Annotated in this window: 46 protein-coding genes (2 of these 46 cut by a window edge); 23 read left to right on the forward strand and 23 right to left on the reverse strand. The window is 70.3% G+C overall.

Annotated features, from left to right (window positions below; all coding sequences use genetic code 11):
• The 5 genes from NJE57_RS10520 to NJE57_RS10540 all read left to right on the forward strand — a co-directional run.
• A protein-coding gene (locus NJE57_RS10520) for a DUF3375 domain-containing protein (RefSeq protein ID WP_319028358.1) crosses the window boundary here: on the forward strand, positions 1–646 show its end. The gene continues 842 nt to the left of window position 1, outside the view; 646 of the gene's 1,488 nt are visible here — the last part of the coding sequence; its start codon lies off the left edge, out of view; it ends in the stop codon at positions 644–646.
• Positions 643–1,362 carry a DUF4194 domain-containing protein gene (locus tag NJE57_RS10525; RefSeq protein ID WP_319028359.1) on the forward strand — a complete coding sequence of 240 codons (720 nt, stop codon included), beginning with the start codon at positions 643–645 and terminating at the stop codon, positions 1,360–1,362. Before NJE57_RS10520 ends, NJE57_RS10525 begins: the two co-directional genes overlap by 4 nt.
• Positions 1,352–4,681, forward strand: coding sequence for an ATP-binding protein (locus NJE57_RS10530; protein ID WP_319028360.1), 3,330 nt, complete (start codon positions 1,352–1,354; stop codon positions 4,679–4,681). Before NJE57_RS10525 ends, NJE57_RS10530 begins: the two co-directional genes overlap by 11 nt.
• A 2-nt stretch (positions 4,682–4,683) precedes the next feature.
• A complete protein-coding gene (locus tag NJE57_RS10535; RefSeq protein WP_319028361.1) occupies positions 4,684–5,877 on the forward strand; it encodes a Wadjet anti-phage system protein JetD domain-containing protein in 1,194 nt (397 codons plus the stop codon).
• 78 nt (positions 5,878–5,955) lie between these two features.
• Positions 5,956–8,796, forward strand: coding sequence for an aconitate hydratase (locus NJE57_RS10540; RefSeq protein WP_319028362.1), 2,841 nt, complete (start codon positions 5,956–5,958; stop codon positions 8,794–8,796).
• A gap of 24 nt (positions 8,797–8,820) precedes the next feature.
• Here the strand turns inward: NJE57_RS10540 and NJE57_RS10545 are convergent, their stop codons facing one another.
• Complete coding sequence (locus NJE57_RS10545) at positions 8,821–9,867, reverse strand: oxygenase MpaB family protein (protein ID WP_319028522.1); 1,047 nt, start codon at positions 9,865–9,867, stop codon at positions 8,821–8,823.
• Positions 9,868–9,952: 85 nt separating this feature from the next.
• Between NJE57_RS10545 and NJE57_RS10550 the strand changes: the two genes are divergently transcribed.
• The gene (locus NJE57_RS10550; protein ID WP_319028363.1) at positions 9,953–10,741 is read left to right on the forward strand and encodes a phosphodiesterase; all 789 of its coding nucleotides are present in this window, start codon (positions 9,953–9,955) and stop codon (positions 10,739–10,741) included.
• Between the two features lie 266 nt (positions 10,742–11,007).
• Here the strand turns inward: NJE57_RS10550 and NJE57_RS10555 are convergent, their stop codons facing one another.
• The 5 genes from NJE57_RS10555 to NJE57_RS10575 are packed head-to-tail and all read right to left on the reverse strand — an operon-like array spanning position 11,008 to position 16,085.
• Positions 11,008–11,931 carry a siderophore-interacting protein gene (locus NJE57_RS10555; protein ID WP_319028364.1) on the reverse strand — a complete coding sequence of 308 codons (924 nt, stop codon included), beginning with the start codon at positions 11,929–11,931 and terminating at the stop codon, positions 11,008–11,010.
• A complete protein-coding gene (locus tag NJE57_RS10560) occupies positions 11,928–12,812 on the reverse strand; it encodes an ABC transporter ATP-binding protein (protein ID WP_319028365.1) in 885 nt (294 codons plus the stop codon). Before NJE57_RS10560 ends, NJE57_RS10555 begins: the two co-directional genes overlap by 4 nt.
• Positions 12,812–13,873 (reverse strand): iron ABC transporter permease, encoded by a 1,062-nt coding sequence (locus tag NJE57_RS10565; RefSeq protein ID WP_319028366.1) that lies wholly within the window; start codon positions 13,871–13,873, stop codon positions 12,812–12,814. Before NJE57_RS10565 ends, NJE57_RS10560 begins: the two co-directional genes overlap by 1 nt.
• A complete protein-coding gene (locus tag NJE57_RS10570) occupies positions 13,870–14,988 on the reverse strand; it encodes an iron ABC transporter permease (RefSeq protein WP_319028367.1) in 1,119 nt (372 codons plus the stop codon). Before NJE57_RS10570 ends, NJE57_RS10565 begins: the two co-directional genes overlap by 4 nt.
• Positions 14,989–14,993: 5 nt before the next feature.
• Entirely contained in the window at positions 14,994–16,085 is a 1,092-nt protein-coding gene (locus NJE57_RS10575) for an iron-siderophore ABC transporter substrate-binding protein (protein ID WP_319028368.1), read from the reverse strand.
• Between the two features lie 212 nt (positions 16,086–16,297).
• Between NJE57_RS10575 and NJE57_RS10580 the strand changes: the two genes are divergently transcribed.
• The 4 genes from NJE57_RS10580 to NJE57_RS10595 are packed head-to-tail and all read left to right on the forward strand — an operon-like array spanning position 16,298 to position 22,308.
• A complete protein-coding gene (locus NJE57_RS10580) occupies positions 16,298–17,803 on the forward strand; it encodes a pyridoxal phosphate-dependent decarboxylase family protein (RefSeq protein ID WP_319028369.1) in 1,506 nt (501 codons plus the stop codon).
• Complete coding sequence (locus NJE57_RS10585; protein WP_319028370.1) at positions 17,800–19,347, forward strand: lysine N(6)-hydroxylase/L-ornithine N(5)-oxygenase family protein; 1,548 nt, start codon at positions 17,800–17,802, stop codon at positions 19,345–19,347. The genes NJE57_RS10580 and NJE57_RS10585 overlap by 4 nt, the downstream gene beginning before the upstream one ends.
• Positions 19,344–21,911, forward strand: a complete 2,568-nt coding sequence (locus tag NJE57_RS10590; protein ID WP_319028371.1) for a GNAT family N-acetyltransferase — start codon at positions 19,344–19,346, stop codon at positions 21,909–21,911. Before NJE57_RS10585 ends, NJE57_RS10590 begins: the two co-directional genes overlap by 4 nt.
• Before the next feature lie 10 nt (positions 21,912–21,921).
• Complete coding sequence (locus NJE57_RS10595) at positions 21,922–22,308, forward strand: MmcQ/YjbR family DNA-binding protein (protein ID WP_319028372.1); 387 nt, start codon at positions 21,922–21,924, stop codon at positions 22,306–22,308.
• A 10-nt stretch (positions 22,309–22,318) separates the two neighbouring features.
• Here the strand turns inward: NJE57_RS10595 and NJE57_RS10600 are convergent, their stop codons facing one another.
• A complete protein-coding gene (locus NJE57_RS10600) occupies positions 22,319–22,837 on the reverse strand; it encodes a hypothetical protein (protein WP_319028373.1) in 519 nt (172 codons plus the stop codon).
• Positions 22,838–23,029: 192 nt separating this feature from the next.
• On the opposite strand from NJE57_RS10600, the gene NJE57_RS10605 reads away from it, so the two are divergent.
• Positions 23,030–24,733 carry an HNH endonuclease signature motif containing protein gene (locus tag NJE57_RS10605; protein WP_319028374.1) on the forward strand — a complete coding sequence of 568 codons (1,704 nt, stop codon included), beginning with the start codon at positions 23,030–23,032 and terminating at the stop codon, positions 24,731–24,733.
• A 90-nt stretch (positions 24,734–24,823) separates the two neighbouring features.
• Positions 24,824–25,966 carry an alkaline phosphatase family protein gene (locus NJE57_RS10610; protein ID WP_319028375.1) on the forward strand — a complete coding sequence of 381 codons (1,143 nt, stop codon included), beginning with the start codon at positions 24,824–24,826 and terminating at the stop codon, positions 25,964–25,966.
• Between the two features lie 27 nt (positions 25,967–25,993).
• Here the strand turns inward: NJE57_RS10610 and NJE57_RS10615 are convergent, their stop codons facing one another.
• Positions 25,994–26,902 carry a serine/threonine protein kinase gene (locus tag NJE57_RS10615; protein WP_319028376.1) on the reverse strand — a complete coding sequence of 303 codons (909 nt, stop codon included), beginning with the start codon at positions 26,900–26,902 and terminating at the stop codon, positions 25,994–25,996.
• Positions 26,903–26,994: 92 nt separating this feature from the next.
• Positions 26,995–28,467: an NAD(P)/FAD-dependent oxidoreductase gene (locus NJE57_RS10620; RefSeq protein ID WP_319028377.1), complete on the reverse strand. Its 1,473-nt coding sequence runs from the start codon at positions 28,465–28,467 to the stop codon at positions 26,995–26,997.
• Between the two features lie 108 nt (positions 28,468–28,575).
• Here NJE57_RS10620 and NJE57_RS10625 point away from each other — a divergent pair, with 108 nt between their 5' ends.
• From NJE57_RS10625 to NJE57_RS10640, 4 genes are all read left to right on the forward strand, one after another.
• Positions 28,576–29,757: a zinc-dependent alcohol dehydrogenase gene (locus NJE57_RS10625; protein WP_319028378.1), complete on the forward strand. Its 1,182-nt coding sequence runs from the start codon at positions 28,576–28,578 to the stop codon at positions 29,755–29,757.
• 55 nt (positions 29,758–29,812) lie between these two features.
• The gene (locus NJE57_RS10630; RefSeq protein ID WP_319028379.1) at positions 29,813–30,547 is read left to right on the forward strand and encodes a histidine phosphatase family protein; all 735 of its coding nucleotides are present in this window, start codon (positions 29,813–29,815) and stop codon (positions 30,545–30,547) included.
• A complete protein-coding gene (locus tag NJE57_RS10635; protein ID WP_319028380.1) occupies positions 30,544–31,425 on the forward strand; it encodes an NAD(P)H-hydrate dehydratase in 882 nt (293 codons plus the stop codon). Before NJE57_RS10630 ends, NJE57_RS10635 begins: the two co-directional genes overlap by 4 nt.
• A 79-nt stretch (positions 31,426–31,504) precedes the next feature.
• Positions 31,505–32,083: a hypothetical protein gene (locus NJE57_RS10640; protein WP_319028381.1), complete on the forward strand. Its 579-nt coding sequence runs from the start codon at positions 31,505–31,507 to the stop codon at positions 32,081–32,083.
• 58 nt (positions 32,084–32,141) lie between these two features.
• Here the strand turns inward: NJE57_RS10640 and NJE57_RS10645 are convergent, their stop codons facing one another.
• The 3 genes from NJE57_RS10645 to nadA form a co-directional block, all read right to left on the reverse strand.
• A complete protein-coding gene (locus NJE57_RS10645; protein WP_319028382.1) occupies positions 32,142–32,657 on the reverse strand; it encodes a hypothetical protein in 516 nt (171 codons plus the stop codon).
• Between the two features lie 65 nt (positions 32,658–32,722).
• On the reverse strand, positions 32,723–33,589 hold the full coding sequence (gene nadC / locus NJE57_RS10650; protein ID WP_413464401.1) for a carboxylating nicotinate-nucleotide diphosphorylase: 867 nt from the start codon (positions 33,587–33,589) through the stop codon (positions 32,723–32,725).
• A gap of 47 nt (positions 33,590–33,636) precedes the next feature.
• Positions 33,637–34,722 carry a quinolinate synthase NadA gene (nadA, locus tag NJE57_RS10655; RefSeq protein WP_319028383.1) on the reverse strand — a complete coding sequence of 362 codons (1,086 nt, stop codon included), beginning with the start codon at positions 34,720–34,722 and terminating at the stop codon, positions 33,637–33,639.
• Positions 34,723–34,794: 72 nt separating this feature from the next.
• Here nadA and NJE57_RS10660 point away from each other — a divergent pair, with 72 nt between their 5' ends.
• Entirely contained in the window at positions 34,795–35,502 is a 708-nt protein-coding gene (locus NJE57_RS10660) for an NUDIX hydrolase (RefSeq protein ID WP_319028384.1), read from the forward strand.
• A gap of 17 nt (positions 35,503–35,519) precedes the next feature.
• Here the strand turns inward: NJE57_RS10660 and NJE57_RS10665 are convergent, their stop codons facing one another.
• Entirely contained in the window at positions 35,520–36,125 is a 606-nt protein-coding gene (locus NJE57_RS10665; RefSeq protein WP_319028385.1) for a hypothetical protein, read from the reverse strand.
• A 139-nt stretch (positions 36,126–36,264) separates the two neighbouring features.
• Between NJE57_RS10665 and NJE57_RS10670 the strand changes: the two genes are divergently transcribed.
• Genes NJE57_RS10670 through treY form a run of 3 tightly spaced genes read left to right on the forward strand, consistent with a single transcriptional unit; the run spans position 36,265 to position 43,151 of the window.
• Positions 36,265–38,424: an acyltransferase family protein gene (locus NJE57_RS10670; protein WP_319028386.1), complete on the forward strand. Its 2,160-nt coding sequence runs from the start codon at positions 36,265–36,267 to the stop codon at positions 38,422–38,424.
• 54 nt (positions 38,425–38,478) lie between these two features.
• On the forward strand, positions 38,479–40,623 hold the full coding sequence (glgX, locus tag NJE57_RS10675) for a glycogen debranching protein GlgX (RefSeq protein ID WP_319028387.1): 2,145 nt from the start codon (positions 38,479–38,481) through the stop codon (positions 40,621–40,623).
• A 2-nt stretch (positions 40,624–40,625) separates the two neighbouring features.
• A complete protein-coding gene (treY, locus tag NJE57_RS10680) occupies positions 40,626–43,151 on the forward strand; it encodes a malto-oligosyltrehalose synthase (RefSeq protein WP_319028388.1) in 2,526 nt (841 codons plus the stop codon).
• Between the two features lie 12 nt (positions 43,152–43,163).
• On the opposite strand, the gene NJE57_RS10685 is transcribed toward treY, so the two are convergent.
• The gene (locus NJE57_RS10685; protein ID WP_319028389.1) at positions 43,164–43,529 is read right to left on the reverse strand and encodes an RNA-binding S4 domain-containing protein; all 366 of its coding nucleotides are present in this window, start codon (positions 43,527–43,529) and stop codon (positions 43,164–43,166) included.
• A 165-nt stretch (positions 43,530–43,694) separates the two neighbouring features.
• Positions 43,695–44,621 (reverse strand): type IV toxin-antitoxin system AbiEi family antitoxin domain-containing protein, encoded by a 927-nt coding sequence (locus tag NJE57_RS10690; RefSeq protein ID WP_319028524.1) that lies wholly within the window; start codon positions 44,619–44,621, stop codon positions 43,695–43,697.
• Positions 44,622–44,970: 349 nt separating this feature from the next.
• On the opposite strand from NJE57_RS10690, the gene NJE57_RS10695 reads away from it, so the two are divergent.
• The gene (locus NJE57_RS10695) at positions 44,971–45,645 is read left to right on the forward strand and encodes a nitroreductase (protein ID WP_319028390.1); all 675 of its coding nucleotides are present in this window, start codon (positions 44,971–44,973) and stop codon (positions 45,643–45,645) included.
• A gap of 46 nt (positions 45,646–45,691) precedes the next feature.
• Here NJE57_RS10695 and NJE57_RS10700 read toward each other — a convergent pair whose 3' ends face one another.
• The gene (locus NJE57_RS10700; RefSeq protein WP_319028391.1) at positions 45,692–45,931 is read right to left on the reverse strand and encodes a hypothetical protein; all 240 of its coding nucleotides are present in this window, start codon (positions 45,929–45,931) and stop codon (positions 45,692–45,694) included.
• 4 nt (positions 45,932–45,935) lie between these two features.
• Positions 45,936–46,613, reverse strand: coding sequence for an IMPACT family protein (locus NJE57_RS10705; protein WP_319028392.1), 678 nt, complete (start codon positions 46,611–46,613; stop codon positions 45,936–45,938).
• 68 nt (positions 46,614–46,681) lie between these two features.
• Here NJE57_RS10705 and treZ point away from each other — a divergent pair, with 68 nt between their 5' ends.
• Positions 46,682–48,496, forward strand: a complete 1,815-nt coding sequence (treZ, locus tag NJE57_RS10710) for a malto-oligosyltrehalose trehalohydrolase (RefSeq protein ID WP_319028393.1) — start codon at positions 46,682–46,684, stop codon at positions 48,494–48,496.
• Positions 48,497–48,503: 7 nt separating this feature from the next.
• On the opposite strand, the gene ilvA is transcribed toward treZ, so the two are convergent.
• From ilvA to lspA, 6 genes are all read right to left on the reverse strand, one after another.
• Positions 48,504–49,778: a threonine ammonia-lyase IlvA gene (ilvA, locus tag NJE57_RS10715; protein WP_319028394.1), complete on the reverse strand. Its 1,275-nt coding sequence runs from the start codon at positions 49,776–49,778 to the stop codon at positions 48,504–48,506.
• 42 nt (positions 49,779–49,820) lie between these two features.
• A complete protein-coding gene (dnaE, locus tag NJE57_RS10720; protein WP_319028395.1) occupies positions 49,821–53,375 on the reverse strand; it encodes a DNA polymerase III subunit alpha in 3,555 nt (1,184 codons plus the stop codon).
• Positions 53,376–53,408: 33 nt separating this feature from the next.
• Positions 53,409–54,293, reverse strand: a complete 885-nt coding sequence (gene rarD, locus NJE57_RS10725; protein WP_413464402.1) for an EamA family transporter RarD — start codon at positions 54,291–54,293, stop codon at positions 53,409–53,411.
• 76 nt (positions 54,294–54,369) lie between these two features.
• Entirely contained in the window at positions 54,370–55,161 is a 792-nt protein-coding gene (locus NJE57_RS10730) for a hypothetical protein (RefSeq protein WP_319028397.1), read from the reverse strand.
• Positions 55,158–56,084, reverse strand: coding sequence for an RluA family pseudouridine synthase (locus tag NJE57_RS10735; protein ID WP_319028399.1), 927 nt, complete (start codon positions 56,082–56,084; stop codon positions 55,158–55,160). The genes NJE57_RS10730 and NJE57_RS10735 overlap by 4 nt, the downstream gene beginning before the upstream one ends.
• A complete protein-coding gene (lspA, locus tag NJE57_RS10740) occupies positions 56,077–56,700 on the reverse strand; it encodes a signal peptidase II (RefSeq protein WP_319028400.1) in 624 nt (207 codons plus the stop codon). Before lspA ends, NJE57_RS10735 begins: the two co-directional genes overlap by 8 nt.
• 70 nt (positions 56,701–56,770) lie before the next feature.
• Here lspA and NJE57_RS10745 point away from each other — a divergent pair, with 70 nt between their 5' ends.
• Positions 56,771–57,671 carry the 5' portion of a hypothetical protein gene (locus NJE57_RS10745; protein ID WP_319028401.1) on the forward strand. Its footprint extends 113 nt past the window's final position, so the window shows 901 of its 1,014 coding nt (coding positions 1–901); the start codon lies at positions 56,771–56,773; its stop codon lies beyond the right edge, outside the window.

The raw sequence follows: 57,671 nt of genomic DNA on the forward strand, positions 1-57,671 counted from the left end.
GCGCCGCGAACTGCGATCGCTGTTCGAGGAGATGGAATCCGCGGGCGCCGAGGTCAACGGTGTCCTCACCTCCCTCTCCCGGAGCCTGCGGCATTTCGTCGCCACCGACGCCTACGTCGAACACCGTCAGATGCTCGCCACGATCCGATCTGCCCGGTCCGCCGCGGCCGAGGCCAGTAGAACCCATGCCGTCCGACCGACCACCACGATGTCCGTTCCGCTCCGCCGGATCGGCATGACCGCCCGCTCGGTGAGTGCGCTACGCCTGAGGAACCCCGGCGAGGAACGTGTGGCAGCCGAGATCTCCCACCACGACTCGGGCACGGCCGACCTCTCCGCCCTCACCGCACTCGTGCGCGCCTCGGAGATCGACGAGACCGAACTCCGCGCCCATGTCGACGATGTGGTGGGTCGCCTCGGGCCGTCGTCGATCGGTACCGTCCTCCACGAACACCCCGCCACCCAGGGCGTCGCCAGTGTGGTGGGCCTGCTCAACCTGGCGATCAGGAGCCACGCGCAGCCCCCACCGCACGACCCGGGCGCGACCGAGACCATCAGGTGGACAGACGCGGCCGGGTCAGACCACTCCGCCCGTATCCCTACGCTGGAGTTCAGCGCAGACCAGTTGAACGAGGAGAACACGTGACGGCTCCCCCGGGAGACGGCCCCGAGCCCACCACCGATTCCGCCGTCGACTGCGACACACTCTGGCCCGGCGATACCGGCAGCCTGTCCTTCGCGTCCCGCCGCGCGCTCGCCCGCCTGCTCACGGGTCCGCTCGTACAGGCACATCGCCAACCGGAGATCTGGGCGGCGGTCGTGTCCGACGAGCCGGCACTGCGCTCCCGGCTCGCGGACGTGTTCCTCGACCTGGTCCTGGACCACGACGCCGGGATCGCGTTCACCCGCCAGGTCGACACCTCCGGCCAGGTCGACGTGCCCGCCGTCCTGCGGACCGAGACCCTGTCCCACATGGACACCGTCCTACTACTGCACCTGCGGTCCGAGCTGTCGGTGGCCCAGCCCGGCGAGCGGGTGATCGTCGACCGCACCGACGTGGCCGAACAGATCGACGTCTACCGCCGGGTGATCGACTCCGACCGGGCCCGCTACACCCGCAAGTTCGACGCCTCGTGGAACCGGCTCAAGACGTACTCGCTGCTCACCGTGACCGAGACCGAGGGACGAGCCGAAGTCTCTCCGGTGCTCCGGCACCTGTTCGACGCCGACGTGGTCGCGGGCATCCGCGACGAATACCGCACGTTGATCGCCGCGCATGGCGATGAGGCCGACGAGGGTGACTCCCTGTTCGACGACAACGACAACAGCGACGACGACGAGGCGGTCGACGATGTCGGATGAGCTGCAGTTGCCCGGCATGCCCGACCACCCGGGGCAGATGCGGCTCTCGCGCATCCAAGTATGCAACTGGGGCACGCTCGACGGTCACCACGACGTCGCGGTCCCTCGAAAGGGCTTCCTGGTCACGGGCGGCTCCGGGTCCGGCAAATCCACCCTGATCGATGCCGTCTCCGCCGTACTGGTCCCGCCCGCCCATCTCCGGTTCAACGCGGCGGCGCAGGAAGAAGCCGGACGGGGCTCAGGTCGCACGCTCGTCTCATATCTCCGGGGCGCCTGGCGGCGAGGGACCGACGGCGAGACGGGCGATCTCGCCTCCGTGTACCTGCGCCCCAAGGCCACGTTCTCCGCCATCGCACTGACCTACTCGAACGGGACGGGGAGCAGTGTGACGCTGCTCCTCCTGCTCTACGCCCGTTCGGGCGACAACTCGGCGACCGGGATCAAGCGTCTCCACGGCGTCGCCGAACATCAGTCCGACTCGCTGGTCGACCTCCCGGAGATGTTCGGACACCTGCGCAACGGGATCGACAAGCGAGCGCTCAAGCGCGAGTTCCCCGACATCAGGTTCCATGACAGCTACTCGGCCTTCGCCGCGGCATTCCGTCGACGACTCGGCATCGCCTCCGAAGCCGCGCAGCTCCTCCTTCACCGCACGCTGTCCGCCAAGTCCCTGTCCAGCCTCGACCAACTCTTCCGGGACTTCATGCTGGACGAGCCGGACACGTTCACCGTGGCCGACCGGGCCGTCCAGCAGTTCGCCGAACTGCGTGAGGCCCATCGCTCCGTGGTCGACGTCCGCAGACAGATCTCTCACCTCGAGCCACTCGCGGACCTCAGAACCTCTCGGGGCCAGGTACTCGAGAGGGCCCGGGAACTCGACGCCGAGAGCGAGGCCTTCCCGGCCGTGCAGGTGGCCGTCACCACCGAACTCGTCGAGGAGGAGCTCGCGACCGCGCGCGGAGCCCTCGTCGCGGCGGAGGCCGCGGTCGCCACCGCCGGTGACCAGCTCGAGTCCACCAGGACGACCAGCGACGACCTGCGCGCCCGGTTGAGGGGCAGCGCGGGCGCGGGGCGCGACGAACTCGCGCGGGAGCTGGACCGCGCGCGGGACCACGCTGAAGGCGTGACATCCCGACGCGGGCGCGCCGCCGCCGAGCTCGAGAGTCTCGGCGGCACGCTCCCGGACACCGCCGAGGACTTCGCCGTCCTCCTCGCCACTCTCGACAGAGAGGACGCAGACCAGGAAGCCGAGCGGGCGCGGGATCGGGAGAAGCTCCGCGAGGTGGCGGGGAACCTCAACGAGGAGAAGAACGCGCATCGCGACGTGACTGCCCGCCTGCAGTCGCTTCTCCGACACCGCTCGAACATCGACTCACGATTGTTGACCGCGCGCGACCTGGTCTGTCGTGCGGCCGGGGTCAATGCCCGCGAACTTCCCTTCGCGGGCGAGCTGCTCGATGTGACGCCCGAACACGCGCGGTGGCGACCAGCTGCCGAACGCGTGCTATCCGGCTTCGCACGGACCATGCTCGTCCCCGAACATCTTCGCGATACCGTCGCACGCGCGGTCAACGACACTCACCTCGGCGCGCGGCTGGTCTACGAGGTCGTCAATCCCAGGGACGACGCCACGGCCAGGCGAACCGGTCCGGAGAGTCTCGTCCGAAAGGTGACGCCCGCTCCGGGACCATTTCAGCAGTGGGTTCACCGCCGGCTCTCCAGCGAGTTCGACTTCGTGTGTGTCGAAACCGCAGACGAAATGGGAGCACTGGACAAGGCGGTCACCCTGCACGGGCTCATCAAGCGCGGACAGAGGTTCGAGAAGGACGATCGTCGACGGATCGACGATCCGTCGGCGTTTCAGCTGGGCGGTCTCAATGACGCCAAGGTGGAGACACTCACCGCCCAACGCGATCAGATCCAGTCGCGGATCGATTCGTCCGAGGGCATGTGGGCGGCGCTAGAGAACCTCGACGCCGACCGGCGCTCCCGTCAGCAGGCGGCTGCTGCGCTGCGGGGACTGCGGTGGGAGGAGATCGACTCGGACACCGCACGGCGACGAGCCGATGACGCCCAGAAGCGGCTCGACCGGTGGCGCGAGGCGCACCCCGAGGTCGCGGAAATGGAGCGCGACCTCCGAGTCGCCGAGGAGTCCCAGTCGCGGGCGCAATCAGCCCACGACTCCGCGAGGGATACGCGCGCTGTCGCGGCGAACAACATCGTCGGCCTGCAGGCCCGCCTCGCCGCGCTGGCCGAACGCAGGGCCCCAGGGGTCTCCGACGACAGTGCCGACGGCGCCGCATCGCGGATCCGCGCGCGACTGGCCGCCGCCACCCGCGGGCTCACAGTCGACAACGTGCAGGACGTGTGTCAGCGGGCCGAGCGCGCGATCGCGGCCGAGCAGTCGGCCACCGCCACCGAACGCGACCGCATCCACCGGCGCATCACGGCGATCCTCACGTCCTATCTCGAGAACTGGCCCGCGATGAAGGCCGACCTCAAGTCCGACCCCGAGTTCGTCGGTGAGGCCGTGGAGGTTCTGGTCCGGCTACGCCGGGACCGGCTGGCGGACTTCGAGGAGCGCTTCCTCGGTCTCATCGGCGACATGCAGACCCGTAACCTGGGCGAGCTCGCCCGCCGCGTCCGCCGTGCCCGGTCCGAGATCGAGACCAAGATCCGGCCGGTGAACGACTCGCTGCGACGGTCGGAGTTCCAGGCGGGCCGTTGGTTGCAGATCGAGGTGCGTGACCGGCGTTCCGAGACCGTCACCGATTTCCTCGGCGACCTGGAGAAGGCCGTGACCGGTGCGCTCGACAACCGGACCGTGGACGTCGCCGAGGCGGGGTTCGCCGTGATGTCACGCCTGCTCGACAAGCTCGGGTCAGCGGACGCCGGCGACCGCCGCTGGCGCCAGACGGTGCTGGACACCCGCCGGCACGTCGGGTTCATCGGTATCGAGATCGACGCGGACGGCGCCGCGACCAACTACCACGATTCCTCGTCCGGGCTGTCTGGCGGGCAGGCGCAGAAGCTGGTGTTCTTCTGCCTGGCCGCGGCGCTGCGGTTCCAGTTGGCCGACATCGACGCCGACGTCCCCGGGTACGGAACGGTCGTCCTGGACGAGGCGTTCGACCGCGCCGATCCCGAGTACACGCGTCGCGCGATGGACGTGTTCACCGACTTCGGCTTCCACATGGTCCTGGCCACCCCGCTCAAACTCCTGCAGACCCTCGAGCCGTACATCGGCGGGCTCGTGGTGGTGGGCAACGACGACGGAAGCCGCTCCCGGATCGAAGCCGTCACCTGGGAGGAGGTCTGACGTTGGCCACCCGCTCTCTACCGCGCGACCCCGATCAACTGACCATCGCGTGTGCCACCCGGTTCGCCCGGGCCCACCGCCAGTGGCTCGCCGACCCCGCCGGCGGTGAGGCCGATCTTCTCCGGTTCAACACAGCGTCCCCGACCGCCGCGGGTGCCGCGGAGAATCCCGGTGGGACGGCCGCGTGGATCCGGCGATGGCGCGAGTTCGAGAAGACCCGACGCGCACCCGCCGTCCGGATGACCTGGGAGGACCGTCGGTTGCCCGGCTTCGGGGTCACCGCGCTCCCTCAACGAGTCGAGGTGCGCGGTGCCGACGCCATCGCGCGCCTGGCGGGCCAGACGACGCGGTGGGAGACGCTCCTGGACCGCACCAGCCGGATCCTCACGGTGGGGGGCGACCAACCGGCGCTACACCGCGCCGCCGCGGACACCTCGGCCACCTGGGAACCATGGGACGACGACGAGTTCGATCGACTGCTGGCTGTGTGCCGCTGGGCGCTCGCAAACCCCACCACCGGGCTGCGCGCCCGCGAGATCGCGGTGCCGGGGGTCGACACCAAGTGGATCGAGACCCGGACCCGGGTGGTGGAGACACTCCTCGACGCCGCGCGGACCCGGGCAGAAGGCACGGCCGCAGGGCTGGGACTGCGTGGCCCCGAGATCCGCGTGCGCATGCGGGTGCTGGACCCGGACCTCGTCCTGCCGTTGCGCGACGTCGAGAGTCCGGTCGAACAGCTCGCCACGTTGTGGCCCACGTCAGAGGGGCCGCGCCACCTCGTCGTCGTCGAGAATCTCACCACCTTCCTCGCCCTGCCGGACCTCCCCGACACCGTCGCGATCTTCGGCCGGGGGTTCGCGGTCGACGCCGTCGCCGCACTGCCCTGGGCGCTCCGCGCGCGCATCGCGTACTGGGGCGACCTCGACTCGCACGGGTTCACGATCCTCGATCGTCTCCGCCGTCACGCCCCGCGCGCCATCAGCGTCCTCATGGACACCGAAACCCTCGACACCTGGCGCGAGTACGCGGTACTCGACCCCTCACCCACCCGGACAGCACCCTCGCGACTCACCCCAGGGGAGCTCGACGCACTCGAGGCGCTGACGATCGGCGGGGACCTGCGGCTCGAACAGGAACGCGTCCCGTGGGACTGGGCACTGCCCCGACTACGGCGAGCGCTGCTGCCGGGGCGGTGAACGGTGTCGTTCGGCGGACGTGAGGGCTACGGTGGAATGTGGCCCCGATCACATTCGACTGAGGAAAGGTGTCGTGCGATGTCACAGGATGAGGCGACCACGGCCCCGAACAGTTTCGGGTCCCGCGACCAGCTCGCCGTCGGCGAGTCCACCTATGAGATCTACCGACTCGACCGGGTCGACGGTTCGGAACGACTGCCCTATTCGCTCAAGGTCCTTCTCGAGAACGTCCTGCGCAACGAGGACGGCCGGGTGGTCACCGCCGAGCAGGTGGAGGCGATCCGCGACTGGCGTCCGGAATCGGAGCAGAACCCGGAGGTCCAGTTCACGCCGGCGCGCGTCCTCATGCAGGACTTCACCGGAGTGCCCTGCGTTGTCGATCTGGTCGCCATGCGTGACGCCATGACCGAACTCGGCGGGGACCCCGCGGTGATCAACCCGCAGATCCCTGCCGAACTGGTCATCGATCACTCCGTGATCGCCGATTCTTTCGCCAGCCCGGACTCTTTTGATATCAACTCCCAGCTCGAGTTCGAGCGGAACCAGGAGCGGTACCAGCTACTGCGCTGGGGCCAGCAGTCCTTTGACGACTTCCTCGTGGTCCCGCCCGACACCGGCATCTGCCACCAGGTCAATCTCGAGTACCTGTCCCGGGTCGTGTTCACCCGCGAGGGAGCCGGGCCGCCCCGGGCCTACCCCGACACGCTCGTCGGCACCGACTCACACACCCCGATGGTCAACGGGCTCGGTGTCCTGGGGTGGGGAGTCGGCGGAATCGAGGCCGAGGCCGCGATGCTGGGCCAGCCCATGAGCATGCTGATCCCCCAGGTCATCGGCATCCGGCTCAGCGGCGAGCTGAGCGAGGGCACCACGGCGACGGACCTCGTGCTCACCGTCGCCGAGCTCCTCCGCGAACTCGGCGTGGTCGGCAAATTCGTCGAGTTCTTCGGCCCCGGCGTGGCCAACGTTCCACTCGCCACCCGCGCCACCATCGGCAACATGAGCCCGGAGTACGGCTCCACCGCCACGATGTTCCCCGTCGACGCCGAGACCCTCGACTATCTGCGACTCACGGGCCGCGAGGAGCACCAGATCGAACTTGTCGAGGCATACGCGCGTGAGCAGGGCCTGTGGCACGACCCCGATCACGTCCCGGACTTCACCCAGGTGGTCGATCTCGACCTGTCGACGGTCGAACCGTCGATCTCCGGCCCGCGGCGTCCGCAGGACCGCATCGCCCTGGGCGACGCTCCTCGTACCGTGCTCGGTCTGCTCGCCGGCGAAATCGAGAGATCCACCTCCGACGACGGCGGCGTGGACGACACGTCCGCCGACTCCTTCCCCGCCTCCGACCCGGTGAGCCCGAACCCCGCGAGCGGACCCGAGGCCGGGCGGGACGCCGCACCCCGGCACCTGTCAGAGGAGCAGTTGACCGCGAACGAGAAGCTCGGCTGGCCCGGCGATCCGACCGAGGTGGTCATCGGTGGGACTGAGGCCATCCTCGACCACGGGGACGTGGTGATCGCGGCCATCACGTCGTGTACCAACACCTCCAATCCCACGGTGATGCTCGGGGCGGCCCTTCTCGCCAAGAAGGCCGTCGAGCGCGGGCTCCGGACGCGACCATGGGTCAAGACCACCCTCGCCCCGGGCTCCCGCGTCGTCACCGACTACTTCGAGCGCTCCGGCCTCACCCCTTACCTGGAGCAACTCGGGTTCCATCTGGTGGGCTACGGCTGCACCACGTGTATCGGCAACTCCGGACCGCTCATCCCGGAGGTCAGCGCCGCCGTCACCGACAAGGACCTCAACGTCTCCTCGGTACTCTCGGGCAATCGCAACTTCGAGGGCCGGATCCATCCCGAGGTCAAGATGAACTTCCTCGCCTCCCCACCCCTGGTGATCGCCTACGCACTCGCGGGGAGTCTGCACACCGACCTGCTCACCGAGCCGCTGGGCCGGAACGACGACGGCGAGGATGTCTACCTGCGCGACATCTGGCCCAGCAGCGCGGAGATCAAGGAGGTCGTGGACGCCAACGTCGAGGCGACGATGTTCACCGAGGGTTACTCGGACGTCTACGCGGGCGATGACAACTGGCGGGGTATGGACATCCGCGAAGGGGATGTCTACGACTGGGACGCTGACTCCACCTACATCCAACGCCCGCCGTACTTCGACGGGATGCAGGTCGAGCCCGCGCCGATCCGGGATATCTCCGGTGCGCGGGTGCTCGCCAAGCTCGGTGACTCCGTGACCACCGACCACATCTCCCCCGCCGGGGCGATCAAGCGGGACAGCCCCGCCGGCCGGTATCTCACGGAGAAGGGTGTCGCCCCGAAGGACTTCAACTCCTACGGCTCGCGTCGCGGGAACCACCACGTGATGATCCGCGGCACGTTCGCCAACGTCCGGCTCCGCAACCTGCTGGTCCCGGGCGTCGAGGGCGGGGTGACCAAGCACTGGACCAGCGGCGAGGAGAAGAGCATCTTCGACGCGGCGATGGCCTACCGGGAGGAGGACGTCCCTCTGGTGATCATCGCCGGTGCCGACTACGGGTCCGGATCCTCCCGTGACTGGGCCGCCAAGGGAACCATGCTCCTCGGCGTCAGGGCCGTACTGGCGGTCTCCTTCGAGCGCATCCACCGGTCCAACCTCATCGGGATGGGCGTGCTCCCCCTACAGTTCCCCAGCGGGGAGGACACCGAATCGCTCGGGCTCACGGGCGAGGAGGTCTTCTCCGTCTCTGGGCTCGAGGGATCGTCCGAGATCCCCGACGAGGTGACGGTCTCCGTCGAGAAGGACGGCCGGTCGCATGAGTTCACGGCCACCGTCCGGATCGACACCCCGGCGGAGGCGGCGTACTACCGCAGCGGCGGCATCCTGCCCTACGTTCTGCGCCAGCTGCTCAGGTCCTGACCCGGGGGTGGCCGCGGCCGGGCGCTAACCCACCCGGGCTGCCGGCGCCGCGAACTCCAGCGGCGCCTCGTGGTGTCCGGGCTCGTAGGGCGTCTCCCCCCGCCCGGACCGTCGGGCCGCCAGCTGGTCCGCGTACTGCTGCATCGGCGTGCGGGGGTCACCGAACTTCTTGCGCGCCTGCTCCGGCGAGTACACGCTCGAGGTCTCGGCCGGGATGCCGCGGAGGTAGTCGGTGAGCACCGGGCCACCGCGGGGAGCCACCCGCTCGAGGAACCACAGTTGCGCCCGGGGGCTGCGCGCGAGAGCCGCCATGCCCGGCCGTATCACCGCGGTCACCGCCGCGTCGACGGCCCGCGACTGCCGCACTCCCATGATCGGCCGCATCCACCGTGGGTAGGTGGCGATCACCCCGGACCAGATCACCGGGCCCATGACCGCTCTCATCGGTGCGGGCAGTGCGGTGAAGATGGTGTCCATGCCGTGGAGGATGAAGTCGATGTTGTGCACGGCCGCCTCGGATGCGGCGAGCCGGCCGCGCCAGTCGTCGAAGTACTTCTGCACCTCGCCGCGGGTCCTTGGCACGTCCCCCACGTGGATGGGCTGGCAGTGCGCGGCCACCCCACACTCGCGCCAGTACTCGTTCTCCTCGGCCCGGCTCAAACGCCCCGGTCCGTAGCGCTCGTACACGTAGAGGATCGAGTGCCAGGCGGTCATGTGGATCCACAGTTGCGAATCCGGATCGTTGGAGTCGTACCGGCCGCCGGTGACGGGGTTGTGGCCGTGCGCGCGCGAGTGCACCTTCATGAGCACGTCGGAGGACTTGATCACCGACTCGGCATCCCCGAAGAGCACGGTCGCGAAGTACTGCACGGTCCGGTCGTAGCGCAGTGCTGGTCGCTGCACGACCTGCCCGCTGTGGTCGACCGCGGCGGTCAGGTCGGGGTCGAGGTGCTCGACTGTCACCGCACGGATGAAGCCGAGCAGGGCCGAGGTCGGATAGGACCACACCCGCCGAGCGACCGAGTCCGGCGCGAAGAGTCCCTCGTCCCGTCGCATGTACTCACTGACCATGGTTGACACCGTCCCCAGTTTTGTCCAGCAGTGCGCTGACCGTAGCACCACGGTGTGAGGCACGCCACTGAGTATCGTTGTGACCATGCCCCGAAGTGCCCGACCATCCGGCCGCGAGAACGCCCGAGTCTCCGCGACCCGCGCCCCCAAGACCCGCTCTCTCAAGACCCGCGCCCTCAAGACCCGGACCGCCGAGAACCGACGCCCCGAGCCGTCCGCGGAGGTGGCCGTCCGTTCCTCCCCCGTCGCCGGACTGCTCGGCTCGGTCTTCGGGGTCGCGGCGGCACTCACCCGTCTGGCCCGGCCGAAGGCCCTGCACCCCAGGGGCGTCGTGGCCCAGGCGACACTGAGCGTGACCGGGGTCGGCAGAACCGGGTCCCCGCTCCTGGACATCACGGGCCGGTGGCCGGCGACGGTCAGGTTCTCGCGTGCGGTGGGGCTGCCGGACGTCGTCCCCGACATCGGCGGGATGGCCGTCCGCATCCATGCCGACCGTCCCGTCGACATCCTGCTCGCCAGCACCGGACTGGGTCCTGTCACCCGCTACGTGCTGACGACGGGATGGCGTACGACCGGCCGCACCATGACCTCGATGTTCCCGGTGCGGATCGCCGGACGCCAGCTGCTGCTGGCCGCGATCCCCACCGGCGACGGCGGGACGTGGACCCTCCAGCACGCCACCCCGCTGGGACGGTGGCAGACCCTGGGCCGCCTGACGGTGGACACATGGGAGGACGACGACGAGGACCTGCATTTCGATCCCGTCGGCAACCGCCTGCCCGGGTCGCAGTACCCGCGCCTGCTCCGGGCCCTGCGCGACCCGTCCTATCCGGCACCCGACGAGGCGTCCGAGCAGGCACCCGACGAGGCCTGATCCGCACGGGCGCGGGGAGCTCGCACCAGAGCACTCCCCCGGCATCCGCTCCTCGGTCACTCCCCCGGCATCCGCTCCTCGGTCACCCCCCGGGCATCCGCTCCTCGGTCACCCCCCCGGGCATCCGCTCCTGCGCCTGCCCGGTCCGGCCGCAACCGCTCCCGGGGATGCACTCCCGCGTGAACCGAAGTGCAGGCCGGAGTGCATGGCCAGGAGCAGATATGCAGAAGTGGGTGGGAAGGCGCGGATACGGGGCGGGCGGCGGTTCAGGACTCGGCGGCTCCGCGGCGCCAGTAGCCCATGAACGCCACGGCTTTCTTGGGCACACCGGCCCCGTCCACCGCGAGCCGGCGCATCGCCCGGACCAGTCCCGCCTCGCCCGCCAGGAAGACGTACGGGTCCCCTGCGGAGACGCTCGTGGCGGTCTGCCATTCGCGCTCGTCCGGACGCCGCCCGTCGAGTACCGTCTCGACGCACCCCGGCCCCACCTCGAGCACATTCGCCAGATGGTGGACGAGCGCGTGTCCCGGCCCACCGGATCGCGGGAGCACGGTGACGAACTCCGGGGCCCCCGCCGCCAGCGCCAGGGCATCGGCCCGGGTCGGCACCTCCAGCACCACCTCGACGTCCCTACCTCCCCGGGGCTCGGCCGCGAGCTCCTCGGCGATCGACAGCAGCGCAGGTGCGGCGGTCTCGTCCCCCGCGCACACCACCCGGCCCGCGCTACCCGGAGCCCACGCCGCCCAGGGCGCGTGACCCCGTCCGGGGCCGGCGAGGCGCACGGTGTCGCCGGGCTGCACGGTCCGCGCCCACCCGGAGCCCGGCCCCTCGGCCTCGCCCGGATGGACCACCATGTCCACGGTCAGGGCGGGAACCTGTTCGCCGTCCAGGTCGACCGTGTCGGCACGACGCACCGTGTAGGTCCGCATCCAGCCCCGCTCGGACTCCGGCAGGGCCAGCCATTCCCGGATCGCCGCAGGGTCCGGGACGATCCCCGGGCCACCGGGAGGCGGCACGAACACCTTGATGTAGGCGTCCCGCACGGTCCCGGGGTCCACCACCTCACTCGACCACCTCAGCAGGTCCGGCCCGGCCAGCATCAACCGGGTGTACGACTCCCCCAGCTCGCTGACCCGCACCACCCGGGTCCGCGCGACGAGAATCGGAGCCTCTACGGCTACAGCGGTCATGATGTCCCCTTCCGTCGTCCCCGCGGCAGGACCACGGGGTGGCCGGTGAGCGGGTCACTGATGATGTCGGCCTCCAGATCGAACACGCGACGCAGGGTCTCGGGGTTGATCACCTGCGCCGGCGGTCCCGCGGCCACCACGCCGCCCTCCGCCACGGCAACCAGATGGTCGGCCACGCGTGCGGCCAGGGTGAGCTCGTGCAGGACAGCCACCACGGTCCGACGTCCGGAGCCCGGGCCGGCCGCCCCGTCCCCGTGCCCTGCGGGCAGCGGCAGGTCACGGACCAGGTCCAACACGTCCAACTGGTGGGCCAGGTCGAGGAACGAGCACGGCTCGTCGAGCAAGAGGGTCGGCGTGGCCTGTGCCAGCACCAGTGCCACCCAGACACGCTGGCGTTGGCCACCGGAGAGTTCGTCGACCCGGCGATGGGCGAAGCCCGCGGTGTCGGTCAGTGCCAGTGCCTCGGCGACGGCGGACCCGTCGTCGTCGCCCCCTCCCCACCACCGTCGGTGAGGGTGTCGACCACGCGCCACCAACTCGGCCACGGTGAGCCCCTCCGGCACCAGCGGCGACTGGGGGAGGAACGCCACCGACTTCGCGTGCTCACGGGGTCTGATGGTCGCCAGGTCCTGCCCACTCACCTCTATGGTCCCCGAGAAGGGCGCGAGCTGGCGGCCCAGGGCCCGCAGGATGGTGGATTTGCCGCAGCCGTTGGCACCGATGAACACGGTGGTGCGACCTCCCGGGATGTCCAGGTCGAGATCACGGATCACTGGGTCGGTGCCGTATCCCAGGGTCAGACCGCGCAGACGGAAGGCGGGATCCGTGTCGGGCGGTGAATCCAAGGGAAACACGGTGGCGGCGGAGGTGGTGATGCTCATCAGGCGACCTTTCGGGAGCGCAGAAGGATCCACAACATGGCGGGGGCGCCGAGGGCGCCGGTCACCACGCCGGTGGGGAGGTCGACGGTGCTCAGGGCTTCGGAGGCCACGATGTCGGCGGTCACGACGATCACCGCCCCGGTCAACGCGGCGGCGACGATGCGGGGACGTCCGCCGCCGAGCGCGGTGGCGATCGGCGTGGCGAGGAGCGCCACAAAGGCGAGCGGACCGGCCACCGCGGTCGCGGCGGCCGCGAGCATGGTGCCCACCCCGAGTGCGGCCGCGCGGGTGGGGACGGGCCGGGAACCCAGGCCCACGGCGAGCTCGGGCCCCAGTTCGGCGGGTTGCAGGGCGTCGTGCAGCCAGAGCCCCAGTGGCAGGAGCAGCATCAACGCCACCGCGAGCCACCCGATGCGCTGGCCGGATGCCCCGGAGAGTGATCCCACGGTCCAGACGGCGGCCTCCTGTGCCCCGGCCAGCGGGAGTCGGGCGATGAGCTGGGTGACCACGGCGGTGCCCAGCGCGGCCACGGCCACGCCGCCGAGCAGGAACCGTTGACCCACGATCCCGGTGCGGCGCCCGGCCGAGGCACCCAGGACGATGGCCAGGGCGACAGCGGACCCGAGGAGGGCGGCGGGGATGATCGCGACCCCTCGCAGTCCCCAGAACGCCATCCCGGCGACCGCGCCCGCCGATGCGCCGTGGGATATGCCCAGGATGTCCGGACTGGCGAGCGGGTTGCCCAGGACGCGACGGAACAGGGCCCCGGAGGCGCCGAACGCGAACCCGGCCAGCGCACCGAGCACAGCCCGGGGGAGCTTGTCCTCCATCACGACGAACGTCGCGCCAGGGATCGTCGCACCGCCGAGGATGGCGAAGAAGTCGGGGATGGTGACCGTGTATCGGCCCAGCAGGACACGGACGGCCATCACCGCCACGAGAGCCGCGGCCAGCCCGACCGCCACGAGCAGGGCGTGCCTGCGGCGCCGGGCATCGAGCTGCCGGACCAGGACTCGGGTCCCCGCCACCTCGGTGGGTCGGTCGATCACGGGGGCGCTCACGAGCTGCTCACCCCTCGGTTCATCCGCAGCATGACGATCAGGAACGGCACGCCCATCGCGACGGTCATCACCCCGACGGCGATCTCCCCGGGTGGTGCGAGGACGCGACCGACGGTGTCGGCGAGCAGCAGGACGACGGGCCCCACGATCACGGACAGCCCCAGCACGAGCCGGTTGCCGACCCCGACCAGGCGACGCAACAGATGGGGTACGAGCAGACCCAGGAAGGCGATGGGTCCGGCCAGCGCGGTGGCCACCCCCGACAGGATCACGACACCGCCCAGCACGACGGCGCGACCGGCGACCGGCCCCACCCCTAGACCGCGGGCCAGGTCGTCGCCCAGGGCGAGAGCGTCCAGCGACGCGGCGCCCCCCAGGACGAGCACCAGTCCCAGCAGGATGAACGGGAGAGCGGCGGCGATCTCCGGGGCGGCGGAGCGTGCCACCGAGCCCAGGCCCCAGAACCGGAACCGGTCGAGGACGCCCGGGAGCGCGATCACCAGTGAGGAGGTGACCGCGGTGCACCCGGCGGTCACCGCGGCCCCGGCGAGAACGAGCCCGGTACCGGCGTCGGCTCCCAGCCGGCCGGCGCCCACGACCACCATCCCGGCGGCCAGTGATCCGACGACGGCGAAGACGGCGACCGCGGTCGGACCAGCGGTGGGCGCCAGGGCCAGCCCGAGCACCACGCCCAGGGCGGCACCCGCGGTCAACCCGAGCAATCCGGGGTCACCGAGCGGGTTGCGGGTCGCCCCCTGCAGTCCGGCGCCCGCCACGGCCAGTGCGGCTCCCACGAGAATCGCGGTGATCGTCCGGGGGACGCGGGCGGTCACGACCGCACTGTCCATGCCCGCACCCGACCCCGGCGCCAGCGCGGCGGCGAGATCACCGCTCAGAAGCTGCGCGGGCAATCCGGACAAGACCGACCAGACGATCGACGGGTCGACGGGCCGGGCCCCGAAGAAGAGGGAGGCGATGATCGACACCACCAGCAGTACGGACGCCGTCGCGGTGCCCACGACCACGCGGCGGCGCCCCGGTGCGGGAGTCCGCACCGGGGCCACCGGCCGCCCGGCCGCCGCGGGGGCGACCCGACTCGTCGGGGTCGACTGCATCAGCGTCAGTTCTGCTCCGCGGCGGCGATGATGTCCGGCACCACGTTCTCTAGCGCCCAGGGCAGGCTGAGCGGCGAGGCCGCGGAGATCGAGAGCACCTGCTGCTCGTCGGTCTGCAGGACCATCCGGCCGGCCTGGATCGCGGGGATGCGGCCGAGCAACGGGTCGGATTCGATCGCGGCCCGCACGTCGGGCGACGCCGCGTAGGTCACCAGGATGTCGGAGACGAGCTCGTCGGCCCGCTCGGGCGACCACGTGACGGCGAACTGATCGGACGCCCCGGTCGAGGCCTCGGCCACCACCGGGGCCTGCTCCATCCCGAGCTGCTCGAGGAAGCGCGGCCGGTTGTCGACATCGGTGAAGGCGTAGATCTTCTCGGCCGCGTCGGGGTCCACGGTGCCGTAGACGAAGGTGGTGCCCTGGATGTCCGGGTGGTCGTCGGCGACCTGCGCGATCTGGCCCTCCACCTCGTCGACGAGTTCCTCGGCCCGCTCGGAGCGGCCGAGGGCCTCGCCGATCAGGCGCGTGGAATCCTGCCAGGCGGTACCGAAGGCCACGTCACCCTCGGGCATCGCGATGGTGGGGGCGATCTTGGACAGGGTCTCGTACTCCTCGGCGGTCATCCCGGAGTAGGCGCCCAGGATCAGGTCGGGCTGCACCGCGGCGATGGCCTCGGTGTTGATTCCGTCGGTCTCCGAGTAGAGCTCGGGCATCTCGCCGCCGACGGCCTCGAGTTCGGCGTCGAACCAGTCGGTGGAACCGGCGGCGTTGGCCCCGAACGAGTTGCGCGGCATGCCCACCGGCACCACCCCGAGAGCCAGCGAGACGTCGGCGTTGACCCAGGAGATCGTGGCCACCCGCTGGGGCGGCTCGGTGATCTCGGTCTCGCCGTAGGCGTGGGTGATGGTGCGCGGGAAGTCGCCGTCGCGTTCGACGTCCGTCGCCGCGGCGGAATCCCCGGACCCGCCCGCCGAACCCGTCGTGCACCCGGCCAGTACGGCCAGTACGGCGACCACCGCGGCCAGGATCAGCACCAGGCGGGACCGCGTCGGCGAGTCGACCGGGATGACGCGGGATCGGACAGTGGATGAGCTCATTGGGTCTCCGGTTGGGATGGAAGCTGGTTAGGCTTGGCTTACCTATGGTTAGGCAACCCTAGAGCCGGTTAGCTCCCCAACGCAAGGCCTCACATGCCCATTCCCACTTGCCTTCCAGTGCAACGTGATTCATCTCACTCTAGTGTTGTTTAGGCAAGCCTTGCCTCATACGGTTCGCCGGTACCCAAGTCGCCGAGAAGGTCGGAGTACCCGTGAACGATCACCTGTTGAGCCACCGGAGCCGGAAGGACCACGCCGCTGCCCTGGCAGCGGCGACCGCCGAGGTCGGCAGATTCCTCGACGGTCGTACCACCCCGCGCTCGTCCGCCTCACCCGCCCATCTCGCCGCCCGGACCGCGGCGGTGGACCTGTCCTCGCCGCTGGGGACGTTGGACAGGGCCCTGGAGGAGGTGCGCGAGCTCTATCTCGACCACGCCGTGGGCTACCACCACCCTCGGTACCTCGCCCACCTCAACTGCCCGATCACGATCCCCGCGCTCGCCGCCGAGACGCTGGCCACCTCGGTCAACACCGCGGTCGAGACATGGGACCAGGGCACCTCGGCGTGTCTGATCGAGCAGAAGCTCATCGATTGGGTCACCGACCTGATCGGCTTCGACCGGCCGGAGCAGGTCACGCCCGACGGTGTGTTCACGACCGGCGGCACCCAGTCCAACCTGCAGGGACTGTTCACCGCGCGCGAGGACAGGCTCTCCCGCCCCGGCCCGAGGGGCACCACCGCCGCCGACCGCTGCGCACGACTGTCGCGGCTGCGGATCGTCACGGGTGAGCACGCGCACCTGAGCGTGGTCAAGGCGGCGCGGCTGCTCGGTCTCGCCCCCGACGCCGTGGTCGTCCTGCCGGGGGACGGAGACCGCATGGATCCGGCCACCCTCGACCGTGCCCTGGCCGCCGTCGCGGACGCGGGTGACGAGGTCGCGGCGGTCGTCGCCCTGGCCGGCACCACGGACCACGGTGCGATCGACCCGCTGCGCGAGATCGGGCAGGTGTGCCGGGGGCATCAGGTCTGGTTGCACGTGGACGGCGCGTACGGCGGCGGCCTCCTCGTCTCCCCCACCCGCCGCGGCCTGCTCGACGGGATCGGCCTTGCCGACTCGGTCACCGTGGACTTCCACAAAACGTTCTTCCTGCCCGTGGCCGCCTCCGCGCTGCTCCTGCGCGACGGCGCGGGTTTCCGCCACTCCACGGTCAGCGCCGACTACCTCAACCCCGAGGACGGTGACGACCATGCGGTGGACAAATCGTTGCAGACCACCCGTCGCTTCGACGCGCTCAAGCTGTGGATGACACTGCGGGTGCTGGGGGCGGACGGCATCGGGCGCATGCTCGACGACTCGATCGACGCGGCGCGGCGGATCGCCCGGTCCATCGACGCCGACCCGGAGCTCGAGCTGGTCCGCCACCCGGCGCTGTCGACCGTCCTGTTCCGCCCCCGCCCGCAGGGGTGTGATGCGCGGGATGCCGACCCGGACGAGACGGACGCCCTGGTGCGGCCCGTGCGGGACGCGCTGTTCGCCGAGGGACGTTCGGTGGTCGCGGCGACGGTGGTGGACGGCAGGCCCTGCCTGAAGCTCACCGTGTTGGATCCGGAACTGACCGACGAGGACGTCGCGATAGTGCTCGCCGATGTGCGGCAGGCCGCTCAGTACCTGGCGGACGGGATGCGACAGGCCACGAGCGCGGGGGTGCTCTCGTGAGTGGGCGGATCCACGACATGCTGGGGGTGGGCATCGGGCCGTTCAACCTGGGCCTGGCGTGTCTGGCCGAGCCACTGGAGATCGACGCGGTCTTCCTCGACGCCCGCGAGGGCTTCGCGTGGCACCACGGGCTCATGCTCGATGACGCGACCATCCAGGTGCCCTTCCTGGCCGACCTGGTCACCCTGGCGGACCCCACCTCGCCGTACTCGTTCCTGTCCTATCTCAAGCAGATCGGCCGCCTGTACCCCTTCTACATCCGGGAGGACTTCCAGCCCCTGCGCGCGGAGTATGACGCCTACTGTCGCTGGGCCTCCGAGCGGGTGGGCGGCCTACGGTGGGGACGCCGGGTGGTCGACGTCCGGCGCGAGAGCGCGCCGGGGCCAGGGCCGGGGACCGAGCCTGCCGGCGGGGCCGACGACGACGAGGACGCGCCCGTCTACCGGGTCACCGCCATCACCTCCGAGGGCACGGAGACCTACCGCACCCGGCACCTGGTGCTGGGGATCGGCTCCACGCCGTGGTCGCCGGTCGACACGCACTCACTCGACACGCACTCACTCGACGCAGACTCACTAGACGCAGCCTCAGTCGACACGAACTCTCACGCCGCCGCCTCTCTCGACGCCGGCCCTCGTCACGGCGGCGGCCGCGTGGCCCTGCACGCCGCCGACTACCTGCACCGACGCGCGGAACTGCTCGAGCTGGGTTCGGTGACAGTGGTGGGCAGCGGCCAGTCGGCCGCGGAGATCTACCACGACCTGGTGTCGGCCTCCGGGGGCGACGGCCCCCGCGTGGACTGGGTGACCCGCTCGCCGCGGTTCTTCCCGATGGAGTACACCAAGCTCACCCTGGAGATGACCTCCCCGGAGTACATCGACCACTTCCACGAGCTCGACACGGGCACGCGCGACCGGATGCTGCGCGAGCAACGCTCGCTGTACAAAGGCATCAACGCCGACCTGATCAACGAGATCCACGACCTGCTCTACCGTCGCGCGACCCGCGGTCTGGAGAACGGGCTGCTGGTGGCCGCGACCGCCCTGGACGACGCGACAGTCGCCGATGATGGCGCGATCCGGCTGGCCCTGCGGTGCAACGACACCGGTCAGGCGTGGGAGCACCTCACGGACGGACTGGTGATGGCCACCGGATACACGCCGACCCCGCCGCGGTTCCTCGACGGGATCGCCGACGAGATCGACCGCGAGGAGCCGCGCCCCGAGGACGCCCGCTCGGGCCGGACCCGCCGCTACCGCGTGGCGCGGGATCACACCGTCGACCGCACCCACCGCTACGTCCACGTGCAGAACGCGGAGGAGCACACCCACGGTCTCAGCGCCCCGGACCTGGGGATGGGGGCCATGCGCAACAGCATCATCCTGCGATCGGTCACCGGGCGCGAGGTCTATCCGGTCGAGTCGCGCATCGCGTTCCAACAGTTCGGTGTCCCGACCCACCGCACGGCCCGCCAACCGACCCGCGCCCCGGAGCCCGCGCCCCGGACATCACCCACCACGACGCAGGCCCAGGAGGCCCGATGACCCACGCCGTCAGCACACCCGCGGGACTCGTCTCGCTCACTCCTCTGGCTCTAAACCCCGATACCGTCCGGACCCTGCACGCCTGGCTGTCCCATCCCGGTTCGGCGTACTGGGGCATGCGGGGCCTGACTCCCGACCAGGTCGGTACGTTCTTCGCCGACTGGCTGGACAGTCCCCACCGACAGGTCCACGTGGTGCGCATCGACGGGCTGCGCGTGGGCCTGGCGGTGTACTACGACCCCGCCCGGATCGAGCTCGACGGCAGGTACACGCACCAGACAGGGGATCTGGGGATGCACCTGCTGGTGGCGCCGTCCCGCACCCCGGTACCGGGTACCACCGCAGCCGTGATCGGGGCGATCTGCGAGACCGCCTTCGGCCCGTTGGAGGCCCGTCGCGTGGTGGTGGAACCCGACGCGCGGAACACCGCCGTGCACCGGCTCAACGCCCGTGCGGGCTTCCTCCAGGACGGGTTGATCGAACTGCCAGACAAGACCGCCCTGCTCTCCTTCTGTAGTGCCGAGGGTTTCCGTTCCTCCGAGATCGGCCGTGATACGCGGATGGTCTCGTCGTCGCACACCTCGTCGTCGTCGCACCCCTCGTCGTCGTCCCGGCCCTCCCCCGGCGGCTCCCCGTCCCACGCGCACCTCACCGGCCACGCGATGCGTCGCGCGCACCGCCACCTGTGCGCCAAGGCCCTCGCCGAGTTCTCGCACGAGCGGCTCATCACTCCGGCCGCCGCCACCGAGCGGGACGAGTTCGAGGTCCGCGCGGGTGACGAGCTGTGGCGGTTCCGTGCACGCGTGCTGCCGCTGGAGCACTGGGTGGTCGACGCGGGCTCCATCCGCCGTGAGGTCGACGGCAGACCGGTCGAACCCGACGCCCAGGCCCTCGTCATCGCGCTCGCCCCGGTACTGGGGATCCCGGAGTCCCTCGTGGGCGTCTACCTCGAGGAGATCGCGGCCACGCTGGGATCGGCCGCGTTCTGTCTGCACCACCGCGACCGGCCGGTGCAGGAACTCGCCGGAGCAGACCTGCAGGAGGTGGAGGGCGCGATGACCGAGGGGCACCCCGGTTTCGTGGCCAACAACGGCCGCATCGGGCTGGGGCTGACCGACCGGCACCGCTATACCCCGGAGGCGCCCGCGACCGTTCGGCTGGTGTGGCTGGCGGCCCGCCGCGACCTGAGCCACCTCGCTACCGTGGCCGGTCTCGACGAGGAAGACCTCTACCTGCGCGAGTTCGGCCGTGCCGCCCTCGATCGATGTACCGAACGGCTCCGCGACCTGGGCCTCGACCCCGATGGGTACCGCCTCCTGCCCGTCCATCCGTGGCAGTGGGAGCACAAGATCGCCGTGGCGTTCGGCCCCGACCTGGCACGACGGGACCTGGTGTTCCTGGGCGAGTCCGACGACGAGTACCGCCCGCAGCAATCGGTGCGCACCTTCTTCGACGTGACCCACCCCGAGCGCGGCTACGTCAAGACCGCGCTGGCGGTGCAGAACATGGGCTTCACCCGAGGCCTGTCGCCCAGGTATATGCGCGACACCCCTGCGGTCAACGAGTGGGTGGCCGGGCTGGTGGCCGAGGATCCCGTACTCCGTGCCCTGGACTTCGAGATCCTGCGCGAGGTCGCGGCCGTCGGCTACACCGGCGACGCCTACCACCGGGCTGCCCGATCCGGGGTCTCCGACGAGGGACCGCACACCAAGATGATCGCCGCCCTGTGGCGGGAGAGCCCCGTGCCGCGATTGGCGGAGGACGAGCGCGCGTTCACGTTGGCGTCGCTCCTGCATGTCGACCTGCACGGGCGCCCCCTCGTCGTCGAACATCTGGAGCTCTCCGGATCGGACGCCCGCACGTGGCTCCGCGCGCTGCTCGACGCCTACGTGCTGCCGGTGGCACGATGCCTGCTGACCCACGGGCTGGTGTTCATGCCGCACGGGGAGAACGTGATCGTGGTGATCGGCCCCGACCACGTACCGCGCCGCGTGCTGTTCAAGGACATAGGCGAGGAGGTGGCCGTGATCACCGAGCGCCCGCTGCCCGAGGGGATCGACCGCATCCGGCACGTGGTGGACGCCGAGACGGCAGCCCTGAGCATCCACACCGACGTCATGGACGGGGTGTTGCGCCACCTGGCAGCGATCCTCGACGAGGCCGGCGTCCTGACCGCGTCGGAGTTCTGGGACGAGGTCCGAAGCTGCCTGCAGACCCTGGCCGGCGGTCAGAAAGGCCCGGGTGAGGGCGACCGCGATGAGATCGACGGCGGTGAGATCGACCGCGATGAGATCGACGCGGACACGTGGGAGGCACTGTTCGCTCCACGGTTCAGGCACTCCTGCCTCAACCGACTGCAGCTGCGCGACACCCGGCAGATGGTCGACCTGACGGACCAGGCCGGCTCCCTGCAGTTCGCCGGGACGCTCACGAACCCACTCGCGCTCGGCGACGCCGATGCCCCATCCGAGCCCGCGGATCGAGAAGAGCGTCCCGACCACGTCGCGAGAGAAACACGTGCGCGAATCACTCTTGTCGACGACGGGGTCGGGAGCGTGTCGTAACGTCACCGGAATGAACGGACGGGAACTCCAGAGGTGCGCGGCGATGCGTGCACGCGAACTGCCAGCGACGACCCTGGAGTTCCCCTTCGGTCCGGACGTCGACGTCTACAAGGTCCGCGGCAAGGTGTTCATGTTCCACACCGAGGTGGACGACGAGCGTCGCGTGGTGCTCAAGGCCCTACCCTCCGACAGTCTCGCGCTTCGCGATGCGCACGAGGACATCACGCCCGGCTACCACATGAACAAGCGTCACTGGATCTCACTGCACCCCGGCGGGGACCTCAGCCCGGACATGGTCGAGGAACTGGTCACCGAGTCCTACCGGCTGGTCGTGGCCGGGCTCCCGAGCGCACAGCGCCCGGTCGAACCACACGCCTTCGGGCGCAGCCAACGGTGAGACAGGGCGGTCAGTTCTGCGGGGACAGTGACGTCTCCTCGAGAGAGCCGAGCTCGTCACCGAGCGATCCCCCTACCGCCTCGGTGGCTGAGGCCGTGTCGACCTGGCCCTCGAGCGAGTCACCCACGAGGGGGACGCCACCGACGATCGCGCTGACGGAGCCGTCGACGTCGCCGTTCAGCAGGGAGTCGCCGGACTCGGCGACGGGGTTGACCACCATGCAGACGACCCCGACGGGGATCGGCAGGGGCACACCGGTCAGGCCGGCGGCAGCGCCGGCGACGGTACCCACGTTGCACGCGAGGGTGGCGACGGAACCGAGCGGACCCGAGGCGTATCCGGGCAGCGAGCCGGTCACCGAACCCGGCAGCAGCTCGCCTGCGGAGCCGAGGTAGTCGCCCTCGACATCGGATGAGCCGGACACCGATCCCGAGTCGAGCAGGTCGCCGCTCTGTGCTGCGGCGGTACCGGCCGAGGCCAGGATCAGCGACGCTGCCAGTGCTCCTACGAACGCGAGTGACTTGGACATGGGCGGCCTCCGAGCGGAAGTTGAGGGGCGGTCGCCCCTGAAGATAAGCGGAACATGAGTCCACCACATATCCGGGGTGAGTGGTGATCCGTTACCAACGGTCTCCGGGGCGAGGACCCAAATTGTGCACATTTCGTCCACCATCACCCTTGCTCGTTCGAATGTGTGTGCGTAATATAGAACACAGATTCGATGCAGGAGACGATCGGCGATGGGGGTGAGGGCATGAACGACGCGGCGGACAGTGCGCCGGGGGTCGGTGGGCATCCGTCGGCGCTGCGCGAGTTGACCGATGCCGCCCGCGATACCTGGGTCGCGGAGAATCGCGCCGCCGGGGCCCGCCTGGCCGCGTGTTACGAGTTGTTCCGCGAATGTGTGCGTCAGGACGAGGCCGGGGCGGGCGACGGTTCCCCGCCCGGGCACGCGGTGGTCGACCCGTTCGACGTGTGTGCCGGCTACGTGGTGGCGGCGATGCCCATCTCCGTCGGCCGGGCCGCCACCATGATCAGCCTCGCCGCGGACCTGACCGAGCGCTACCCCGCCGTCATGGCGGCCCTGGTGGCCGGCCGGATGGAACAGCGCGCCGCCGAACTGCTGGCCCGCCAGATGGCCACGGTCGACCCGGCCGTCCTGTCCCAGGTCCAACAGGAAGTCGTGGACGACTACCTCGCCGCCCTCGCCGCCGGTGAGCGCCTGGGCGCCCGGACGGTGCGCGAGTCCGTCGATGCGATCATCGCCCGCTACGACTCCGACGGCATCCGCCAACGCAAGGACGCGGCCGCCCGCGACCGCGGAGTCCACATCCGCAAGGGCGCCGAAGGCATGACCAACCTGTGGGCCACCCTGGCCTCGGACGAGGCCGCGGTCCTCGCCGAGGCCATCAACCAGCGCGCCGCCGAATTCGCGGATCCCGAACCCGCCGCCGCACCCGCCACGTCTGGAGCAACCAGCCCCGGAGCGGGTTCCCCCGCAGCCGGCAGGCGCGACCCCGACGCCGAGGCGGCGGACATGTCGAGCTACCCGTTGCCCGAACGCCGCGCCGACGCCCTGCTGTCTCTGGTGTGCGGAGATCTGGGCCGCGCCCGTGCCACCGGACTCACGCCGGACGAGCCACCCGCGCCACTGCGGCCGCGGGTGACGGTCTTCGCCCGCGGTAGAGGCCTCGAACCGCAGGTCGAGTTTCCCCGCACCGGTGAATCCGCGCTCCAGGCCCTGCTCGACATGCTCGCCACCAGCGACGGCGCCAGCCTCGAGCACGTCGATCCGGCACTCGGCGCCGCCGACGACGCCCGCCGCTCCCTGACCTACCGGCCGAGCGCCGAGTTGGCCCGCCGCATCCGCCTCCGGGACGGCACCTGCCGACACCCGGGCTGCACAGTCTCGGCCGAATACTGCGACATCGACCACTGTCGGCCCTTCGACCACTCCGACCCGCAGCGAGGCGGTCACACCACCGAGTGCAACCTGATGTGCTTGTGCCGGCGCCATCACCGGTTCAAGACCTTCTCCGGGTGGATCTACGACCTGGCGCCAGATGGCACCCTCGTCGTCGTCACGCCCGACGGCTCCACTCTGCTCACCAGACCCTCCGGGGCCCTGGCCGCGTACAGGCGCGAACAAGCCCGGACCGAACACCGCGCCTGGCAAGCCCAGCAGGCCCGGAGTCCCGAGCCCGGCACCGCGGACGGCGAAGTGCCGTCCGAGCCCACCTACTGGACCCGCCGCGCAGCCCGCCACCGCACAGAACGCGCCAACAAGAATCGCGCCACCACAGAACGCGCCCGCACCAGGCCACCCGCGAGCCGCTGGTGGAACCGCAACAAGCCGGTCATCAGCCGCGCCGAACAGCAAGTCCACCAACTCCTCGAGGAAATCCTCGACCCGCCACCGTTCTGAGTGAACGCGATCAGCTCGAACGCGCTCTCCTGCTCCATCAGCCGAGTGCCTTCCCGCTCGCCGGCGGACAGAATCGGGGAAGCTGGGTTCATGACCGGGATCCCGACCAGTCCTTCAGCCCACTCGCTGGCCGATGTCATGCCGTCGATCGCCGCGTCGCTGGGTGTGTCCGTCCGCAACCCACTCGCGGTGCCCCCCACGCGGGACGCGGTACTCGTCCTGGTCGACGGCCTAGGCGCCGAACTGATCCGGCAGCATGCGGGCGACGCCCCCACCCTGGCGGCCATGACCACACGGATGATCTCCGCAGGATTCCCGGCGACCACCGCCACGAGCCTGACCAGTCTGGCGGTCGGAGCGCCGTGCTCCCGCCACGGGATCGTGGGCTACAGCTTCCGCATCTCCGACGCTGACGGGCCGGCGACCACGTTCAACTCGCTTCGTTGGACGCTCGGGTCCGCCGACGGGCCCTCGGCCCTGGATCGCTTCCCACCCCGCGAGATCCAGCAACACCCCAGCGTGCTCGAGCTGCTCGCGGAGGACGGGGTCGACCTCACCTACGTCATGCGCGAGGACTTCCGCGAATCCGGCCTCACGCGCGCGGCGTTCCGAGCCGAGGGGGATTACCGGGCGGCGAACTCACTCGAGGAGATCAGGCGAGGCATCCTCGACGCCGTCGGGCAGCGGTCCCGTGCACGGCGGTTCGTCTACTCGTACTTCGGCGACCTCGACCTCATCGGACACCTCCACGGGCCCGGCTCGCCACAGTGGCTGCAGTCGCTGCGGGAGGTGGACGCGTTCGTCGCCGATCTGTCCACCGACCTCCCCCGCGACTGCGCGCTGATGGTGACCGCAGACCACGGGATGGTCACCGCGGAGACCGTCTTGGATCTGGACGCCTCCCCTGCGCTCCTCGCGGACGTCGAGGCGGTCGCCGGTGAAGCCCGGGTTCGGCACGCCTACGCGCGGGCGGGAGCGGAACACACGGTTCTGGCCGCATGGCGGGAAGAGCTGGCCGACCACGCCCGGGTGCTGAGCCGGGAGCAGGCACTCGACGAGCAGCTGTTCGGCCCGGACCGCGAGCACGCGCACCGCATCGGCGACGTCATCGCTATCGCGACCGGCGGTGTCGTACTGACCCGGAGCAAGAACGAACAGTTGGAGTCCTCCCTGCTCGGTCACCATGGCGCCAACACCGCCGCGGAGCAGCACATCCCCCTGATCCTGCGCTGATCCCGTGCCGACCGCACACGGCGGGGATCAACAGGAGACCAGCGCCGACGGGTCACTGGTGGTGTCCAGCCAGCGGCCGTACGCGGGCGGGCCCTGCGCGCGGACGTCAGCGCACAGCTGATCCCGGGTATATCCCGAGGGGCGATAGACCGCGTAGATGATGTTGCCGTTCTCGTCCCGGGGCCGTAGCGAGGGGCACGCCATGTCGGTGCGCAGATAGGAGGCGTCCGGATTCTGCGCCAGCGCTGACGATATCTCCTGTGAGTACGAGCCCGGGGTGACCGCGGAGTACAGGACCACGATGCCCCGGCCGTCACACGCCGGGCGCGACATCGGGATGCCCAGTCCCAGATCGCCCGTCGGAGCGGCTGACGACGGGCAGGTATCCAGCACCTCCGCGATGTCGGAGGGCATCCCGTCGGCCTCCGCCTCCTGTCGGCACGTACTCGACGGGATTCCGGTGTACCGGTTCCAGCTCCCGCCGACTCGACTCACGATGTACTGCGTGTCGCCGGCGGGCTCGCCGGGCGGCACGTACACGTGCGCCAGCGCCCACTCGCCCACGCACCGGTCAACGTTGACGTTCCGGCGGGCGATCCCCGCCTCGCTCGCGATCACGTCCGGGTCGCACTCGGCGACCTGGGCGGCTCGTGGCCCGGTGTCCGAGTGGGTGTCCGAGCGAGTGTCGGCAGAACCCGTGTCGGGCGAGTCCGGTTCGACCGCGGGGGTCGTGGGTCCCGGGACCGCGCTCGGGGCCTCCCCGTCTGACGCGAGAAGGAAACCGACCACGCCGGCGAGGGCGACCAGCAGTACCACGACGAGTGCACCCAGCGCCCATACGACTCCGTGGCGAGAAGGGGTCTGCGGCGGCGTCCCGTAGGGGGCCTGGTCACGTCCCCCGTTGTGCCAGCCCGGGTCGTGCGGGGAGTAGGTCATGGTCACCACCATCGACAAGGTCGATGACTCGACCTACCGGGAATGAATAATGGCGACCTTATACTCCGTGCGGCCAGGACCGCACCGCACTCTCACGAGGTCAACCGGATCATCTCGAAGTCCCCCACATCGGGTTCACCGAGCATCCGTTCCATCTGCCCGCGGTCGAAGGGCCACAGGTCGATCTCCCCGCCCGCGGTCTGATACCAGGAAGTGCACCCGGTGTTCCACACCGTGGGCCCCATGGCCTGCGCCACCGCGCGGGAGAATTCCTCGGTCGCCCGTTCGGTCACCTCGGCCGCGTCGAACCGCCCCCGCTTCCACTGCTCTATCCACTGCGCGATGTACCGCGAGCTGAGTTCCGCGGAGTGCTGCAGCGAGATCGACCCTGTCGGCGAGTTGGGGCCGAGCACCGTGAAGAGGTTCGGAAATCCCGGGATCGCGGTCATCCGGTACGCCCGCGGCCCGTCGGCCCAGACATCCTCGAGTCGTCGCCCGCCCCGACCCGTGATGCGCATGGGCCGCATGTAGTCGTGGGTGCGGAAGCCGGTGGCGAGCACGATCACGTCGACCTCGTGGTGGCTGCCGTCGCCGGTGCGGATACCGGTAGGCGTCACCTCCGCGATCGGCCCCGTGACCAACCGGGCGTTGGGAGCGGTGATGGCCCGGTAGTAGGTCCCCGAGACGACCTGTCGTTTACACAGCGGTTCGTAGTCGGGGGTCAGCTGCTGGCGGAGACGGCGATCACGGACCTGCACGCGCAGACTCCACCGGGCGTATGCCTGCACCACACGGCGTCGCCAGGTCGGCCTGAGTACGACGTCCGCCAGGATCCCCGACGCCCACAGCGCGGCCGCGTAGAACTTCTCCTGCAACTCGGGCGAGCGACGGAGCAGGGCGGTGAGCGGGGCCGGCTGGCGAGCCCCCATCGGCGCCCAGAGGATCCACTGCGGGGAGCGCGCGAAATGCAGGACCCGTGACGCCTGCGGTTGAAGGGCGGACACGACCTGCACCCCGGTGGAGCCGGAGCCGACCACCCCGACCCGTCTCCCACTGGTCCGGAGCCCGTCGTCCCAGCGGGCGGTGTGGACGACGGGCCCGGCGAACGACTCGAGCCCCTCGATGTCCGGGATGTACGGATGGTGCAGCACGCCGGTGGCACACACCACGAAATCCGCGTGGAGTGTCTCCCCGGCAGCGGTCGACAGTGTCCAGGCGGCGGACTCGTCGTCGTAGACGGCGTCGGTCACCTCGGTCCCGAGCCGCAACCACCGCTCCAGTCCGAAGCGCCTCACGACGTCCCGGTGGTAGGCCCGGATGTCCTCGCCGCCGGCCCAGACGTGCGGCCAGTCGGCTCGCGGCGCGAAGCCGAACTGGTAGATCTGCGAGGGCACGTCGCAGGTCAGTCCGGGGTACCGGTTCCAGTGCCAGACCCCGCCGACGTCCGTTCCCTTCTCGCAGATCGTCACATCCGTGAACCCGGACTGTTGGAAGACGTAGGCCGCCGAGATCCCGGCCACACCCGCGCCGATGATCACGATGCGGGGTTCCCGGGGCACAGGCATGCATCTGGTCTACCCCATGCGCGTCCACCGGATGCAGGCGCGGACTCCCGGGCCTACGGTCGGACCCATGCGTGAACGCGCATGGCACGACCAGAGAGGAGCCCGCACATGAAGGCAGTCACCTGGCACGGCAAGCGCGACGTCCGCGTGGAGGACGTCCCCGATCCGAAGATCGAGGACCCCACGGACGCGATCGTCAAGATCACCAGCACGAACATCTGCGGTTCGGACCTCCACCTGTACGAGGTGCTCGGACCGTTCATGAACGAGGGCGACATCCTCGGACACGAGCCCATGGGGATCGTGGAGGAGGTCGGGGCCGGAGCGACCGACCTCAAGCCCGGGGACCGGGTGGTGATGCCCTTCCAGATCTCCTGCGGTCACTGCTACATGTGTGACAAAGGCCTCAACACCCAGTGTGAGACCACCCAGGTCCGGGACCAGGGAATGGGCGCCGCGCTGTTCGGCTACTCGGAGTTGTACGGCAGCGTCTCGGGCGGGCAGGCCGAGTACCTGCGGGTCCCGCAGGCCCAGAACACCACCATCAAGGTTCCGCACGAGCACTCTGACGACAGGTACCTGTACCTGTCCGACGTACTGCCCACCGCCTGGCAGGCCGTGGAGTACGCCCAGATCCCCGATGGCGGCACGGTGGTCGTCCTGGGCCTCGGCCCGATCGGCGACATGGCCGCCCGGATCGCCGCGCACCGCGGACACCGGGTGATCGGCATCGACCCGGTCGCGGAACGCCGGGCCCGCCAGGCGCACCGGGGCGTCGAGGTCCTCGACCCCTCGGACGTCCCCGGCGAGTTGGGCGACGCGATCCGTGACATGACCGACGGCCGCGGGCCGGATTCGGTGATCGACGCGGTCGGCATGGAGGCCCACGGCTCCCCCGTGGCGTCGGTAGCCCATGCCGCAGTCGGGATGCTGCCGAAGTTCCTCGGCAAGAAGATGATGGAGAACTCCGGGGTGGACCGCCTCGCGGCGTTCTACTCCGCCATCGACATCGTCCGCCGCGGTGGGACCATCTCCCTGTCCGGCGTCTACGGTGGCACCGCCGACCCGCTGCCGATGCTGACGATGTTCGACAAGCAGCTCACGCTCAAGATGGGTCAGGCCAACGTCAAGCGCTGGGTCCCGGACATCATGCCCCTGCTCACGGATGACGACCCCCTGGGTGTCGACGACTTCGCCACGCACCGTCTCCCGCTCTCGGACGCCCCCCGGGCCTACGAGATCTTCCAGAAGAAGCAGGACGGGGCCGTGAAGATCGTCCTCACCCCGTGAGGCCCGGGACGGGCGGGAGCCGGGCACACAGGAGCCGGGCGGGTAGGTTCCGGGAATGACCGACCTCTCCCGACTCCTGCTCGTCCGCCACGGTCAGAGCGTGGGCAACATCGCCGTCGACGAAGCCCGCGCCGCCGGGGCCCACCGCCTGGATCTGGACCACCGCGACGCCGATACCCCGTTGTCGGACGCCGGCCGCGACCAGGCCGCGTCCGTCGGCGCGTGGCTGCGGGATCTCCCCGCCGACGACCGGCCGACGGTCTGGCTGACCTCGCCGTACCGGCGGGCCGCCGACACCGCGGCCGTCGCGCTCGAGGCCGCCGGGTACGAGGCGACCCTGATCGCCGACGAGCGTCTGCGGGAGCGGGATCTGGGGATCCTCGACGGCTTCACGGGTCACGGCATCCGCCACCGCTTTCCCGAGGAGGCCGACCGTCGGGACCGCATCGGGAAGTTCTACTACCGACCGCCCGGCGGGGAGAGCTGGACCGATGTCCTCCTTCGGGTGCGTTATCTCCTCACCGATCTGCGGGGGCGGTTCGCGGGTCAGCAGGTCTGCGTGTTCAGTCACCAGGCGGTCATCATGAGTTTCCGTGTGGCACTGGAGCAGATGGCCGAGCACGACGTGTTGCGGGTCGACCGGGAGGATCCGCTGCCCAACTGCTCGGTGACCGGCTACCGGCTCGGCACCGGCAGCTTGGAACTCGAGCGCTACGCCGACACCACAGCAGTAGAGACCGGCCGGGCGCCCACCACCCGCGAGGAGATCGCCGACGAGGACGCCTCGTGACCGGGGATCAGACCGTCCTCACCACCCACCGCCTGCGGGAGTGGCCCCTGCCCTCCCCTGGCGGCGGCAAGAACGGACGCGGTCGGGTCCTGGTGGTCGGGGGCAGCAGATCCACCCCGGGAGCAATCGTCCTGGCGGGTGAGGCCGCGTTGCGTGGGGGCGCCGGCACACTACAGATCCTCACGGTCGACTCGGTCGCCGGCGGGATCGCGCTGCGTATCCCCGAGTCCCGCGTGATCGGGCTCCCGGAGACCGGGGCCGGCGAGGTGGCGCCGGGGGCGGCCGAGCTGATCTGCGAACTGGCCGCGGACTGCGACGCCGTGGTGGTGGGCCCGGGCATCGGCGACACCGACGCCGCCGTGGCCCTGTTGGCCGACGTGATCCCCCGGCTGCAGGCGACGCTGGTGGTGGACGCGCTGGCACTGGCGTACATCACCGAGTATCCGGACGGGGTGGCGCACCTGGACGGCCGGGCCGTCCTGAGCCCCAATCCCCGGGAGCTCGCCCGCACCCTCGGGGTCCCCGAGGACGAGATCGAGCGCGACACCCCGGGCCACGTCGTCGAGCTCGCCCGCCGCACCGGCGCCGTGGTGGTGTCCGGGACGGCTACGTCGTGGATCGCCTCGCCCGACGGCCGGGTGTGGCGGGACGAATCGGGCATTCCGGCGCTCGGGGTCTCCGGTTCCGGTGATGTCAAGGCCGGGGTCGTGGCGGCGATGCTCGCCCGTGGTGCCGAGCCCGCGCAGGCCGCCGCGTGGGCCACCTACGCCCACGGCCGGGCCGGGGAACGACTCGCGGTGGGCGTCGGGCCGACGGGATTCCTCGCGCGGGAGCTGCTGTCCGAGTTTCCCCGAGTGCTGGCCGAGCTGTCGGCCTGACGGGCCGGGACCGCGACGCACAGGGAACGCGCCGGCGCCACCGGCTGCAACCGGGCGCCGGGACTGGCAGGCTCGGGTCATGAGTTCGACCGAAGAGATCCGATCCGCCATCGACAACGCCACCGTTCCCGAATCCGACGCGCTCGACCGCGCGCGCATGATCGTCGTGGACAAGCTCGGGGAGTGGGACAGCCTAGGCGTGGACGAACTCGTCGAGTCGGTGTGCGAGGCCTACGAGGCGCACTCCGGGGAACCACTGCGACTGAGCGACGTGGACCCCTCCGCGCCCGCCACCGACACCCCCGCGCTGCGCAATCTGCGCTACGCCCGGGCGGCGCGGACCGCCATCATCGACCTCCACCGCGAGGGGACGATCGTCCCGGTGGCGGAGCACCCCGGGGACGCCGAGGAGGTCGACCTGACCGGTGAGAGGGACGAGCACGGTGGGGTCGGGCACGGTGGGAAGGGGCACGGTGGGAAGGGGCACGGTGGGAACGAGAACGGTGGGAACGTTCACGACCCGGATCACGACGACGACGAGGTCACCGCCACCAAGGAGACCACCGGCCCGGCGGGCAGGGAGGCCGGAGCCGACGAGATCGTGCTCAGTACCGGGCCGCAGCCGCAGGGTCGACGCTTCGCACTCGCGTCCCGCTGACGCCGCCGGCCCGGCGACATCACTGACCGGCGTCAGCCCGGACAGACGTCGTCACTGATCAGAGCGACGCCGTGGCCTCCGGGTGGTCGGTCTCCCTGAGCGGTTTCTGCGCGCCACCGGACAGCGTAGACTCGCCGAGTCTGACCTCCCGGTAGCGGTCGGCCTGCGCCTGCGTGATGGGTTCCCTGGCCCCGTCCTTGGCGTAGCAGACCGGCAACCAGGCGCCCTGGGAGTCCAGGCGGGCCACGATCCGCTGGCGAAGTCGGAACGGCTGGATGGAGTCGGACCAGGCGACCAGCAGGTCGAGGTTTCCGCCGCGGGCATCCGGGAGCGAATCGGTGGCGCAGAAGTGCTGCACACTGCGCCACACGGCGAACTGGGAACCGGTCATCGACTTCGGGTCCACGGTGACCGCCCGGGCCGTCCGGACGCGGGCGGTCCTGGCGGGAGCGGGGCGTGGGGGCGGCGGTGAGGTGTTCTCCCCCGACTCCACGCGCCGGCGGGCCTCCGCCATCCGCTGCTGTCGGCGTTCCGCCGGCGTACTCTTCTCGCTCGTGTCCCAGAAGCCCGTCATGACAATAAACTTTACGCGGGTTGCGGCGGTCCACACCTCACCCGAACGGCCGGGTGGGGTGCACCTCACATATCCAGACCGAGGTCCAGGACCGCCACCGAGTGGGTGAGCCCGCCGACGGCGAGGAAGTCGACGCCACAGCGGGCGTAGTCGCCGGCCACGTCCAGCGTGAGGCCACCACTGGACTCCAGGCGGGTGCCGGGTGAGATCTTGTTCCGGCGCTGCACGGCCATCTGCGTCTGCCACACCGGGAAGTTGTCCAGCAGGACCAGGTCCACCCCCGCCTCCAGCATCTCGTCGAGCTGCTCGAGGGAGTCCACCTCGACCTCGCAGGGAAGCTCCGGGAATCGCTCGCGGACCGCGGTCAGGGCCGGGAGGACCCCTCCGGCGGCCACGACGTGGTTGTCCTTGACCAGGACCGCGTCCCCCAGTCCGAGTCGGTGGTTGACCCCGCCACCGCAGCGGACCGCGTATTTCTGCAGCAGTCGCATCCCCGGCATGGTCTTGCGGGTGTCCCGGACCACACAGTCGGTGCCCTCGAGCTCGTCCGCCCACGCCCGGGTCGCGCCGGCCACCCCGGACAGGTGGCAGACCAGGTTGAGCATGGTGCGCTCCGCGGTCAGCAGTCCGCGGGTCGGCGCCGAGATCTCGGCCACCACATCGCCGGGCTGCACCCGATCGCCGTCAGCGGCGTGACACTCCACCGAGAAGTCGCCCCCGAGCACCTCCGCCAGCACCATCGGGATGAGAGGCAGGCCCGCCACCACCCCGTCGCCACGCGAGGTCAGGCGGGCGGCGACGCGGGCATCCGCGGGAACGGTGGCCAGTGAGGTGGCATCGGGGCCGTACCGCAGGTCCTCCTCGAGCGCGCGCCGGATCGCGACCAGCGCGTCGGCACGGGTGTCAGGGTCCACCACGTCGCCGTCGAACACCTCGTCGTCGTCGAACCCGTACGCCCCACCACCGACAGCTGCGCCGCTCACTCCCCCGACCCCGGGTTGCCGATGGCGATCATCCGCTCCACCGACCCCCGCGCGGCCTCGGCGGTCGCCGGGTCCACGTGGACCTCGTCGGCCCCCTCGACCAGGGCGCGCAGGAGCGCGGCCGGGGTGATCATCTTCATGTACGGGCAGCTGGCGTCGGGGTTGACCGGCATGAAGTCGATCTCCGGTGCGGCCTTGCGCAGCTGGTGGATCATCCCGATCTCGGTGGCCACCAGGACCTCGCGGGCACCCGAGGCGCGGGCGGCGTCGACCATCCCGCCGGTGGACAGGATCTTGACCTGGTCGGCCGGCACCGCACCCTCGGTGGCCAGGTGAAGCGCGCTCGTGGCGCAGCCGCACTCGGGGTGGACGAACAGCTCGGCACCCGGGTGGGCCTCCGACTTGGCGGTGAGCTGGTCACCGTTGATCGCGGCGTGGACGTGGCACTCGCCCGCCCAGACGAGCACGTTGTCGCGGCCCGTCTTGCGCCGGACGTGCGCCCCGAGGAACTGGTCGGGAAGGAACAGCACCTCGCGATCCGCGTCGATCGACTCGACCACCTCCACCGCGTTGGAGCTCGTGCAGCAGATGTCGGTGAGGGCCTTCACCGCGGCGGTGGTGTTGACGTAGGAGACCACCACGGCGTCGGGGTGCTCGGACTTCCACTCGGCCAACTGCTCGGCGGTGATGGAGTCGGCCAGCGAGCAGCCCGCGGCCTCGTCGGGGATGAGGACGGTCTTGTCCGGGGAGAGGATCTTGGCGGTCTCCGCCATGAAGTGGACGCCGCAGAAGATGATGGTCGACTGCTCGGCCTCCGCGGCGATGCGCGACAGGGCCAGGGAGTCCCCCACGTGGTGGGCGATGTCCTGGATGGCGGGGACCTCGTAGTTGTGGGCGAGGATCACCGCGTCGCGCTCGGCTGCGAGGCGACGGACCTCGGCGGCCCACTCCGCGTCGGGTTCGACACCCGTGTACACCGCGCCGTCATGGCGGATCCTCGCGGCCAGCGGCGAGTCGAGTCGGCCGACGTTGGTGTCCGGCCGCGGCGCGACCGTGGTGCCGTGTCCTGTGGCAGTGCTCATCGCTGCCCCCTCCCGGGTCGGTTCTGCGGGCCGATACGCCACCGGCCCCGTTTTCGACTTATAATCGAAAACATGTCCAAGTGTAACACCGGTCACGAGGTGCTCGTCGTCGTGGGCCAGGTTCGGCAGGTCCCGGACGCCGTGGCCCCGGCCCTGCACGTGCTCCTGTGGCAGCACTCCCTCGGCCCGGCCGCCGGGCGGTGGGCGCTACCCGGTGGTGAGGTGCGGGATGACGAGGACCTCGCCGCTTCGGCCACCCGACAGCTCGCGGAGAAGGTCGACGTGCGCTCCCTGAGCCACCTGGAGTCCGTCGCGGAGTTCTCCGAGCCCTCGCGCGTACCCGGACGCCGGGTCTTCGCCTCCGGCTTCCTCGGACTGCTGCCCAGCGACGCCGACCCGGCCGTCCCCGACGACACCTCGTGGTTCCGGGTGGACCGGCTCCCCGACACCGTCTTCGACCATTCCGAGATCGTCGCCCGCGCCCGGGGCCGGCTCGCCGCCAAACTCTCCTACTCAACCCTGGGATTCGCCCTCGCCCCGGACGAGTTCACCCTCTCCACACTGGCCCAGCTCTACGCCGCCGCCCTCGGCCACCCCGTGGACCCCACCAACCTGCAGCGGGTGCTCACCCGGCGGGGAGAGCTCGTACGCTGCGGACGCAGCGCGCCGCCCGGACCCTCGGGCGGGCGACCCGCCGCGCTGTACAGGTTCGCCGAGCGCCGACTGCGGATCACCGACCAGTTCGCGACACTCAGACCGCCGGTCGCGGGCGGTCAGTGACGCCCCGATCGCGCCGCTCAGGCGGCCCGGTCCGACGACTCGACCACGGACTCCTCGTCGACGACCCCGTCCCGCAGGTCCGGCGAGTAGCTGAAGTGGGCCAGCGCCGCGACCGTGAACCCCGCGAGCATCGCGCCCACCACCAGCCATCCGGCACCCGGCGGGAGCCAGTCCCACGACGGCCCCGAGGTCCCGTAGATCATCCGGTCGAAGAAGAGCGGGCCCGCGGCCGGCGCCTGCGCCACCACCATCCCGTACGGCGCATCCCGTGGCGGGGCCGCCAGCAGCCCCGCCAGGGGCGAGGCGGCGACCGCCGCGACCGCGCACGTCAGCCCCGGCAGCAGCAGCAACACGGGGACCCCGGCCGGGCGTCGCAGACCCGGGTGCCGGCTCCACAGCACCAGCACGGCGCACACCACCGCGGCACCCAGCAGGACGACCAGCACCAGGAGCTGGCTTCCACCGTCCGTCCCGGATTCTGGGAGCCGGACCCCCCTCCCCCCGCCCACCGAGAGAAGCTCCGATCGGGGTGCGGCCGCGATCCACACCACCAGCGCGACGACCGCGGGGCCGACCACACCCGCCAGTGTGCCCACGGCGCGGAACCACGATGAGCTGGTCATGCGCGCCGACTGTACCAACGCGGGCGCGGGCGACCGTTTGTGGTGTAATCGCCACGCGGCTCCGCCGTGTCCCGGGTGCTCCCGCCGGCCGGGCCGCCGACGCCTCCAGACCAGACGACCCGTCAGGAAGTACCCGCCAGTGGCCACCAGCATTCCGGACGCGCCTGCTCGCCGCCGGCGCGGGAAGATGGCCTACCGGCACGACATCGACGGACTCCGCGGCCTGGCGATCGCCCTGGTCGTGGTGTTCCACATCTGGATGGGTCGCGTCTCCGGCGGCGTCGACGTGTTCCTCACCCTGTCCGGGTTCTTCTTCCTGGGGTCCCTCCTGCGCGGCGCATCGGACGGGCGTACGCCGCTCAACCCCGTCCCGCATCTGACACGGCTGGTCCGACGCCTGTATCCGGCGCTCGTGGTGACGGTGGCCGCGACCGTGGTGGGGACGATCCTCATCAAACCCCCCACCCAGTGGTCGGCGATCTTCGAACAGACCGTGGCCTCGCTGCTCTACTACCAGAACTGGGAGCTCGCGCTCACCGCCCAGGACTACGCCGCCGCCGATGCCACCATCTCGCCGCTGCAGCACCTGTGGTCCATGTCCGTGCAGGGCCAGTTCTATCTGGTGGCTCTCGCGGTGGTCCTGGGACTGACCGCCCTGTGGCGGCTCGTTGTACGGCGTGGCACCCCCAAAGCCCTTCTGCTGGTCGTGGTGGCCGTGGGCACCGCCGCCTCGGTGTGGTGGTCGACCCAGGGCCAGATCACCAACCAACCGTGGAACTACTACGACACCGGCGCCCGCATGTGGGAGCTCCTCGTCGGCGGCCTCGTGGCCGTCCTGCTGGTCGGCGTTGTGCTGCCGTGGCCACTGCGCATGCTCAGTACGATCGCCGGCCTGGCGCTCATCGTCAGCTGCGGTTTCGTAATCGACGGCGCCGCCTACTTCCCGGGCCCCCTGGCCTGGTACCCGATCGGCGGCGCCCTGCTGATCATCCTCGGCGGCAACCTCCCCGCGGGGGAGCGTGCGACACCCCGGAGAGACCCCGTCACCTGGCTGCTCTCGGCCCGTGTCTTCCGCCGCCTGGGCGACATCTCGTACTCCCTATACCTGTGGCACTGGCCGCTGCTCATCCTCTGGCTCTCCCACGACCGGCAGGCGGAGATCACGCTGGTCTCCGGACTGGCGATCGTCGCGGTCTCGGTGGTGCTGGCGCTCCTCACGGAGAAGTACATCGAGCGCCCGCTGAGGATGGCCAGCCGGGCACGCAGCCGCACCACTCCCGCAGCCCAACAGCGCGACTCGCTCCGTAAGAGGCCCGCCCGGTCCGCCCGTGACCAGCGGCGCTTCGTCCGGGCGACCGCCCTGGTCGTCGTCGCCGCGGTGGCCAGTCTCGGCACCGTCGGATGGTGGTCCGCCACGTCCGATTCCCGCTCGTCCGTCCCCTACGTCGACTCGCTCACCGACCCGGACCATCCCGGTGCCCGTGCCTTCCTCGAGGGTGTCCCCGCCCCCGAGGACGCCGATTACGTGCCCTCCCCGTTGCAGGTGGGCAACGACCTGCCCATGAGCACACTGGACGGCTGCATCTCGACCTTCGAGTCCTCCGAGGTCGAGATGTGCGTGTACGGCGACGTCACCGCGCCGCGCACCGTCGCGCTCGTCGGCGGTTCACACGCCGAACACTGGATCAGCGGCCTGGACGAGGTCGGGCGCCACTACGGCTTCCGCGTGGTGACGCTGCTCAAGATGGGCTGCCCCCTCACCCTGGACGCCTCGGTATCCGACAGCGACGAACCGCTGTACGAGAGCTGCGCCGAGTGGACCCCCGCCGCACTGGCCGCCCTCGTGGGCCTGGCGCCCGAGTTCGTGTTCACCACCGCCACCCGGCCGGTGGGGGTGGTGGGCCCGGACATCACCCCGCGGCAGTACGTGGACCTGTGGCGTGCGCTGGGCGAACAGGGCATCGGCGTGATCGCCGTCCGGGACACCCCGTGGCTCAACCAGGGTCGCGGCCCGATCCGAGCCGGAGACTGCCTGGGAGACGGCGGCACCCCCGAGAAGTGCGGGATGCCGCGCGAGCGGTCCATCTCGCCGATCAACCCCGCCAGCCTGGTCGGTGCCGGGATCGACTCGGTCAGACTGATCGACCTCACCGACGGACTGTGTGACGCGGAGAACTGCCCGGCCGTGGTGGGCAACGTGATCGTCTACCACGACTCCCACCACCTCTCGGGCTCCTGGGTGCGGTCCGCATCGGGTGAACTGGCCCGGCAGATGGGGCCCGCGACCGGCTGGTGGTGACCACCTCGGGGCCGGTGCACGGTCGCGTGTCGCGATAACCACTACTGTTGGGCTGTGACCAACGACGACGCGCAGCAGTCCGCACCAGAGCTCATCCGTGCCTGGCCTGGTACCGCCTTCCCCCTCGGTGCGACCTACGACGGGACCGGTACCAACTTCTCCCTGTTCTCCGAGGTCGCCGAGCGCGTCGAACTCTGCCTGATCGACCGGGAGGGCGTGGAGACCCGCGTCGAGCTCACCGAGGTCGACGGCAACATCTGGCACTGCTACCTGTTCGGCGTGACACCCGGCCAGCGATACGGCTTCCGCGTGCACGGGCCGTACGAGCCCGAACACGGGCTGCGCTGCGACCCCTCCAAGTTGCTGCTCGACCCGTACGGCAAGGCCTTCGACGGCGAGTTCGACGGAGACCCGAGCCTGCACAGCTACGACCTGGACGATCCCGAGCAACGCAACACCGAGGACTCGCTCGGCCACACCATGGTCACCGTCGTGATCAACCCGTACTTCGACTGGGGCAACGACCGTGCGCCCGGTCACGAGTACCACAACACGGTGATCTACGAGGCCCACGTCAAGGGCATGACCGCCACGCACCCCGACATCCCCGCAGAGATGCGCGGCACCTACGCGGGCATGACCCACCCGGCGATCATCGACTACCTGACCGACCTCGGCGTGACGGCGATCGAGTTGATGCCGGTCCACCAGTTCATGCAGGACCAACGCCTGGTGGACATGGGGTTGCGCAACTACTGGGGATACAACAGCTTCGGGTTCCTGGCCCCGCACAACGAGTACGCGTTCGCGAACAAGCCCGGTGACGCGGTGAGCGAGTTCAAGGCCATGGTCAAGGCGTTCCACGACGCCGGCATCGAGGTGATCCTCGACGTGGTCTACAACCACACCGCCGAGGGCAACCACCTGGGCCCCACGATCGGCTTCCGCGGGATCGACAACCAGGCCTACTACCGGCTGGTCGAAGGCGACGAGCAGCACTACATGGACTACACGGGCACCGGGAACACCCTCAACGTCCGACACCCGCACTCCCTGCAGCTCATCATGGACTCGCTTCGGTACTGGGTGCTCGACATGCACGTCGACGGCTTCCGGTTCGACCTCGCCTCCGCCCTGGCGCGAGGGCTACACGACGTCGACCGGTTGTCGTCGTTCTTCGATCTGGTCCAACAGGACCCGGTCGTGAGCCAGGTCAAGCTGATCGCCGAGCCGTGGGACGTCGGCGAGGGCGGCTACCAGGTCGGCAACTTCCCGCCGCTGTGGACCGAGTGGAACGGGCAGTTCCGCGACACGGTCCGCGACTTCTGGCGGGGTGAACCGGCCACGCTCGGCGAGTTCGCCTCGCGACTGACCGGTTCCTCGGACCTGTACGAGAACACCGGTCGCCGCCCCACCGCCTCGATCAACTTCGTCACTGCCCACGACGGCTTCACCCTCAACGACCTGGTCAGCTACAACGAGAAGCGCAACGAGGCCAACGGCGAGGACGGCAACGACGGCGAGAGCCACAACCGCTCCTGGAACTGCGGTGTCGAGGGACCCACCGACGATCCGGAGGTGCTGAGCCTGCGTCACCGGCAGCGCCGCAACATGCTCACCACCCTGATCCTGTCGCAGGGGACGCCGATGATCGCCCACGGCGACGAGATCGCCCGCACGCAGGACGGGAACAACAACGTCTACTGCCAGGACAACGAGCTCGCCTGGATGAACTGGGAGCTCGACGAGGAGAAGGAGGACCTCCTCGAGTTCACCCGCCGGCTCGTCCGGTTGCGCAGGGACCACCCGGTGTTCCGCCGCCGCCGGTTCTTCGGCACCGTGCTCCGCGACGACGAGGACCCCCAAGACATCGCGTGGTTCAGCCCCGACGGCTCGGAGATGACCCGCAAGGACTGGGACTCCGGCTTCGGCAAGTCACTGGCCGTCTATCTCAACGGCGAGGGCATCCACGAGCCGGACGTACGCGGCCAGCGGATCATCGACGACTCGTTCCTGATGCTGTTCAACGCCCACCACGAGCCCATCGAGTTCTCGCTGCTGGGTTCCGAGTACGCCGAGAGCTGGGAGGTCGTCCTGGACACCGCGGACCACCTCGAGGAACGCGCGGGCGAGTTGGGCTCGGACGAGACGATCACCGTGGCCGACCGCGGCACGATCGTGCTGCGCAAGGTCAGCTGATCGTGGCCGCCGCGGACCTGCGCGAGACCGGGCCGCTGCGCCGGGGCACCGCGCTGGCGAGCACCTACCGCCTCCAGCTGCGCACGCCGGCCTCCGACCCCGACGGCCGCGGGTTCACCCTGGCCGACGCCGAGGAGCTGGTCCCCTATCTCGCCGACCTCGGTGTGGGGTCGGTGTACCTCTCCCCCGTGCTGAGGGCCACCCCCGGTTCGACCCACGGCTACGACGTGGTGGACCCGACCATCGTCGCCGAGGAACTCGGCGGGATCGATGCGCTGCGGTCGTTGCGGCGGGCGTGCCGGGCCCACGGGCTGGGCGTCGTCGTGGACATCGTGCCCAACCACCTGGGCGTCGACCAGCCGGCGGCCAACCCATGGTGGTGGGATGCGCTGCGGCGTGGCCCTGAGTCACCGCACTTCGCGTTCTTCGACTTCGACACCGAGCCCGGCAACGGGGTGGACGGCCGGATCGCGATCCCCGTGCTCGGCTCACCGGACGACGTCGAGCAGCTCGTCGTCGTCACCCCCACCGACACCGGCTCCGGTACCGAGTCCGGCTCCGGCGAGGCCGGTTCAGCTGAGGCCGGTTCAGCTGAGGCCGAACTCCACTTCTACGACCACCGCTTCCCGGTCGCCCCGGGCACCGGGGAGGGCACCGGGGAGGGCACCGCGCAGCAGGTCCACGACCGGCAGCACTACCGGTTGGTCCACTGGCGGGAGCCGCTCCTGGGTTACCGACGGTTCTTCACCGTCACCGGCCTGGCGGGCCTGCGGCAGGAGGACCCCGCGGTCTTCGACGCCACCCACGCCGAGGTGCGCCGCTGGTGCGAGGAGGACCTGGTCGACGGCATCCGTGTCGACCACCCCGACGGACTCGCCGACCCGGTCGGGTACGCGCGTCGGCTCCGAGAACTGGCCGGCGACGACCGGTGGCTGCTGGTGGAGAAGATCCTCGCCCCCGGAAGTGAGTCGACCCCGCCCGAGGTACTCGAGCCCGCCATGGGTGTCGACGGGACCACCGGCTACGACGCCCTCCGACTGATCGACCAGATGCTGGTGGACCACAGCGGGCGGGCCCGGTTGTCCGAGATGGCCACGCGGTACTGCGGCGGCCCCGGCGACGAGGAGCAGGTCCACGAACAGTCCACGCGGCTCAAGCGGACTATCGTCACCGAGGACCTGGCCCCCGAGCTGGCGCGCCTGGCCCGCGCGGTGCGGCGCGACGCCGCCGCGGGACCGGCGCCGGACGAGGTGGACCGTGACCGGACGGGTGGTGACGACGATGAGGCCGCGCTCCGCGAGGCGCTGGTCTCGGTGATCGCGCACACGCCCGTCTACCGCGCCGACTATCCCGTCCTGCGCGGCACCCTCCCGGCGATCCTGGAGGACCTGCAGCACCAGAGGCCCGAGCTGTCGTCAGCGCTCCGGCTGGTCGCGGGGGCACTCGCGCGCGAGGGTGAGGCCTCGATCCGACTGGCACAGGTCACCGGCGCGGCCACCGCCAAGGCCGAGGAGGACCGCCTGTTCTACCGGCTCGGTCGGCTCGTGTCGCTCAACGAGGTCGGCGGCTCACCGGGGCGCATGGGCATTCCGGTGGGGGCCTTCCACCTGTCGATGGCCGAGCGCGCCGTCGCCACTCCGCTGGCGATGACCGCGCTCAGTACGCACGACACCAAGCGGGGCGAGGACGTGCGGGCCCGGATCTCGGTACTCTCGCAGCTGCCCGATGAGTGGGCGGAACTGGTCGCGGAGGTGTTCCGGGCGTTCCCGCCGCCCGCGGAGGACGCCGGGTACTTCCTGCTCCAGGTGATCGTGGGCGTGTGGCCCGAGTCGGGCGGCCCGGGCGAGGACCTGCGGAGCCGCCTTCACGACTACGCGGAGAAGGCGCTGCGAGAGGCGGCCGTGCACACGACGTGGACGGAGCAGGACGGGGACTTCGAGTCCGACGCCCACCGGTGGATCGACACACTGCTCGACTCGGGCGGCGCGCTGCTGGCCCCGTTCGTCGAGCGCATCGCCCCCGCCGGCCGCGACAACTCCCTGATCGCCAAGGCGACCCAGCTGCTGTCCCCCGGCGTCCCCGACGTCTACCAGGGCACGGAGGTGTGGGAGGACTCGCTGGTCGACCCGGACAACCGCCGGTTCGTGGACTATCGCCCCCTGCGCTCCGGAGCGGTCGCCCGCAGCGGACACCCCAAGTTCGTGCTGGTCCGCGAGGCGCTGCGGATCCGGCGGGCGCACCCTGAGGACCTGGCGGGTGGCGCGCACCTTCCGCTGCCGGTGCAGGGCCCCGCTGCGGCCGACGTGGTGGCGTTCACCCGCTCCGTCGCCGGCCGGCCGGCGGTCGGCATGATCGCCCGGCGGCGCACCGCGGTGGTCGGCGCCGCAGACGTCACCGGGACGTCGGTCCAGCTCCCGGACGGTGAATGGGTTGTGCGCCCGGACGGCCCGTCGATCTCCGGACGCGTGGACGTGGGCGACCTACTCAGCGGGTCGCCGGTCGTGCTGATCGTGCGCGAGGCCGACTGACGGCTTCGCCGCCTACCCGCGCCCCTGCAGCCGGTCGGTCTCCCTGCGCTCCCTCTTGGTGGGCCGTCCCGCTCCCCTGTCCCGCCGGGGCTGCGAGGCCAGGACCTCCTTGGGCGGGGGCGGGGGCGAGTGGTCGATATAGCAGGTCGCGGCCACCGGGGCGCCCACTCGTTTACTGACGGTACGGACCACCTCGAGGATGCGGATCCGGCCGAGGGCGCCGGTCACCTGGACGCGGTCGCCGGGGACGACGCTCTTGGACGGCTGGACCGCGTCGCCGTTGACCTTGACGTGCCCGCCCCGGCAGGCGGCCGCCGCCTTGGTACGCGACGGGAACAGTCGCACCGACCACGTCCACGCGTCCACCCGCACTCCCATACGGCGAGGATAGCGAGCCCCGTTTTCGTGGGAGGGTCCGCGGCAGTGCGATTCACCCATCGGATTGCGATCCACCCATCGGATTGCGATCTACCTATCGGATTGCGATCTACCTATGGAGATCCGAAGGCGGATCGCATTCTGATGGGTGGATCGGGGGAAAGGTCAGGCAGCGGCGGCGTAGAGCACGCGCCTGACCCGCTCGGCGAGGAAGCGGGGTTGGTCGAGATCAGCCCACCGCCAGTGGAGCACCCGATACCCGAGCGCCACGAGTTCTGCATCCCTGTCCTTCTCCATCCCTAGCCGACGCCGGGTGTCTGCGGGAGTCGCGCCGTCGAAATACTTCCCGAAGCCATCACATTCACCGATCACCCCGTACTCGCGCCACAGGAAGTCGACACGAGCTATCCGATTGCCGTGCGTATCGACGATGTTCGCCTGCAGCTCGGGTTCGGGAAGACCGAAGTCGGTGAAGGTCAGCCGACTCAACGTCTCGGCCACGCTCTCGCTCCGTCCATCGACCAATCCCATCGCCACCCGGGCCTTCCTGACACCGGACCTCCCGGCCGAGTGCAGGACAGCACGCTCGAGCGATGCGGCACCGGCGAGCCCGCTGTTGATCGAGGCATCCGCTATTGCCACGGCTGCATCTCGCCCGGCGGTGAGCGCGATATCCGTCACCGTTCGCTCCGGTCCGGTCACCCTGAGCCCGCTGAGGTCGATGATGTCGTCGTCGCCGAGGGGCACGGTGTGGTGCTTGATCAGACGCGTCGAACGAGTGCGTGAGGTCTGGCCCGGCGCCGAGACCGCGACCCTCCTCAGCGGAAGCCCCCAGGACGGAAGCCCCAGGATCAGAGCCGCCGATGCGTGCGAGAACACCGGTGAGTCGCGCGCCATGTCGGCCGCCAGAACCGACAGCAGGTGTTTCTCTTCGCGCCCGAGTCCACGAGCCGCCCGACCCACGTAGAACCCGGGCCGCAGGCGGATCAACTCGCCGGATGCGGTTGCTCGACTCAGCGCCTGCGGCGTCATCCCCTGCCCCAGGAGCTTTTCCGTGGTCTGGACCAGCGGACGTAGCTCATCGATCGTCATCACGGGTCGATCATGGCGAAGGAGCTGACGCGATCTCGGCCAGAGACCGCAGCATCGGCCCGGCCTGTGGAGGCGGACCGGCCTGTGGAGAATCCGGCCTGGTTCGGCGCCCAGTACGCGCCAGCCAAGTCTGGCGAGACTCACCTATCGCATCGCGATTCACACATGGAGGTCCGCAGGTGAATCGCAGATAGCGAGGTGAATCGTTGGAGCATGTCCGACGCGGGCCTGTCCGGCACCAGCACGTCGGACACGGGCCCGTCCATCGGGGGCGGCATGCTGCCCCGCATGCCCGAACAACTGCGTGCGAGACTGGGATCACAATCCCGCGAGTGCTCCTGGAGGGCCCATGACCGACGCCGCCGACACGCTCGAGCGCATCCTCGACGACCGCTACAGCTGCCGGGGGTTCACGTCCGAGCCCGTCCCCGAGGAGACGATCGACCGGATCCTGCAGATGGCCCAGCGAACGGCGTCCTGGTGCAACTCGCAGGCGTGGCAGGTCGACCTGGTGACCGGGCAGGCGACCGCCGAGTTCGGCAAGCACCTGACCGAGTACGTGCTGGCCAACGGCATGCGCTCGGATCTGCCCGCGCCCGAGCGCTACGAGGGCGTGTACGGCGAGCGGCGGCGGGCCAGCGGCTACGGCCTGTACACCGCGCTGGGCATCGAGCGCTCCGACAAGGACGCCCGGTTGACCCAGATGCTGGAGAACTACCGCTTCTTCGGCGCCCCACACGTCGCGGTGATCACCTCGGACGCGGGTCTGGGCACCTACGGCGCGGTGGACTGCGGCGGCTACGTCGCGACATTCCTGGCCGCGGCGTCCTCGCTGGGCGTGGCCACCTGCGCGCAGGCAGCCCTGGCGCTGTACTCGGACGGTGTCCGCGAGCACCTGGGAATCCCCGAGGACCGCCTGATCGTGTGCGGGATCGCCTTCGGCTACGCCGACCCGGAACATCCGGCCAACACGTTCCGGGCCGATCGCGCGGACCTCACGGACGTGGTCCGCCGCCACGGCTGACCCGGGACCGCCCGCGGAGAGGCGGGACCGCCCGGCGTGGGGCGGATCAGCGCAGTTCGCCCCTGGTGGGCGGCTTGCCCGAGATGGCCTTGCGGACCTTGTTCCCGTTGTAGATCGCCACGATCCCGGCCAGGATCGCCACCACGGTGAAGAACGAGCTGGCGAACAGCGCGATCGGCAGCGCCACAGCGGTCACACCAAGCGCGATCGCCGTGGTGCGCGCATCCTTGCGCACCTGCTGCTTCTGCTGCTCGATGGAGTTCGGCTGGTAGGGCTGCATGCTCATACCGTCAGGATTCCATATCCCGGCGACTCGCCGCGTTCTCGGTGGTCGCCACCCCCGCAGGCTCCCACTCGACCCCTCCAGAGCTCCGGGCCGCCAGGATCGGCCCCAGCACCTCGATGTCCCCGGCGACGGTCAGCGCGACCCGGCGGCCGTACTCCACACCGAGCACCTGAGCCCCCGCCGCACGCACCGCGCCCTCGAGCCCCCCGGCCAACGCGTGGTCGAGGTCCGCGCGCCATGCCGGGGTCCGGGTCACCTCGACGACCCGCCCGTCCCGCCACGCCTGCTCGACCGCCGCCGACACCGCCGCGCCGTACGCCCGCACGAGCCCTCCGGTCCCGAGCTTGGTACCACCGAACCACCGCACGACCACCGCGCCCACCCCGGTGAGTCCACTGCCGCGCAGGACCTCGAGCATGGGGGTCCCGGCGGTGCCGGAGGGTTCGCCGTCGTCGTTGGAGCGCTCGATCCGGCTGGACCCGGGCACGTCCACGAGGAAGGCACTGCAGTGGTGGCGCGCCGCCGGATGGGCGGACCGGAGATCGGCGGCCAGCGCGCGGGCGACCTCCTCGTCGTCGCACCTCCTCAGTACGGCGAGGAACTTCGAGCGCTTCTCCTCGTACTCGCCGGTGACGTCCTGGCCGGCGGACAGCCTGAGCACGCGGGTCCCGGGGGCGGTCATGGGACCAGTATCGCGTCATCCGGAATCGCCCGCCCCGCCGCTACGCGGATTTCCCTACCCTGGGCACCGTGACCTCCCCCAGCGAACAGACCTCCCCGGCCACCGGCGACTCCCCCGGCCCCGACACGTTCTCGGTCTGGGCGCCGCAGGCCCGTGCGGTCGGCCTGGTCCTGGACTCCGCCGACTCCGAACCGGTCCCCATGGACCACGCCGCCGGCGGGTGGTGGTCCTCGGACGTCGTGCGGGATCAGGGCAGGGACTACGGATTCGTGGTGACGGGCGACGACGACGAGGTCAGCGATCCGCGTCCCGACCCGCGGTCCACCCGCCAGCCGGACGGCGTGCACGGGCTCTCGCGGGTGCACCGGGTGGACGCCTCCCGGTGGACCGATCACGCGTGGACCGGTCGGCAGCTGGCCGGGTCGGTCCTGTACGAGATGCATGTGGGCACGTTCTCGACCGGCGGAACCCTGACCAGCGCCATCGAGCATCTGGACGAGTTGGTCGAGCTGGGCGTCGACATGGTCGAGGTCATGCCCGTGAACGCCTTCAACGGAGAGTACGGCTGGGGCTACGACGGGGTCGCGTGGTTCGCGGTACACGAGCCGTATGGTGGACCGGACGCGTTCCAGCAGTTCGTGGACGCCTGCCACGCGCGCGGCCTGGGCGTGTGCCTGGACGTGGTCTACAACCATCTGGGCCCGTCGGGGAACTATCTGCCGCAGTTCGGGCCGTATCTGTCCGCCGCCGACGGGCCCTGGGGATCGGGGCTCAACCTGGACGGTGAGCACTCCGGCGAGGTGCGGCGCTACATCATCGACAACGCGCTGCGCTGGTTCGACGAGTTCCACGTGGACGCCCTGCGCCTGGACGCGGTGCATGCACTGCACGACTCCTCTGCCGTGCATCTGCTCGAACAGTTGACGGTGGAGGTCGAGTCTCTGGCCACTCACCTGGGGCGGCCGCTGTCACTGGTGGCGGAGTCGGACCAGAACGACCCGCGACTGGTCACCGCCCGGGAGGGCGGCGGGTACGGACTCCAGGGCCAGTGGGACGACGACGTGCACCACGCCGTGCACGCCGCGGTCTCCGGTGAACGACAGGGCTACTACTCCGACTACGGCTCACTCGCGGCGCTGCGGCAGGTCCTGACCGGGGCGTTCCTGCACGCCGGGACGTACTCGTCCTTCCGGGGACGCGTTCACGGCCGCCCGGTAGACGTGGGCCGGGTGCCGGGCAGCCGGTTCGTGGCTTACACCCTGACCCACGATCAGGTGGGAAACCGTGCCGCCGGCGACCGCCCCTCCATGAACCTGACCCCGGCGCAGCAGCTGGCCAAGGCGGCGATCGTGCTGTGCTCGCCGTTCACGCCGATGCTCTTCCAGGGCGAGGAGTGGGGCGCGGGGACCCCGTTCTGCTTCTTCACGTCCCACCCCGAGCCCGAGCTGGCCGACGCGGTTCGCCGGGGCCGGACCCGCGAGTTCGCAGAGATGGGGTGGGATCCCGACACGGTCGCGGACCCGCAGGACCCGGACACCTTCCGTCGCTCCGTACTCAACCGGTCCGAGCAGGCAGAGGAGCCGCACGCCGGGATCCTGCGGACCTACCGCCAACTGATCGCCCTTCGCCGGGCCCACCCCGAGCTCAGCGATCCGTGGCTGGGGCCGGTCCGCGTGGAGTGCGGCGTCAAGGCCGACGACGACCGCTGGCTGGTGGTCCACCGGGGGCAGTTGGCGCTGGTCGTCAATCTGGGCACCGAGCCGTGCCGGATACCGGTGACTGGCGAGGCGCTGCTGGCCTCGGGTGCGGTGACCGACGAGGATTCGGTGTTCTGCCAGGCGTTCGGGTTCGCGGTGGTGCGCTCCCGTCGACAGACCGGCTAGAGCCGGGTCAGGTCAGGTATTCGTACGCGGCCGTCCCGGGTTCGAGCCGCTCGCAGTCGATGCGCGAGGCCTCCATCCGCTCGAGCAGGGAGTGCAGCCCGGTGGCGGATCCCAACTCGATGCCCACGAGCGCGGCGCCGTACTCCCGGTTGTTGCGCTTGAGGTACTCGAACTGGGTGATGTCGTCTTCCGGGCCCAGCACCTCGTCGAGGAACCGTCGAAGCTGGCCGGGCTCCTGGGGGAATTTCACCAGAAAGTAGTGCTTGAGCCCCTGGTGCACCAGGGAGCGTTCGATGATCTCGCTGTAGCGCGAGACGTCGTTGTTGCCGCCGGAGACGATGCAGACGACGGTCGCACCCTCGTCGATCTCGAGCTGGTCCAGGGCCGTCACGGCCAGCGCGCCGGCGGGTTCGGAGATGACCCCCTCGTTCTGGTAGAGCTCGAGCATCGCGGTGCACACCGCGCCCTCGTCCACCGTGAGGACCTGGATCCGCTCGGTCATCGACGCGATCACCCCGAACGGGAAGTCGCCGATCCGGGCCACCGCCGCGCCGTCGACGAAGGTGTCCACGGTGTCGAGGGTGACCGGCTCCCCCGCCTCGAGCGCCCTGGTCAGGGAGGGGGCACCGGCGGGCTCCACCGCGATGACCTTGCAATCGGGCGCGTACTCGGCCAGGTACGTGGCGAGGCCGCCGACCAGACCGCCGCCGCCGACGGGCACCACCACGGCGTCGGGGAGCTCGTCGAGCTGCGCCAGGATCTCCGCCGCGATGGTTCCCTGGCCGGCCATGGTGTCCGGGTGGTCGAACGGCGGGACCATCGTGGCTCCGGTCCGCTCGGCGTCGGCGCGGGCGGCGGTCTGGGCGGCGTCGAAGTTCGTGCCGGTGACCACCAGCTCCACCCAGTTCCGACCGTGGGCGAGGATCCGGTCGCGCTTCTGCTTGGGAGTGTTGGTGGGAACGTAGATGCGGCCGTTGATCCCGAGGCTCCGACACGCGAAGGCCACGCCCTGGGCGTGGTTGCCGGCGCTCGCGGTCACCACGCCCGCGCTGCGTTCGTCGCTGGTCAACTGCGACATCAGGTTGTAGGCGCCCCGGATCTTGTACGACCGGACCGCCTGCTGGTCCTCCCGCTTGAGCAGGATCGTCGCCCCGGTCTGCTCGCTCAGCCGCTCGCTCGGGTGCAGGTCGCTCGCGAGAATCACATCACCGATACGGCGGGCGGCGGTGTCGATGTCGTCGGGGGTCACGACCTGGGTCTCGGCGGAATCGGTGACGGTCACGTCGACCAGTGTTCCACCGTGCCGGTCACCACCGCCAACCGGTCATCCGGTGAGGCAACCCGGCCCGAGCAGCGCCTTGAGATCACCCATGAGTGAGGACGACGTCTCGACCCGCAGATGGTCGTCCAGACGCAGCACCGTCGAGGAGTTCCCGTTGACCAGCCGCAGATGGACGTCCGACGGCCCGGGGTGTCGGCCCAGGACGTTCTTGAGGGCGGTCACGGTCTCGATGGTGCACATCCGCGTGGGCAGCGTGAGCGCCAGCGGGGCACCGTTGCCGCCCACGACCAGGTCGGGCACCTCCAGGGTGTCACCGAAGACGGAGACACGGTCCTCACGGATGTTGATCCGGGCCTTGACTAGGACCACCGCGTCCTCCGCGATGTCCAGGGCCGCGAGCCGGTACGTCTTGGGGAAGAACAGCACCTCGACGCTGCCGTGGAAGTCCTCGATGGTGACGATCGCCCAGGGCTCGCCGTTCTTGTTGACCCGGCGGTCGACACCGGAGATGATCCCGCCGATCGTCACGGCGGTGCCGTGAGGCAGTTCACCCTCGTGGATGGTGGCGATCGACGTGTCGGTCTTGGCGGCGAGAGCGGACTCCAGCCCGTCCAGCGGGTGGCCTGACACGTACAGACCGAGCATCTCCCGCTCGAGCGCCAACTTCTGCTTGATGTCCCATTCCTCGTCGGGAACCCGTACCGCGAACACGTCGCCGAAGGACGAAGCTACGTCCCCGTCGTCGTCGTCTCCTCCACCGAACAGGTCGAACTGGCCCACCGCCTCGGCCTTCTTCGTGGACATGACCGATTCGACGGCATCTGCGTGGACCAGGAACAAGCCCTTGCGTGGATGCTCCAGGGAGTCGAACGCGCCGGCCTTGATCAGCGACTCGGTGACCTTCTTGGTGCACGCGGTCTGGTCGATCTTGGCCAGGTAGTCGGAGAAATCGGTGAACGGCCCCTTCTCCTTCCGCGCGGTCACGACGGAGTCCACCACGTGGGAGCCGACGTTGCGGACCGCGCCCATGCCGAAGCGGATGTCCGTGCCCACCGAGGCGAAGTTGGTCAGCGACTCGTTGACCGAGGGCGGCAGGACCCGGATACCCATCTGCCTGCAGTTGGAGAGGTACAGCGCGGCCTTGTCCTTGTCGTCACCCACCGAGGTGAGCAGGGCGGCCATGTACTCGGCCGGGTAGTTGGCCTTGAGGTAGCCGGTCCAGAAGGAGACCAGTCCGTAGCCGGCGGCGTGGGACTTGTTGAAGGCGTACGAGGCGAAGGGCTCGATGGTGCCCCACAGGGCGTCTACCGCGTCCTTGGAGAAACCCCGCTCGAACATGCCGCCCGAGAACTTCTCGTACTCGGCCGCCAGGACCTCCGCCTTCTTCTTGCCCATGGCCTTGCGGAAGCCGTCGGCCTCACCGGCCGTGTATCCCGCGAGCTCGCGGGAGATGGCCATGATCTGCTCCTGGTACACGATCAGGCCGTGGGTCTCACCGAGGATCACCCTCAGCGGCTCCTCGAGCTCCGGATGGATGGGCACCAGCTCTTGTTTGCCGTTCTTGCGGTCCGCGTAGTTCCAGTGCGTTCCCATGCCCATGGGGCCGGGGCGGTACAGCGCGAGGGCGGCCACGATGTCGTTGAACCCGGTGGGCTTCATGCGCTTGAGCAGCTCGCGCATGCCGCCGGAGTCCAGCTGGAACACGCCCAGGGTGTCGCCGCTGGCCAGGAGGTCATAGGTGGCCTGGTCGTCGGTGCTCAGCGTGTCGAGGTCGATCTCCTCGCCGCGGTTGAGCTTGATGTTCTCCAGGCAGTCGCCGATCACCGTGAGGTTGCGCAGCCCCAGGAAATCCATCTTGAGCAGGCCGATGTCCTCGCAGGAGGGGTAGTCCCACCCGGTGATGAGGGCGCCGTCCTGGGCTCGCTTCCACATGGGGATCACGTCGAGCAGGGGCTCGGAGGACATGATCACCGCGCACGCGTGGACGCCCGCCTGGCGGACCATGCCCTCGAACCCGCGCGCCGTGTCGTAGATCCGCTTGACGTCGGGGTCCGTCTCGAGGAGCTGACGCACCTCGGAGGCTTCGCCGTAACGCTCGTGTTTGGGGTCGGTGATGCCCGAGAGCGGGATGTCCTTGGCCATGACGGCGGGCGGCAGCGCCTTGGTGATCCTGTCCGCGATCGCGTACCCGGGCTGACCAAAGTTGACGCGCGCGGCGTCCTTGATGGCGGCCTTGGTCTTGATAGTGCCGAAGGTGATGACCTGGGCGATCTTGTCCGCGCCCCACTTGTCGCTGGCGTAGCGGATCATCTCGCCGCGCCGCCGGTCGTCGAAGTCGATATCGATATCGGGCGCGGACGGTCGCTCGGGGTTGAGGAACCGCTCGAACAGCAACCCGTGCTCGATCGGGTCGATGTTCGTGATCTTGAGGGCGTACGCCACCAGTGCTCCGGCGGCGGACCCGCGACCCGGGCCGACCTTGATGCCGATGGAACGGGCGTACTCGATGAGGTCGCCGACCACGAGGAAGTACCCGGGGTACCCCTTGCCCTTGATCACCTCGAGCTCGAACTCCGCGCGGTCGAGGTACTCCTGCGGGACGCCGTCCGGGAAGCGCCACTCCAGACCCTTCCGAACCTCCTTGGCAAGCCAGGTGTCCTCCGTCTCGCTCTCGGGCACCGGGAACTTGGGCATCCGGTCCTTGGGGGCCCAGATCTCGTCGTAGGGCTGAACGCGCTCGGCGATCCACAATGTGTTGTCGCAGCCGCCCGGGACCTCGGAGTCCCATTGGGCCCGCATCTCGTCCGCGGACTTGAGGAAGTACCCGTCACCGTCGAACTTGAAGCGGTTCTCGTCGGCGAGCGTCTTGCCGGTCTGCACGCAGAGCATCGCCTCGTGCGCGTGCGACTGTTCGCGGGTGACGTAGTGGCAGTCATTGGTCACCAGCGGCGGCATCCCCAGGTCCTTGCCGAGCTTGAGCAGGTCCTCCCGGACCCGCCGCTCGATGTCGATGCCGTGGTCCATGAGCTCCAGGAAGAAGTTGTCCTTGCCGAAGATCGACTGCCACTTCTCCGCCGCCTCGTAGGCCTCCTTCCGGTGGCCCAGGCGCAGGCGGGTCTGGATCTCGCCGGAGGGGCAGCCCGACGTGGCGATGATCCCCTCGGAGTGCTCGGCCAGGATCTCCGCGTCCATGCGGGCCCACTTGCCCAGCTGGCCCTCATACGAGGCGAGTGAGGAGAGCAGGAACAGGTTGCGCAGGCCGGTGGCGTTCTCGGCGACCATGGTCATGTGGGTGTAGGCGCCCGAACCGGCGACGTCGTCGCCCTTCTGGTGCTTCTCGCCCCACAGCACGCGCTTCTTGTTGAACCTCGACTCGGGGGCGACGTACGCCTCGATCCCGATGATCGGTGTGATGCCGGTCTTCTTGGCCTGCCTGTAGAAGTCCGAGGAGCCGTACATGTTGCCGTGGTCGGTCATCCCCACCGCCGGCATTCCGAGTCGCTTCGCCTCGGCGAACAACGGGTCGATCTGCGCCATCCCGTCCAGCATCGAGAACTCGGTGTGATTGTGCAGATGCACGAACTGGGAACCGCCCACGCAGCATTCCTCCTACGGTCTGTCCGGCCCAGTCTAGGTCGGTTCTCCGACAGTTCCCGAAACCCCAGCGCGGGGCGTGCGTGGCGACCTCCCCGACAGCGTGAACGCGATCACGGCCACCCAGATCAGCGCGAAGCCCGTCCACTGGACCGCGTCCAGTCGCTCCCCGACCACGAGCAGACCCCAGGCCATCTGCAGGACCGGGATGATGTACTGCAGCATGCCCACGGTGGCCAGGGGGATCCGCTGGGCGGCCGTCGCGAACAGCAGCAACGGCACCACCGTCACCAGGCCGGCGGTGGCAAGCAGCACCGAGTGACCCGCCCCGTGACCGGTGAACGTGCCCGCGCCGGTCGCGCCCAGCCACACCAACACGGTCATCGCGAGCGGGGCGATGACCAGCACCTCACCGGTCATCCCGACCACCGGGTCCGCGCGGAGCTTCTTCTTGAAGACCCCGTAGAGGCCGAAACTCGACGCCAGGAGCACCGAGAGGTACGGGAAGTGCCCGTACCCCACGGTGAGTACCCCCACGGCGACGACGGCGAGGGCCACCGCGAGCACCTGTGGTCGGTTCAGTCGTTCGCGGAAGACCAGCACTCCCAGGAGAACGCTGACCAGGGGGTTGATCGTGTACCCCAGCGCCGCCTCGGTCACCCGCTCGGAGTTGACCGTGTACACGTACACACCCCAGTTCACCGTGATGAACGCGGCGGCTCCGGCGATCCTGGCCCACGAGAGGCGGTCGAGCGCCCACAGTTCCCGCCACCGCCTCATGACGGTCAGCACCAGCGCCATGATCACCAGCGACCAGACGATGCGGTGGCCCACGATCTCGACGGCGCCGGCGGGCTCGAGAAGAGGGAAGAACGCCGGGAAGAATCCCCACAGTGTGTATGCCGCGACTCCGGCCACCATGCCGCCGGCCACCGATCTGTCGCTCCCGCTCCCGCTCCCGCTCCCGCTCACCGGCGCGACCCTAGCCCGCGCCAGATCAGGTCGGCGGCACGGGGGCGTCGTCGGGCAGTGGGAGCGCGACATCGATCTGCTGCGGCTGCAACGGCCGGACGGCGAAGCGCTCCCACACCGCGTCGGCGGGCAGCGCCTCGACCGCTCGCACCCCCGGCTGCCCGGCCACCGCGCGCAACTGCTCGGGAGTGCCCCGGACGAGCAGTCCGATGATCGCCGGCTCCCCCGAGCGGATCCGCGACACGGTGAGTGCGTCGAGCGCGGCGGCCCGTGCGTCGTCGGGCGGGGCGGCGGCACCGGGTCCTGTCTGGGCGGGGCCGTCCAACCGCTGCCCGACCTGCTCGAGGCCCCGCTCGAACACCGGCTCGCGGCCGGACTCCCCCGCCACCGGCTCGGCCACCGTCGCGCCGGTCACCGGCATGGCCACGCCGTCGACCGGCACCTGGACGTACAACCCCGAGACCCGGGGGAGCTCGCGGACCACCCCCGCGGCGTCGGTGACCGACCACGCCCGGGTGGCGGTGACGAGCGCCCAACGGGGTGCGTCGTGGTCGACGACCTCACCATCGGCGCCGGAATCACCAATTCCACCGTCGAGCGAGTCCGCGGCCCGCGCGAGGTAGTCGTCGACCGGCTCACCGCTCTCGGGGCCGAGCGCGTCGCTCATCACCCCGGGGCTGCGCGGGAGTTCGGTACGCAACGCGGTGAGGATCGCCACCAGCGCCAGGATGATCACCACGCCGACCCCCGCGATCCTGAGCACCCGCAGCGCACCCGACCGGGAGGTCTCCCGACCGGTGCGCGCGGGGGCGTTCACGCCGGGCGGAGAACGTCCAGCGCGTGCTGGAGATCGTCCGGGTACGTGCTGGCGAAGTCGACGCGCTCCCCGCTGCCCGGGTGTTCGAAGCCCAGCCCCACCGCGTGCAGCCACTGCCGTTCGAGTCCGAGCCGCTTGGCCAGGACCGGGTCGGCGCCGTAGGTCAGGTCGCCCGCGCACGGGTGGTGCAGGGCCGAGAAGTGCACGCGGATCTGGTGGGTGCGCCCGGTCTCCAGCTTCACCTCCACCAGCGAAGCGGCCTGGTGGGCCTCGAGCGTGTCGTAGTGGGTGATCGAGTGCTTGCCGTCGGACGTGACGGCGAATCGCCAGTCATTGGAGGTGTGCCGGCCGATCGGGGCGTCGATCGTCCCGGACGACGGATCGGGGTGCCCCTGGATGAGCGCGTGGTAGGTCTTGTCGACCGTGCGGTCGCGGAACGCCCGCTTGAGCAGTGTGTACGCCAGCTCCGACGCCGCCACCACCATCAGTCCCGACGTGCCCACGTCGAGGCGGTGGACGATCCCCTTGCGTTCCGGCGGCCCGGAGGTGGAGATCCGGTACCCGGCGGCGGCCAGGCCGCCGATCACGGTGGGACCGGTCCACCCGACGGAGGCGTGCGCGGCCACCCCGACGGGTTTGTCGACGACGACGATGTGATCGTCCGAGTAGATCACCGCCATCCCCTCGACCGGCTCGGCGACCACCGTCGGCTCGGCCCGCGGATCCGGCATCTCGACCTCGATCCACGACGTCCCGGTGAGCTTGTCGGACTTGCCCACCGCCCGGCCGTCGACCAGGACCTTGCCCTCGACGGCGAGGTCGGCGACCGCCGTCCGGGATATCCCGAGCAGGCGGGAGACCCCGGCGTCGACCCGCATCCCGTCGAGCCCGTCGGGGACGGGGAAGGTCCGCAGTTCACCCATCGGCGTTGTCCTTCCCGTCACGCGTCCCGCTGTCGACGTCGCCCGTCGTGGTGCCGGTGATCTTCTCGGAGGCGCGCGTGCCGTCGTAGTCCACGCCCTTGAACACGGCGACCGCCACCACGATCACCCCGGCGACGAGGCACGAGTCGGCCACGTTGAACACGGGCCACCAGCCCACCGAGACGAAGTCCACCACGTGACCGCGCAACACCCCGGGCGAGCGGAGGTACCGGTCGATGAGGTTCCCGGCGGCCCCACCAAGGATCAACCCGAGTCCCCACGCCCACCACCGCGAGTGGACCTGACGTGAGAACCACAGCAGACCCAGCACGACCACCGTGGCCACGATGCTCAGGATCACGGTCGACCCGGTCCCCATCGAGAAGGCCGCGCCGGGGTTGCGCAGGAGGAGGAGTCGCACGGTGTCACCGACGATCCGGATCGGCTGCGCATCCTCGAGGCCCGCCACCGCGAGGACCTTGGTGATCTGGTCGACGATCACGATCACGGCCGCGATGGCCAGCATGACCAGTGGACCGGCACGGAAGAAGCGGGCGTCCGCGCCCTCGGGCACCGGTCCCGGCGCGTCGGACCGTGTCCCGTTGGTCTCCGTCATGCGGTCCAGTATCCCTGATGCACCGGCGGGGCGGATGTCCCGGTGGTCCGACCCTCTAGGCTCGGGAATCGTGGACCCCCGAAGCCCCCTCTCCTCCGGCCCCTCCCGATCCGCACGCGGGCGTCGCCGACTGCTGGCCGGCGCCCTGGCGGCCGCGCTCGTGGGTACCGTCTCCGCCTGCGCGGACGGCGGGGACGCCGGGGACGGGGCGGCCGGCTCCCCGCAGGAGCAGACCCTCGAGCCGCCGGTCACGGTGGACACCGGCCCCGCCCCGACCGTGGACCTCCTCGACGAGGGCACGGGCGAACTGCGGGTGTTGGCCTACGCGCCCTCGCGCGAACCGCTGACCGTCGCCGTCACCCGGTCGGCGACGTCACGCACGACGGTCCCCGGGTCCGAACCGAGGGTCGATCGGACCCCCGAGCAGACGTTGACCGTCGAGGGACTCTCGGAGCCGGACGTCGACGGCGCCCAGCGGGCCACCGTGACCGCCCTCGACTTCACCTCCGTGGACGAGTTCCGCTCGTCCCAGTTCGCGACCGCCCCGGGGTTCTCGGTCACATGGACCCGCAGTGCCGACGGCATCGTGCGCGCACTCTCACTGGAGGCGCCCGCCACCGCGACGGACGCCGCCCGCGCGGGAGTGGAGATCACCGCGAACGCCGTGTCCGAGGCGACCGTCGCCTGGCCGACCGAGCCGATCGGGGTGGGTGCCCGGTGGACGGTCACCCGCACGGTCGACGACGCGGTGGCCCCGACGCGGGTCGTCACCTACGAACTGAGCGCCCTCGACGGCGACGTGGCCACCGTCAGCGCGCAGACGAGCGCGCCCGGGGCGGCGGGCACGCTCGACGCCGCGGCTCCCGACGGCGGGCCGGGTGTCACCCTGCAGGTCGAGACCTACGAGGTCGAGGGTTCGGGCGAGCTCACGGTGGACCTCCGGGCGCCACTACCGGTGGACGGCACGACCG

Source organism: Dietzia sp. PP-33, assembly GCF_033790845.1.
Lineage (GTDB): Bacteria > Actinomycetota > Actinomycetes > Mycobacteriales > Mycobacteriaceae > Dietzia.

What these genes read in the sequence shown, in the direction of transcription:
- NJE57_RS10695 (WP_319028390.1), top strand. Translation starts at nt 44,971, where the DNA reads ATGACCGACGCCGCCGACACGCTCGAGCGCATCCTCGACGACCGCTAC.
- NJE57_RS10615 (WP_319028376.1), bottom strand. Translation starts at nt 26,902, where the DNA reads ATGACCTACTCCCCGCACGACCCGGGCTGGCACAACGGGGGACGTGAC.
- nadA (WP_319028383.1), bottom strand. Translation starts at nt 34,722, where the DNA reads ATGAGCACTGCCACAGGACACGGCACCACGGTCGCGCCGCGGCCGGAC.
- NJE57_RS10625 (WP_319028378.1), top strand. Translation starts at nt 28,576, where the DNA reads ATGAAGGCAGTCACCTGGCACGGCAAGCGCGACGTCCGCGTGGAGGAC.
- NJE57_RS10640 (WP_319028381.1), top strand. Translation starts at nt 31,505, where the DNA reads ATGAGTTCGACCGAAGAGATCCGATCCGCCATCGACAACGCCACCGTT.
- lspA (WP_319028400.1), bottom strand. Translation starts at nt 56,700, where the DNA reads ATGACGGAGACCAACGGGACACGGTCCGACGCGCCGGGACCGGTGCCC.
- NJE57_RS10600 (WP_319028373.1), bottom strand. Translation starts at nt 22,837, where the DNA reads ATGTCCAAGTCACTCGCGTTCGTAGGAGCACTGGCAGCGTCGCTGATC.
- NJE57_RS10590 (WP_319028371.1), top strand. Translation starts at nt 19,344, where the DNA reads ATGACCCACGCCGTCAGCACACCCGCGGGACTCGTCTCGCTCACTCCT.
- NJE57_RS10530 (WP_319028360.1), top strand. Translation starts at nt 1,352, where the DNA reads ATGTCGGATGAGCTGCAGTTGCCCGGCATGCCCGACCACCCGGGGCAG.
- NJE57_RS10555 (WP_319028364.1), bottom strand. Translation starts at nt 11,931, where the DNA reads ATGACCGCTGTAGCCGTAGAGGCTCCGATTCTCGTCGCGCGGACCCGG.
- NJE57_RS10690 (WP_319028524.1), bottom strand. Translation starts at nt 44,621, where the DNA reads ATGACGATCGATGAGCTACGTCCGCTGGTCCAGACCACGGAAAAGCTC.
- NJE57_RS10560 (WP_319028365.1), bottom strand. Translation starts at nt 12,812, where the DNA reads ATGAGCATCACCACCTCCGCCGCCACCGTGTTTCCCTTGGATTCACCG.
- rarD (WP_413464402.1), bottom strand. Translation starts at nt 54,293, where the DNA reads ATGGTGGCCGGAGTCGCGGCATACACACTGTGGGGATTCTTCCCGGCG.
- NJE57_RS10705 (WP_319028392.1), bottom strand. Translation starts at nt 46,613, where the DNA reads ATGACCGCCCCCGGGACCCGCGTGCTCAGGCTGTCCGCCGGCCAGGAC.
- NJE57_RS10570 (WP_319028367.1), bottom strand. Translation starts at nt 14,988, where the DNA reads ATGCAGTCGACCCCGACGAGTCGGGTCGCCCCCGCGGCGGCCGGGCGG.
- NJE57_RS10575 (WP_319028368.1), bottom strand. Translation starts at nt 16,085, where the DNA reads ATGAGCTCATCCACTGTCCGATCCCGCGTCATCCCGGTCGACTCGCCG.
- NJE57_RS10545 (WP_319028522.1), bottom strand. Translation starts at nt 9,867, where the DNA reads ATGGTCAGTGAGTACATGCGACGGGACGAGGGACTCTTCGCGCCGGAC.
- NJE57_RS10660 (WP_319028384.1), top strand. Translation starts at nt 34,795, where the DNA reads ATGTCCAAGTGTAACACCGGTCACGAGGTGCTCGTCGTCGTGGGCCAG.
- NJE57_RS10610 (WP_319028375.1), top strand. Translation starts at nt 24,824, where the DNA reads ATGACCGGGATCCCGACCAGTCCTTCAGCCCACTCGCTGGCCGATGTC.
- NJE57_RS10550 (WP_319028363.1), top strand. Translation starts at nt 9,953, where the DNA reads ATGCCCCGAAGTGCCCGACCATCCGGCCGCGAGAACGCCCGAGTCTCC.
- NJE57_RS10620 (WP_319028377.1), bottom strand. Translation starts at nt 28,467, where the DNA reads ATGCCTGTGCCCCGGGAACCCCGCATCGTGATCATCGGCGCGGGTGTG.
- NJE57_RS10700 (WP_319028391.1), bottom strand. Translation starts at nt 45,931, where the DNA reads ATGAGCATGCAGCCCTACCAGCCGAACTCCATCGAGCAGCAGAAGCAG.
- NJE57_RS10595 (WP_319028372.1), top strand. Translation starts at nt 21,922, where the DNA reads ATGAACGGACGGGAACTCCAGAGGTGCGCGGCGATGCGTGCACGCGAA.
- NJE57_RS10605 (WP_319028374.1), top strand. Translation starts at nt 23,030, where the DNA reads ATGCAGGAGACGATCGGCGATGGGGGTGAGGGCATGAACGACGCGGCG.
- NJE57_RS10735 (WP_319028399.1), bottom strand. Translation starts at nt 56,084, where the DNA reads ATGGGTGAACTGCGGACCTTCCCCGTCCCCGACGGGCTCGACGGGATG.
- NJE57_RS10665 (WP_319028385.1), bottom strand. Translation starts at nt 36,125, where the DNA reads ATGACCAGCTCATCGTGGTTCCGCGCCGTGGGCACACTGGCGGGTGTG.
- NJE57_RS10685 (WP_319028389.1), bottom strand. Translation starts at nt 43,529, where the DNA reads ATGGGAGTGCGGGTGGACGCGTGGACGTGGTCGGTGCGACTGTTCCCG.
- NJE57_RS10645 (WP_319028382.1), bottom strand. Translation starts at nt 32,657, where the DNA reads ATGACGGGCTTCTGGGACACGAGCGAGAAGAGTACGCCGGCGGAACGC.
- NJE57_RS10630 (WP_319028379.1), top strand. Translation starts at nt 29,813, where the DNA reads ATGACCGACCTCTCCCGACTCCTGCTCGTCCGCCACGGTCAGAGCGTG.
- NJE57_RS10540 (WP_319028362.1), top strand. Translation starts at nt 5,956, where the DNA reads ATGTCACAGGATGAGGCGACCACGGCCCCGAACAGTTTCGGGTCCCGC.